At 70.7% G+C, this 55551-nt stretch carries 57 protein-coding genes and 4 tRNA genes (2 of these 61 cut by a window edge); 29 read left to right on the top strand and 32 right to left on the bottom strand.

All coding sequences use genetic code 11. From position 1 onward, the window contains the following. A protein-coding gene (locus ACWEJX_RS02670; protein ID WP_451605788.1) for a hypothetical protein crosses the window boundary here: on the top strand, positions 1–255 show its 3' portion. It extends 87 nt beyond the left edge of the window; 255 of the gene's 342 nt are visible here — the last part of the coding sequence; the start codon falls outside the window, past its left edge; its stop codon occupies positions 253–255. A gap of 51 nt (positions 256–306) precedes the next feature. Here the strand turns inward: ACWEJX_RS02670 and ACWEJX_RS02675 are convergent, their stop codons facing one another. Further along, positions 307–1155, bottom strand: a complete 849-nt coding sequence (locus tag ACWEJX_RS02675; protein WP_451605713.1) for a hypothetical protein — start codon at positions 1153–1155, stop codon at positions 307–309. Positions 1156–1405: 250 nt separating this feature from the next. Here ACWEJX_RS02675 and ACWEJX_RS02680 point away from each other — a divergent pair, with 250 nt between their 5' ends. The 14 genes from ACWEJX_RS02680 to ACWEJX_RS02745 all read left to right on the top strand — a co-directional run bounded on the left by ACWEJX_RS02680 (position 1406) and on the right by ACWEJX_RS02745 (position 13313). Further along, the gene (locus ACWEJX_RS02680; protein WP_451605714.1) at positions 1406–1597 is read left to right on the top strand and encodes a hypothetical protein; all 192 of its coding nucleotides are present in this window, start codon (positions 1406–1408) and stop codon (positions 1595–1597) included. Positions 1598–1737: 140 nt separating this feature from the next. Then, positions 1738–2460 (top strand): hypothetical protein, encoded by a 723-nt coding sequence (locus ACWEJX_RS02685; protein WP_451605715.1) that lies wholly within the window; start codon positions 1738–1740, stop codon positions 2458–2460. Between the two features lie 71 nt (positions 2461–2531). Continuing rightward, positions 2532–3734 (top strand): phage tail protein, encoded by a 1203-nt coding sequence (locus ACWEJX_RS02690; protein ID WP_451605716.1) that lies wholly within the window; start codon positions 2532–2534, stop codon positions 3732–3734. Then, the gene (locus ACWEJX_RS02695; RefSeq protein WP_451605717.1) at positions 3731–4987 is read left to right on the top strand and encodes a tape-measure protein; all 1257 of its coding nucleotides are present in this window, start codon (positions 3731–3733) and stop codon (positions 4985–4987) included. Before ACWEJX_RS02690 ends, ACWEJX_RS02695 begins: the two co-directional genes overlap by 4 nt. A 43-nt stretch (positions 4988–5030) precedes the next feature. Continuing rightward, positions 5031–5954: a phage distal tail protein gene (locus ACWEJX_RS02700; protein ID WP_451605718.1), complete on the top strand. Its 924-nt coding sequence runs from the start codon at positions 5031–5033 to the stop codon at positions 5952–5954. A 37-nt stretch (positions 5955–5991) separates the two neighbouring features. Then, complete coding sequence (locus tag ACWEJX_RS02705; protein ID WP_451605719.1) at positions 5992–7182, top strand: hypothetical protein; 1191 nt, start codon at positions 5992–5994, stop codon at positions 7180–7182. 46 nt (positions 7183–7228) lie between these two features. After that, positions 7229–8443, top strand: a complete 1215-nt coding sequence (locus ACWEJX_RS02710) for a hypothetical protein (protein ID WP_451605720.1) — start codon at positions 7229–7231, stop codon at positions 8441–8443. A 48-nt stretch (positions 8444–8491) separates the two neighbouring features. Continuing rightward, complete coding sequence (locus ACWEJX_RS02715) at positions 8492–9637, top strand: hypothetical protein (RefSeq protein ID WP_451605721.1); 1146 nt, start codon at positions 8492–8494, stop codon at positions 9635–9637. Between the two features lie 12 nt (positions 9638–9649). Further along, on the top strand, positions 9650–10789 hold the full coding sequence (locus ACWEJX_RS02720; RefSeq protein ID WP_451605722.1) for a hypothetical protein: 1140 nt from the start codon (positions 9650–9652) through the stop codon (positions 10787–10789). Further along, entirely contained in the window at positions 10789–11361 is a 573-nt protein-coding gene (locus ACWEJX_RS02725) for a hypothetical protein (protein WP_451605723.1), read from the top strand. Before ACWEJX_RS02720 ends, ACWEJX_RS02725 begins: the two co-directional genes overlap by 1 nt. Positions 11362–11371: 10 nt before the next feature. Next, positions 11372–11758 carry an ATP-binding protein gene (locus ACWEJX_RS02730; RefSeq protein ID WP_451605724.1) on the top strand — a complete coding sequence of 129 codons (387 nt, stop codon included), beginning with the start codon at positions 11372–11374 and terminating at the stop codon, positions 11756–11758. 76 nt (positions 11759–11834) lie between these two features. Next, the gene (locus ACWEJX_RS02735; RefSeq protein ID WP_451605725.1) at positions 11835–12746 is read left to right on the top strand and encodes a peptidoglycan-binding protein; all 912 of its coding nucleotides are present in this window, start codon (positions 11835–11837) and stop codon (positions 12744–12746) included. A gap of 56 nt (positions 12747–12802) precedes the next feature. Further along, positions 12803–13063 (top strand): hypothetical protein, encoded by a 261-nt coding sequence (locus ACWEJX_RS02740; RefSeq protein ID WP_451605726.1) that lies wholly within the window; start codon positions 12803–12805, stop codon positions 13061–13063. Next, positions 13050–13313, top strand: coding sequence for a hypothetical protein (locus ACWEJX_RS02745; RefSeq protein WP_451605727.1), 264 nt, complete (start codon positions 13050–13052; stop codon positions 13311–13313). The genes ACWEJX_RS02740 and ACWEJX_RS02745 overlap by 14 nt, the downstream gene beginning before the upstream one ends. A 75-nt stretch (positions 13314–13388) precedes the next feature. On the opposite strand, the gene ACWEJX_RS02750 is transcribed toward ACWEJX_RS02745, so the two are convergent. From ACWEJX_RS02750 to ACWEJX_RS02790, 9 genes are all read right to left on the bottom strand, one after another. Continuing rightward, complete coding sequence (locus ACWEJX_RS02750) at positions 13389–17288, bottom strand: DNA-directed RNA polymerase subunit beta' (protein WP_451605728.1); 3900 nt, start codon at positions 17286–17288, stop codon at positions 13389–13391. 100 nt (positions 17289–17388) lie between these two features. Further along, positions 17389–20871: a DNA-directed RNA polymerase subunit beta gene (gene rpoB, locus ACWEJX_RS02755; protein ID WP_451605729.1), complete on the bottom strand. Its 3483-nt coding sequence runs from the start codon at positions 20869–20871 to the stop codon at positions 17389–17391. A gap of 554 nt (positions 20872–21425) precedes the next feature. Next, complete coding sequence (gene rplL, locus ACWEJX_RS02760) at positions 21426–21812, bottom strand: 50S ribosomal protein L7/L12 (RefSeq protein ID WP_451605730.1); 387 nt, start codon at positions 21810–21812, stop codon at positions 21426–21428. Positions 21813–21934: 122 nt separating this feature from the next. Then, on the bottom strand, positions 21935–22465 hold the full coding sequence (rplJ, locus tag ACWEJX_RS02765; protein WP_389204828.1) for a 50S ribosomal protein L10: 531 nt from the start codon (positions 22463–22465) through the stop codon (positions 21935–21937). Between the two features lie 483 nt (positions 22466–22948). Next, entirely contained in the window at positions 22949–23677 is a 729-nt protein-coding gene (gene rplA, locus ACWEJX_RS02770) for a 50S ribosomal protein L1 (protein WP_451605731.1), read from the bottom strand. 79 nt (positions 23678–23756) lie between these two features. Next, complete coding sequence (rplK, locus tag ACWEJX_RS02775) at positions 23757–24191, bottom strand: 50S ribosomal protein L11 (protein WP_030494213.1); 435 nt, start codon at positions 24189–24191, stop codon at positions 23757–23759. A 159-nt stretch (positions 24192–24350) separates the two neighbouring features. Then, a complete protein-coding gene (gene nusG, locus ACWEJX_RS02780; RefSeq protein ID WP_451605732.1) occupies positions 24351–25253 on the bottom strand; it encodes a transcription termination/antitermination protein NusG in 903 nt (300 codons plus the stop codon). 44 nt (positions 25254–25297) lie between these two features. Next, the gene (gene secE, locus ACWEJX_RS02785; protein WP_403795356.1) at positions 25298–25585 is read right to left on the bottom strand and encodes a preprotein translocase subunit SecE; all 288 of its coding nucleotides are present in this window, start codon (positions 25583–25585) and stop codon (positions 25298–25300) included. Between the two features lie 106 nt (positions 25586–25691). Continuing rightward, positions 25692–25764: transfer RNA gene (locus ACWEJX_RS02790), tRNA-Trp, on the bottom strand. 303 nt (positions 25765–26067) lie between these two features. On the opposite strand from ACWEJX_RS02790, the gene ACWEJX_RS02795 reads away from it, so the two are divergent. After that, a complete protein-coding gene (locus ACWEJX_RS02795) occupies positions 26068–27294 on the top strand; it encodes a pyridoxal phosphate-dependent aminotransferase (protein ID WP_451605733.1) in 1227 nt (408 codons plus the stop codon). 127 nt (positions 27295–27421) lie between these two features. Next, positions 27422–28459, top strand: a complete 1038-nt coding sequence (locus ACWEJX_RS02800) for an adenosine deaminase (protein ID WP_451605734.1) — start codon at positions 27422–27424, stop codon at positions 28457–28459. Here the strand turns inward: ACWEJX_RS02800 and ACWEJX_RS02805 are convergent. Beyond that, positions 28452–29048, bottom strand: coding sequence for a TetR/AcrR family transcriptional regulator (locus ACWEJX_RS02805; protein ID WP_451605735.1), 597 nt, complete (start codon positions 29046–29048; stop codon positions 28452–28454). The two genes, ACWEJX_RS02800 and ACWEJX_RS02805, sit on opposite strands and share 8 nt — an antisense overlap. Positions 29049–29141: 93 nt before the next feature. Here ACWEJX_RS02805 and ACWEJX_RS02810 point away from each other — a divergent pair, with 93 nt between their 5' ends. Next, complete coding sequence (locus ACWEJX_RS02810; RefSeq protein ID WP_451605736.1) at positions 29142–29774, top strand: NAD(P)-dependent oxidoreductase; 633 nt, start codon at positions 29142–29144, stop codon at positions 29772–29774. Here ACWEJX_RS02810 and ACWEJX_RS02815 read toward each other — a convergent pair. The 6 genes from ACWEJX_RS02815 to ACWEJX_RS02840 form a co-directional block, all read right to left on the bottom strand. Next, the gene (locus ACWEJX_RS02815) at positions 29771–30880 is read right to left on the bottom strand and encodes a UDP-N-acetylmuramate dehydrogenase (RefSeq protein WP_451605737.1); all 1110 of its coding nucleotides are present in this window, start codon (positions 30878–30880) and stop codon (positions 29771–29773) included. The genes ACWEJX_RS02810 and ACWEJX_RS02815 overlap by 4 nt on opposite strands. Positions 30881–30897: 17 nt before the next feature. Continuing rightward, positions 30898–31326, bottom strand: a complete 429-nt coding sequence (locus ACWEJX_RS02820) for a MaoC family dehydratase (RefSeq protein WP_451605789.1) — start codon at positions 31324–31326, stop codon at positions 30898–30900. A 2-nt stretch (positions 31327–31328) separates the two neighbouring features. Beyond that, positions 31329–31781, bottom strand: a complete 453-nt coding sequence (locus ACWEJX_RS02825) for an FAS1-like dehydratase domain-containing protein (protein WP_451605738.1) — start codon at positions 31779–31781, stop codon at positions 31329–31331. A 91-nt stretch (positions 31782–31872) separates the two neighbouring features. After that, positions 31873–32037 (bottom strand): 50S ribosomal protein L33, encoded by a 165-nt coding sequence (gene rpmG, locus ACWEJX_RS02830; protein WP_003956487.1) that lies wholly within the window; start codon positions 32035–32037, stop codon positions 31873–31875. 90 nt (positions 32038–32127) lie between these two features. Next, a tRNA-Met gene (locus ACWEJX_RS02835) sits at positions 32128–32200 on the bottom strand. Positions 32201–32245: 45 nt separating this feature from the next. Further along, positions 32246–32318: transfer RNA gene (locus tag ACWEJX_RS02840), tRNA-Thr, on the bottom strand. A 207-nt stretch (positions 32319–32525) separates the two neighbouring features. Here ACWEJX_RS02840 and ACWEJX_RS02845 point away from each other — a divergent pair. The 4 genes from ACWEJX_RS02845 to ACWEJX_RS02860 all read left to right on the top strand — a co-directional run bounded on the left by ACWEJX_RS02845 (position 32526) and on the right by ACWEJX_RS02860 (position 35771). Then, positions 32526–33818, top strand: coding sequence for an amidohydrolase family protein (locus tag ACWEJX_RS02845; RefSeq protein ID WP_451605739.1), 1293 nt, complete (start codon positions 32526–32528; stop codon positions 33816–33818). A 2-nt stretch (positions 33819–33820) separates the two neighbouring features. Next, entirely contained in the window at positions 33821–34477 is a 657-nt protein-coding gene (locus ACWEJX_RS02850) for an SDR family oxidoreductase (protein ID WP_451605740.1), read from the top strand. A gap of 214 nt (positions 34478–34691) precedes the next feature. Beyond that, entirely contained in the window at positions 34692–35363 is a 672-nt protein-coding gene (locus tag ACWEJX_RS02855) for a DUF6313 family protein (protein WP_451605741.1), read from the top strand. Positions 35364–35366: 3 nt separating this feature from the next. Continuing rightward, positions 35367–35771, top strand: a complete 405-nt coding sequence (locus ACWEJX_RS02860; RefSeq protein WP_451605742.1) for a hypothetical protein — start codon at positions 35367–35369, stop codon at positions 35769–35771. A 119-nt stretch (positions 35772–35890) separates the two neighbouring features. Here ACWEJX_RS02860 and ACWEJX_RS02865 read toward each other — a convergent pair. Further along, a tRNA-Tyr gene (locus ACWEJX_RS02865) sits at positions 35891–35972 on the bottom strand. 170 nt (positions 35973–36142) lie between these two features. Between ACWEJX_RS02865 and ACWEJX_RS02870 the strand changes: the two genes are divergently transcribed. Further along, positions 36143–36634: a YajQ family cyclic di-GMP-binding protein gene (locus ACWEJX_RS02870; RefSeq protein WP_451605743.1), complete on the top strand. Its 492-nt coding sequence runs from the start codon at positions 36143–36145 to the stop codon at positions 36632–36634. Positions 36635–36852: 218 nt separating this feature from the next. Continuing rightward, entirely contained in the window at positions 36853–37383 is a 531-nt protein-coding gene (locus ACWEJX_RS02875) for a methylated-DNA--[protein]-cysteine S-methyltransferase (RefSeq protein WP_451605744.1), read from the top strand. Here the strand turns inward: ACWEJX_RS02875 and ACWEJX_RS02880 are convergent. Beyond that, the gene (locus ACWEJX_RS02880) at positions 37380–37649 is read right to left on the bottom strand and encodes a GlsB/YeaQ/YmgE family stress response membrane protein (protein WP_451605745.1); all 270 of its coding nucleotides are present in this window, start codon (positions 37647–37649) and stop codon (positions 37380–37382) included. The genes ACWEJX_RS02875 and ACWEJX_RS02880 overlap by 4 nt on opposite strands. A gap of 69 nt (positions 37650–37718) precedes the next feature. Here ACWEJX_RS02880 and ACWEJX_RS02885 point away from each other — a divergent pair, with 69 nt between their 5' ends. Then, positions 37719–38945, top strand: coding sequence for an APC family permease (locus ACWEJX_RS02885; protein WP_451605746.1), 1227 nt, complete (start codon positions 37719–37721; stop codon positions 38943–38945). Positions 38946–39073: 128 nt separating this feature from the next. Here the strand turns inward: ACWEJX_RS02885 and ACWEJX_RS02890 are convergent, their stop codons facing one another. From ACWEJX_RS02890 to ACWEJX_RS02950, 13 genes are all read right to left on the bottom strand, one after another. Beyond that, entirely contained in the window at positions 39074–39478 is a 405-nt protein-coding gene (locus tag ACWEJX_RS02890) for a YccF domain-containing protein (protein ID WP_451605747.1), read from the bottom strand. Next, positions 39475–40338: a zinc metalloprotease HtpX gene (htpX, locus tag ACWEJX_RS02895; protein WP_451605748.1), complete on the bottom strand. Its 864-nt coding sequence runs from the start codon at positions 40336–40338 to the stop codon at positions 39475–39477. The genes ACWEJX_RS02890 and htpX overlap by 4 nt, the downstream gene beginning before the upstream one ends. Before the next feature lie 178 nt (positions 40339–40516). Then, positions 40517–40981, bottom strand: a complete 465-nt coding sequence (gene mscL / locus ACWEJX_RS02900) for a large conductance mechanosensitive channel protein MscL (protein WP_451605749.1) — start codon at positions 40979–40981, stop codon at positions 40517–40519. 52 nt (positions 40982–41033) lie between these two features. Then, positions 41034–42500, bottom strand: coding sequence for an NADH-quinone oxidoreductase subunit N (locus ACWEJX_RS02905; protein WP_451605790.1), 1467 nt, complete (start codon positions 42498–42500; stop codon positions 41034–41036). A 104-nt stretch (positions 42501–42604) separates the two neighbouring features. Continuing rightward, positions 42605–44164, bottom strand: a complete 1560-nt coding sequence (locus ACWEJX_RS02910) for a complex I subunit 4 family protein (RefSeq protein WP_451605791.1) — start codon at positions 44162–44164, stop codon at positions 42605–42607. 27 nt (positions 44165–44191) lie between these two features. Continuing rightward, the gene (locus ACWEJX_RS02915) at positions 44192–46216 is read right to left on the bottom strand and encodes an NADH-quinone oxidoreductase subunit 5 family protein (RefSeq protein WP_451605750.1); all 2025 of its coding nucleotides are present in this window, start codon (positions 46214–46216) and stop codon (positions 44192–44194) included. Further along, positions 46213–46554 carry an NADH-quinone oxidoreductase subunit NuoK gene (gene nuoK / locus ACWEJX_RS02920; protein ID WP_403795303.1) on the bottom strand — a complete coding sequence of 114 codons (342 nt, stop codon included), beginning with the start codon at positions 46552–46554 and terminating at the stop codon, positions 46213–46215. Before nuoK ends, ACWEJX_RS02915 begins: the two co-directional genes overlap by 4 nt. Then, positions 46554–47105 carry an NADH-quinone oxidoreductase subunit J family protein gene (locus ACWEJX_RS02925; RefSeq protein WP_403795301.1) on the bottom strand — a complete coding sequence of 184 codons (552 nt, stop codon included), beginning with the start codon at positions 47103–47105 and terminating at the stop codon, positions 46554–46556. The genes nuoK and ACWEJX_RS02925 overlap by 1 nt, the downstream gene beginning before the upstream one ends. Further along, complete coding sequence (locus ACWEJX_RS02930; RefSeq protein ID WP_451605751.1) at positions 47102–47683, bottom strand: NuoI/complex I 23 kDa subunit family protein; 582 nt, start codon at positions 47681–47683, stop codon at positions 47102–47104. Before ACWEJX_RS02930 ends, ACWEJX_RS02925 begins: the two co-directional genes overlap by 4 nt. A 2-nt stretch (positions 47684–47685) precedes the next feature. Then, positions 47686–48654, bottom strand: coding sequence for a complex I subunit 1/NuoH family protein (locus tag ACWEJX_RS02935; protein WP_403795298.1), 969 nt, complete (start codon positions 48652–48654; stop codon positions 47686–47688). Beyond that, positions 48651–50171: an NADH-quinone oxidoreductase subunit C gene (locus tag ACWEJX_RS02940; RefSeq protein WP_451605752.1), complete on the bottom strand. Its 1521-nt coding sequence runs from the start codon at positions 50169–50171 to the stop codon at positions 48651–48653. Before ACWEJX_RS02940 ends, ACWEJX_RS02935 begins: the two co-directional genes overlap by 4 nt. After that, a complete protein-coding gene (locus ACWEJX_RS02945; protein WP_451605753.1) occupies positions 50168–50746 on the bottom strand; it encodes an NADH-quinone oxidoreductase subunit B in 579 nt (192 codons plus the stop codon). Before ACWEJX_RS02945 ends, ACWEJX_RS02940 begins: the two co-directional genes overlap by 4 nt. Beyond that, positions 50737–51168: an NADH-quinone oxidoreductase subunit A gene (locus ACWEJX_RS02950; RefSeq protein WP_403795291.1), complete on the bottom strand. Its 432-nt coding sequence runs from the start codon at positions 51166–51168 to the stop codon at positions 50737–50739. Before ACWEJX_RS02950 ends, ACWEJX_RS02945 begins: the two co-directional genes overlap by 10 nt. Positions 51169–51316: 148 nt before the next feature. On the opposite strand from ACWEJX_RS02950, the gene ACWEJX_RS02955 reads away from it, so the two are divergent. The 4 genes from ACWEJX_RS02955 to ACWEJX_RS02970 form a co-directional block, all read left to right on the top strand. Beyond that, positions 51317–52519, top strand: a complete 1203-nt coding sequence (locus tag ACWEJX_RS02955) for a sensor histidine kinase (RefSeq protein WP_451605754.1) — start codon at positions 51317–51319, stop codon at positions 52517–52519. 228 nt (positions 52520–52747) lie between these two features. Continuing rightward, a complete protein-coding gene (locus tag ACWEJX_RS02960; RefSeq protein WP_451605755.1) occupies positions 52748–54034 on the top strand; it encodes a sensor histidine kinase in 1287 nt (428 codons plus the stop codon). A 130-nt stretch (positions 54035–54164) separates the two neighbouring features. Next, positions 54165–54824, top strand: a complete 660-nt coding sequence (locus ACWEJX_RS02965; protein ID WP_403796426.1) for a LuxR C-terminal-related transcriptional regulator — start codon at positions 54165–54167, stop codon at positions 54822–54824. 313 nt (positions 54825–55137) lie between these two features. Then, positions 55138–55551: the 5' end (the start) of a 2-oxoacid:acceptor oxidoreductase subunit alpha gene (locus tag ACWEJX_RS02970; RefSeq protein WP_451605756.1), read on the top strand. The gene runs 1524 nt beyond the window's last position; the window shows 414 of its 1938 coding nt (coding positions 1–414); the start codon lies at positions 55138–55140; its stop codon lies beyond the right edge, outside the window.

The raw sequence follows: 55551 nt of genomic DNA on the forward strand, positions 1-55551 counted from the left end.
GAGCTGCACGGCGAGGCGGCCGAGTGGACGGTCACGGACCATCTGCTCGCGGCCGTGGTGGACCATCTGGCGGCGGCCAACTGGATGTTCGCCTGCGTCAACACGGGCGAGGACGACGACCAGCCCGAGCCTCCGCAGCCCGTCCCCCGTCCGCGCGTCATGGACGAGGACGAGGACGAACTGGACGAGGACGCCTCAGAGGAAGAGACCCCTGAGATGGTCTCCCCCGGCGACCTCGCCCGCTTCTTCGGCTGACGCCACCCTCCGTTGCCATCCCCCACGGCCCTCGGGGCCCGTTCCCTGTTCTCAGGGAGCGGGCTCCGGGGGCGCTTCCTGTGCTCGTTCGGCGGCCAGCTCCTCCTCCAGGGCCCTGGCCCGGTCGGAGAGCCGCCGCCCCCGGCCGCCCGCGCGCCCGCCCGGTTCGCCGGACTCGGCGTCACGGCGGTCGGCGGCCGTTCCCGTCTGGACGGGGACGCCGTTGAGCGGCGGCACGATCGGCCGCCCGCCCTTGCCCCGTACCACCTTCCGCACCGGCTGGGCGTTCCTGCGCGCACGGCTCTCGTGAGCCGTCACCAGGACGTCCGGTTCCGGAGCGGGATCGGGTACGGGCTCGGGCGCGTCTTCCGCTACGCGCGCGGGCGCGGGCGGCGGCGAGGCCGGCCCGGGCGGTGGAACGGGCGCCGGAGCCGAGCCGACCGGTACGGGATCGGGCTCGGCGCGCTGCTCGAACAGCTCGCGCTCCCGGCGGACGCGCTCCTCGGCCTCGACCACGACGGCCGGCGGTTCGAGCAGCCGGGCGAAGGGCAGCGGGATGACCCGGGCGCCGTCGCCCGGAACGCTGTCGGTGCGCCGCTGTGGTCTGCGTATGCCTCGGGCGTCGCCCTGGCCCTGCGCGTACGCGTCGGCGACCCGCTTCTCGTACTCGCGGCGGATGCGCGGGAGTTCGTCCGAGACGGCCTCGGCCCAGCCCGCCGTGAACGCGGCGGTCTCGCGCCGGTCCACCTCGGCGCGGGGCATGACGACGAGGTCCTCCGGGGCGTACCCGGCGACATGGACGAGCTCGCTGAGACGGGCGAAGAGGTGGGGCAGGTCTGGATGGGCTTCGAGCCAGTCGATGACCCGCTCCCGCCGGCTAGCGCCCGGCTCCGTTTCCATGCGTCCGCACTGCCTTCCAACCCCCTGGGGTCCCCGCGCGCCCCTACGCGCCCCTCGCTCCCCGGACTGTGTCAGGTGCAGGGAACGCGCCATCCAGAGTACCCCGGTCGAACACAGGCTCTGGTCAAGGGCCAACCGGCAGGGACCGCCTTCCGGAAGACGCGACGTCAGGCGTTTCAGACTCGACAAAGCTCGAACCTCTGTTCGACAATGCTTCGCACGCACGTTCGATAGCGGAAGGCAGGGCACCATGACGTCTCAGACCGGGGGAAGCCGCTCAGGGAGCACGCTCCACGACCGCATCGACGTGTTGCTCCGCGGCCCCGGTCCCCTCGACAAGCGCGCACTGCTCGCCACCCTCGACGCCGAGATCGAAGCTCGCGAGTTCCGCGCGTACACCGCCGGCTGGAACGACGCACTCGCCGAACTCAGCCGCCGCTGACACCCGCACGCCACACCACGCCTCGCCGGCGGGACCGATTCCCGCCGCCCACGCGCATGAGCCGCCTGCGCCCGTGAAGGGCAGGCGGCTCAGGTGTTTCCGGGTGCGCCTCGGCACGACCCTCCGAATCGAGGACAGCCATGGCAACACCGAACCCCAACCACTCCCCCAGTTTCGGGGAGGAAGTACTCACCACCATCGCCCCATGGATCAGCCCTTCCGACTACACCGAGACCAAGAAGGCGGCCATCGGGGCGTCGAGCTCGGTATCGGGCATGAAGGGCGACATCACGCTCCTCAAGGCGGAACTCGCCGGCGTGACCCTCGCCTCCTTCGGCTATGCCTTCCTCAAGGTCGACGAAAAGGGCGTCACCTGGATGGGCAAGCAGTTGTGGGGCTGGAAGCGCGCCGACGCGGCCAAGCACTTCCAGCTGAGGATGGAACGACAGCAGAAGAAGCTCTTCAAGCGGCAGCAGGACCTGAAGGACGCGCTGACCCGGTTCACCGAGTCGCGGACCACCGCGGCCGACCGCCGGGAGACCGCGCGGACCGCCGGGGAGGCCCGCGACGCGGCGCGCCGGCCCGGCGGCCACACACAGGCCAGCCTCGATGCCTTCTACGCCGCCGAGCGCAACGCGAGGAAGGCGGAACGGGAGGCCAAGAAGGCGGACCGCGAGGCAAAGCGGGCCGACAAGGCCGCCAGAAAGGTCGCGGACCGCGCCCACAAGGCCCGGCTCAAGGCCCGTTACTTCGCCGGTGAGGAAACGAGAGCGAAGAACCTTCTGAAGAAGAACGCCGGGGAAGCGACGAAGGATCTCAACAACCTGCGGACGGCACTTCGCAACGCCGCGAGTGCCGCCTGACGGGACAGCCTGCCCCGCGGTCGCTGCCTCTCCCCTCACCTTTCGCCCCTGAACCCTGAAATCAGGTGACCATGTCCCTCGCGAGAGCACTGGCCGGCACTTCGTCGGCGCTCAAGAATTTCAAGACCAACGCCGACCAGAGCGCCCAGGCCGTCACCAAGGTCGGCAGCGGGTCGACCTCCGCCTCGAACGGCGTCAAGCAGCTCAAGACCTCGGCCGATTCCAGCACTTCTCAGCTCAAGAGCCTGAAGACCGCCACCGACCAGGCCGAGAAGTCCATGACCAAGGCCGGCAAGACCGGCGAGTCCGCCGGCGGCAAGCTCGGCAAGTACGAGTCGGGTGCCGGCAAGGCGAGCAAGGGCCAGGACAAGCTCAACAAGTCCATGAAGGGCAACTTCCTGGCCCGCCTGCTGGAACTCTTCATGCCGCTCATCGAGAAGGTCGTCGAGATGGCGACCCGCTCGAAGACGATGCAGACGATCATGAAGAAGGCGTTCGGCGTCATCAAGACGGTGATCAGCGCCGTGATGAAGGCCATCGGGCCGATCATGAAGAAGGCCGGCGCGTTGATCAAGACGGTCTGGAACGGCATCAAGTCGGCCATCTCCACCGTCGTCAAGGTCGTCGCGAACGTCATCAAGACGTACGTCAACATCTGGAAGACGGTCATCACCACGGTGATGAAGGCCATCAAGGCCGTCATCAGCACCGTGTGGAACGGCATCAAGGCCGTGATCACGCCCATCGTCAACTGGATCAAGACCACGATCCCGAACGCCTTCACCGCCGTGAAGGACAGGATGTCGGCGATCTGGGGCACGCTCAGCGGCATCGCGTCCCGCGCCTTCAACGGCATCAAGACCGCGGTCTCCGGCCCGATCAACGCCGTCATCGGCCTGATCAACCGGATGATCGGCGCGGTCAACGGTGTCAAGGTCAGCGTCCCCGGCTGGGTCCCGCTCGTCGGCGGCAAGACCTTCGGCGTCCACATCCCGACCATCCCGATGCTGGCCACCGGTGGTGTCGTCATGCCGCGCGCCGGCGGTGTCCCGGCGATCATCGCCGAGGCCGGCGAGGCCGAGGCCGTCCTCCCGCTCTCCAAGCTGGACCGACTGCTCGCCCTCACCGCCCGCCGCGCCCGGATGCACGCGCAGCTACAGGCGGGTCAGGGCGTTGGCGCCGGGCTGCACATCGAGCACTACCACGCGGCTCGCAACAGTGACCCGCAGTCGACCGCGGACGCGCTGATGTACCTGGCGAAGGCGCGCGGATGAGTGCGGCCGCCGCGCAGCTGCCGCTGAGCAACCTGCTCTCGGGAGTCGCCCCCGCCCTGCAGCAGGTCAGCAGAGACATCCGGGAGGCCACCGCCGCGCTGCGCGGAACCACGGCCAAGTTCCGCGACGCCGAGGGCAAGGTCAAGCGCCTTGCCGACCAGGCCCGCGGGGCCGGCACCACCGTGAAGCGCTTCCGCACCGAAGCCGTCTCCGCGGGCGACACCGTCACCAGGCTCGGCCGCTCCAACGCCCATCGCGGCGTCAAGTCCATCGGCGCCAAGGCTGGCACGACCAAGGGCGCGCTCGGAAAACTCGGCAAGGGCCTCGGCGGCATCCTCACCTTCCTCCTGCCCATGCTCCCCATCGCCGACATCGTCACCGGCCTCATGGACAAGTTCGGCCTCGTGATGGAGATCGCCTCCGTCGCCATGACCGGCGTCAACCTCGCCATGCGCGCCAACCCGCTCGGCTTCCTCCTCGGCATCCTCATGCCCGTCGCAGGCTGGCTGATCGACTACGCCATGAACTCCGAGGCCGGCCAGCGCATCATGCAGCAGGTCTTCCAGCAGGCCCTGAAGGTCTTCCAGTCCATCTGGACGTTCCTCCAGCCGATCCTGAAGGCCATCGGCACGCTGATCGCGAACTACTTCAAGGCGTACCTGGTCGTCTTCACGACCGCCCTGAAGATCATCGCGGACGGTATCCACGGCTTCTCCCACGTCCAGTCCATCGTCACCTCCGCCACCAACCAGCTCCGCTCCATCGCCTCCAGCACCATCGGCGCCATCAAGAACGTCATCCATCCGCTGATCTCGTTCTTCACCGAGTCCGTGCCCGGCTTCTTCAGCCACGCCAAGGAAGCCGTCGGCAACGCCCTGCACGGCATGGGCGAGCTCATCAAGGGCGCCCTCACCGCCGTCATCGGCGTCGTCAAGGGACCCATCGACGGGCTCATCGCCTTCGCCAACTGGATCATCGACGGGCTCAACAAGCTGAGCTTCGACTTCCTCGGCAAGCACTTCGGCGTCGACATCCCGAAGATCCCGATGCTCGCCGAGGGCGGTGTCGTCTTCCCCGGCGCCCCCGACGCCCCGCGCATCGACGCGCTCAGCGTCCTGGAGAACCGGCGCGTCCCGGCCATCACCGAGGCACCCCGGCAGCCGCACCGGATCCGGGACTTCCACGAGGACCCCGGGGCCGGCCCGCGGTCGACCGCCGAGGACCTGCTGTTCCTCGCGGCCGCGCACTGCTGAACCCGCCCATCTGACACCCCCTCAGAAGTGAGGTGACCGGCCCATGGCCGAGACCATCGTCGCTTACGACGCGAACAACTACACCGCCGACCTCGCGCCCGGCTCCCTCATCACCCAGGACGGGCAGATGCAGTGGGCCGGGCTTCTCATCGGCCCCGGCACGCCCTTCGCCGTCGACCGGACCGGTCTGTCGGGCTGGGAGGACCTGCCCGAGTACGACTCCTCCGACGCCGACCGGCCCACCTCGCACGGCGCCTGGTCCGGCTCCCGCTACGCCAAGCCGCGCAAGGTCGGCGGCACGATCGTGCTGATGCCGGACTTCGACGGCGTGCCCGAGGCCGTCCGCGCGCTGCGCCAGGCGCTCGGCCTGCTGGAGGAGGAGCGCTGGCTCACCGTCCGGCTGCACGGCGAACTGCTCGCCGTACGCGCCCGGATCTCCCAGCGCGTCGTCCCCGCCGACCAGGGCTTCGCCACCCAGGGCAGCACGCGCATGTCGGTGCAGTGGCTCGCCTCGGACCCGCGCCGCTACGTCGTGAACGAGCAGACCGCCTCCACCACCGCCCCGCAGCCCGAGTCCGGTCTGACCTGGCCGCTGACCTGGCCGCTCAACTGGGGCCAGGCCAAGTCCACCGGTGACGCCGTCGCCGAGAACACCGGCTCGGCGCCCACCCACCCGGTGATCGTCTTCCGCGGCCCCTGCTCCACGCCGACCGTCACCGAGCGGGTCAGCAAGCGCCGGCTGCGGTACGCGATCGACCTGGCCGCCGGCGACGAGCTCGTCGTCGACACCGCTGCGGGCACGGTCACGCTCAACAACACCGCGTCCCGCCGCCACACCGCGATGGCCGACTCCAGCCCGGAAGAGCTGTTCCTGCTGGAGCCGGGCCGCACCGAGCTGGCGTTCCGCCCCGACTCCGCCACTCCCGACGCGCTGATGACCGTCCGCTGGCGCAGCGCCGAGTGGTGACCGAAGCCCCCCGCCCGACCCGTAAAGGAGTGACCCCATGACCGTACGGGCCGCCTGGCTCCAGTCCACGGGCCAGACCCGCGAGGACACCCGGATCGCCCTGTCCGCGCTGCTCACCCCCAGCAGCGGCAGCGCCACCGCTCCCCCGCTGCGCTCGCGGCCCGGCATCGTGCCGGGCGGCTTCGCACTGACCGGCGACTCCGCGATGCAGTGCACGATCGGCACCGGCCGGGCCGTCATCCAGGGCAACGAGACCGCCCAGGGCGCGTACATGATCGCGGTGACCGCCCCCGAGTCGATCACCATCCCCGACGGTGACCCGCAGTACGGCCGGATCGACGTGATCGAGCTGGCCGTACTCGACGACACCTACGACAAGAGCGGCGCCACCGACGCCGTGATCCGGCTGATCAAGGGCACGCCCTCGGCCACCCCCCAGATCCCGGCCTCGGGCCCCGGCAGCTCCTTCCAGCTCTACACGGTCTCCGTCCCGGCCGGCACCTCCGCCGGCACCGGCGGCATCGGCTGGACGACCGGCGCCGTCACCACCAGGCACTATCCGATGACGGCGCTCGGCGGCATCATGCCGACGAGCGGTTTCAACGGCGTGTACGCCGGCCAGTACCGGGACGTCTCGGGCCAGTTGCAGCGCTGGGACGGCACCGCCTGGGTCGGGTATCCGAAGGCGACCGGCGGCATCGCGCCCAACGGCACGGCGACGACCGGCAGTTACGTCGGCCAGTACCGCGACAACGCCGGCATCCTGCAGCGCTGGGACGGCGCGGCCTGGCAGTACGCCGAGGGCAAGGCGACGATCCTCTTCAGCGCCTCGCAGACCTCGATGCAGAGCGTGCCGCAGAACGCCTGGACGCCGATCACTCTGAACTACGTCGACATCGACGACTTCAACGGCTGGAACGGCACCGACAGTTTCGTCGTCCCGCGCACCGGCTGGTGGCGGGTCGGCGCCAACATCAACTGGTACGGCGACTCCACCAGCGGCATACGCGGCGCCCGCCTGCTCGTCGGCGGCGTCGGCTACTCCCGGATGACCTGGATGGCCGCGGCGTCCATGGGCACCACGAGCGTCGGCGGCGACGGCATCGTCAAGCTCACCGCCGGCAACGTGCTCCAGCTCGCCGGCTACCACAACGCCACCGCGCCGGTCCGCACCCTCGGCGGCTCCGGCTACTACACGACCCTCACCGCCCAGTGGATCCGGTCCTGACCCGGTCCCGAACCGTCCTCCTCTCAACCTCGACCAGGAGAACCCCATGAACCTGCGCAGCAGCTGGGTCGCCGAGACCGGCCAGACCCGCGAGGACACCCGCCTCACCCAGACCCCGACCACCATGATCAACCCGGTCCAGGTCCGCTCCGGCATCCTGCCGGGCTCCTACAACGGCCAGTACCGCCTGTCCGGCTTCTGGATGACCGGCGCCTCCGCGATGACGGCGACCGTCTCCGAGGGCCGTGCCGTCATCCAGGGCGACATCTCCCAGGGCGTCTACCCGGTGACCCTGCCGGCCGCCGAGCAGGTCACCTTCGCGGCCGGCTCCGCCACGTACGGCCGCCTCGACCTGGTGGTCCTGCGGGTCTACGACAAGCTCTACGACGGCGGCACCCGCAACGAGGCCGTCATCGAGGTCATCCAGGGCGTGCCCGACGCAGCCCCGAAGCTTCCGGCCGTCCCGCCGCGCAGCCTCCCGCTGTACCAGGTCCTCGTGCCGGCCAACGCCAGCGCGGGCAACGGCGGCATCCCGTGGGCCACGTCCCTGACGGACCTGCGCACCCCGGTCGTCTCGGCCGGCGGCATCCTCCCGGTCGAGGGCCAGATCCTGCCGGGCGCCCACCCGGGCGCGTACATCGACGCCCCGAACAACCAGCTGCAGCGCTGGGACGGCGGCAAGTGGGTCGCGTACCCGGAGGCCCTCGGCGGTATCGTGCCGAACTCCGCCTCCACCCTGCAGGGCTCCTACATCGGCCAGTACCGGGCCGTCTCGGACGGCCCGCTCCAGCGCTGGACCGGTTCGGCGTGGGCCCCGGCGTACCCCGGCCCGTACTTCAACGACTCGATCGACGCGGGCTACACGCTCTCGACGACCTACGTGAACACACTCATCGAGCGGGCCGAGAACCCGATGGCGGTGACCTTCGTCGCCCCCTCGTCCCGGCAGGCGATCCTCACCTTCGGCTCGCGCATGGAGCTGAGCCTGAACAGCGGCACCACGGGCATCGCCAGCTCGGCCTACATGTGCGTGCGGATCACCCAGGGCACCACCGTCATCCGTGATCTGGACGACGAACTGGCCGCGATGGCCTCGAAGTCCTCCGCCCCGACGGCCGCCGTCTCGGCCTCGACGACCCAGCGCCTCTTCAACCTGACGCCGGGCCAGACCTACACGGTCACCTCGTACTACCGGACCTCCGACGCCAACGTGCGGGCCTGGTTCGACAACTCCTTCATCCAGGTCACCCCGCAGTACTAGCCGAGCGCCGCTCCAGCCGCCCGACCGCCCCGATCCACAGGAGAACCCATGCCCGTACGCTCCGGCTGGCTGCTGCCCACCGGTCAGACCCGCCAGAACACCCGCGTCACCAACATCGGCGCCACCACCCCCGTCAACCCGCTGGGCGTCCGGTCCGGCATCCTGCCCGGCACGTACGACGGCAAGTACCGGGTCGGCGGCCTGTGGATGAGCGGCCTGGGCCCGATGACGGCCACCGTCTACCACGGCAAGGCCGTCATCCAGGCCGGCGCCGTCACCGACGGCGCCTACCCGGTCGCCCTCGACGAGGACATCATCATCACCTTCGCCGACGGCGACCCGCTCAACGACCGCATCGACCTCGTCGTGCTCCGCGTCTACGACCACGACGTCGACGCCCTCGGCAAGTACGACGCCGTCATCGAGATCATCAAGGGCACGCCGTCGGCCACCCCGGTCGCCCCGACCGCACCCGTCCGCTCGCTCGCCCTGTTCTCCGTCAAGGTGAAGAAGGGCGCGTCCGCCGGCAACGGCGGCATCGACTGGGCCGGCGGCGCCTCCACCGACCTGCGCGTCACCACCGTCTCGTCCGGCGGCATCATGCCCGTCTACAACAACGCCGGCATCGCCGGCGCCTACCCGGGCCAGTACCAGGACAACGACAACGCGCACTTCCTGCAGCGCTGGGACGGCACCGCCTGGGTCGCCTACCCCAAGGAGATCGGCGGCATCGCGCCCAGCGGCACCATCACCACCGGCAGCTACACCGGCCAGTACCGCGACTACAACGGCGGCCAGCTGCAGCGCTGGAACGGCAGCGCCTGGGTGACGTACCAGCCGCCGGTCGAGGTGGAGACCATCACCACCGGCGCGACCGCGCTGCCCAACTGGACCGTGGCGGCCTACAGCGCCCGCAGGACCAAGGGCGGCGTGTGCACCATGACCGTCACCCTCACCCGCAGCGGCGCCGACATCACGTCCAACGCCGCCGGCAACATCACTGACGAGCCGCTGTGCACCCTGCCCGTCGGGTGGCGGCCCATGATCGGCATGGAGGCCATAGCCTCCGACGGCTTCGCGAACGGCTCCGCCGACCTCGCGACCAACGGCGTGGTCAACCTGCGCACCTGGTCCCCCAACGCCGTCCTGACCGCCGGGCGCTACGTCCGCGTCTCCGCCACCTACGTCCTGTAAGGAGGCCCGCTCATGGCACTCGACACGCCCTACCGGGCCATCTTCACCGACCTGCTCACCGACCAGACCCTGGACATCCTGCCGCTGCGCGACGTCCAGTTCGACGACTACATCGGCAAGGCCGGCTCCCTCTCCGGCACCATCCCGATCCCCGACAAGGCCATCGCCGAGCGGGTGAAGAAGGTCCGCGAGGGCCGCACCGCGGTCTACCTGGAGCGCGGCGGGGACCTGTGGTGGGGCGGCATCGTCTGGACCACCACGCTGCAGTCCAGCGGCCGCGGCGTGCTGACCCTCGGCATCCAGGCGGCGACCTTCGACTCGTACGCGAGCCGGCGCCGCATCCGTACCGAGATCAAGTACGACACCCCCACCGACCAGCTGGAGATCGCCCGCCGGCTCTGGCAGGAGCTCGACGTCCAGAACTACCCGGGCGCCCCCTCCGGCGAGGAGCCCCGCCGGCTCGGCATCACCTTCGGCGACGAGAGCTCCGACTACAAGCGCACGGTCTCCTGGCGGCTCGGCGACGAGACCGTCTACCAGGACGCGCTCGACCAGATCTCCAAGCTGGAGAACGGCTTCGAGTACCAGATCCTCGTCTACCGCGACCCGGACCCCAACCAGAACGGTGCCCGGATCAAGCAGCTCCGGCTCGGCGCGCCCAAGATCGTCAACGGTGCGACCGACCTGATCTTCGACCGGCCCGGCGTCATCCTGTCGTACTCCTTCCCGTACGACGCGACCCGCGGCGGCACCACGGCCCTGGCCCGCGGCGCCTCCGTCAACTCCAACGCCGCCACCGAGTCCCGGCCGCTCTACTCCAACCAGCAGATCGCCACCGACCTGCTCGTCGACGGCTGGCCGCTGATCGACCTGTCCTCGGACCACAACGAGGTCACGGACCCGCTCGCGCTCGACTCCATCGCCGGCCGCGAACTCGGCGAGTCCCGGGGCGCCGTGGTGATCCCCCAGGTCAGCATCCACCTGGGCGGCGTCGTCCCGCCGCAGCTCATCGGCCGTGTCGCCCGCATCCGGATCAACGACGAGTGGTTCTCGCAGGGCCTCGACGCCCGCTACCGGATCATCGGTGTCAAGGTCACTCCCCCGGAGCGCGGCCGGCCCGACACCGCCGAGCTCTACCTTGAGGAGGCCTGATGCCCCAGCTGCCCGAGGACATCATCGACCGGCTGAACCAGATGGAACGCCGGCTCAAGACACTGTCCACCGCGGTCAACACCCGCCCCGCGGCCAACGAGTTCCGGCCCGCGACGCAGACCGCCAACATCGCCCTCACCCGGCCGCTGATCCGGGTGTTCGACGGCTACAGCCACGAGATCTTCTCGGACGACATCATGACCGGCGGCCTGGCCCGGCCCTGGCTCCAGCTGATGCCGCCGCTGGCCGTCGACCCGGCCAAGTGGCCCTCGACCACCAGCACCGCCTTCACGACCATCGCCCGCTGCTCCAACCCGATCTGGCAGCCGAAGATGCGGCTCGCCATCAGCACGGCGGCGTCGACCGGCGGCACCGGCCAGGTGCGGGTCCTCGTCGACAGCACCCCGTTCGGCCCCACCGTCACCGCCGGCACCACCTACGACTACACCGGCCTGCTGCCCGGCGACATCAAGGCCAGGTTCGGCCAGACCATGAACATCGAGATCCAGGCCCTGGCCACGGCCGGCACGGTCTACGCCCAGCCCGTCCTCATCCACGGCACGCAGACCTGAGGAGCACACCATGAACATCGACACCAGCCAGCCCTGGGGCGTCGCCGTCGACTACGCGGGCCGCGCCGTCGTCACCGAGAACGGCCACACGCTCAACGTCCACGTGTACGACAACAGCCTCGGCTACACCCTGGAGCGCGACCCGGTGACCGGGCAGTACCCGGCGGTGTACGTCACCGCCGAGGTCAGCGAGAAGGGCACGGGCGACGCCCTCCTGCGCGGCTCCGGCCTGGTCATCATCCAGGCGCAGAACGGCGTCCCCGCCGTCCCGGACCAGACCGCCGTGCAGCGGGCCGTCAGCGCCGCCCTCGCCGACTTCGAGAACCGCCGCGCCGCCTACGCCGCGCTGTGCGCCACCTGGGCCCCGGCCGACCCGCCGGCCACGCCCGCCCCGTAATCCCTCAGAGCTCACCCCGTACGTCCCGCCCCGTGCCGACAGACCGGCCGGGGTTTTCTCATGCCCGGAGGACAACATGGCAGCCCCCCTTTCCGCGGACCGGTTCGTCGCCGCGCTCCGCGCCGAAGGCGTCACCGTCGTCGAGCACGACGGCTGGCGCACCCACAACCGCAACGGTCACGGGGCCTGGGGGCCCGTGGTCGGCGTGATGATCCACCACAGCGTGTCCAGCGGCACCGAGCACACCGTCGGCATGTGCTACGACGGCTACGAGGGCCTCCCCGGCCCGCTGTGCCACGGCGTCATCGCCAAGGACGGCACCGTCCACCTGATCGCCAACGGCCGCGCCAACCACGCGGGCGGCGGCGACCCGTCCGTCCTCCAGGCGGTGGTCAGCGAGACGTACGGGGACCGGCCGCCGGTCCCGCACGAGCACCAGGGCAGCTCCGGCGCCGTCGACGGCAACTCGCGCTTCTACGGCTTCGAGTGCATCAACCTCGGCAACGGCTCCGACCCCTGGCCGGCCGTCCAGCTGGAGGCCATCGAGCGGGTCTCGGCCGCGCTCTGCCGGGCCCACGGCTGGGGCGCCAAGTCCGTCATCGGCCACTCCGAGTGGTCCGACTGGAAGAACGACCCGCGCGGCTTCGGCATGCCCGTCATGCGCGGCCGGGTGCAGCAGCGGCTCGGCAAGGCCCCCGCGGCCAAGCCCACCGCCCCCGCCCAGCCGGCCACCCCGCGCTACCAGCCGTTCCCCGGCACCGCCTTCTTCAAGACCACCCCGAGCTCCCCCATCGTCACCGCGATGGGCCGCCGGCTGGTCGCCGAGGGCTGCGGCCGCTACCAGGTCGGCCCGAGCCCGCGCTGGTCCGAGACCGACCGCCAGTCGTACGCGGCCTGGCAGCGCAAGCTCGGCTTCTCCGGCTCCGACGCCGACGGCTGGCCGGGCGCCGCCTCCTGGAACGCGCTGAAGGTCCCGTTCGTGCAGTAGCTCCCGTACGGGGAGCAGCCCCGACCAGCAAGACCCCCCACGCAAGGAGAACCACCATGTCCGAAGCCGCCAAGCGGACGGCCCGCACCGTGCTGCAGGCCGCCGTCGGCATCGCCGTCGTCCTGCCCGAGATCGTCGACGCCTCCGGGCTCCCCGCCACCCTGCCCTGGGTCGCCGGCGGGCTCGCCGTCGCCGGCGCCCTCACCCGGGTGATGGCCCTGTCCGCCGTCCAGCGCCTGCTCCCCGGCTGGCTGCGCACCACGCCGCAGACGCTCCCGGTGACGCTTCCGGAGGCGGCCGCCGATGACCGAGTCTGACCCGAACGACCCCGTCGCCGTGGCCCTCGAACTGGAGCGGCTGCGCGGCACGCTGGAGGCCGGCTTCGCCCGGGTCGACGGCTCGCTCGCGCTCCTCGTACAGCGCAGCGACCAGACCGACAAGCAGCTCGCCGACCACGAGGCCCGGCTCGACGCCCTCGAACGGGCCCGCTGGCCGCTGGCCAGCATCGGCGCGCTGGCCGCGGTGGCCACGGTCGCCGTCACGGTCTGGGAGCTGACCGCGCGCTGAGCCCGCTTCCGGAACGAACGCCGAAGGGCGGCACCCCGTGCGGGGTGCCGCCCTTCTTGGCGTTTCTCTCGCTACTTACTGGTTGTACGGACCGTAGTCGTAGTCCTCCAGCGGAACGGCCTGGCCGGAGCCGGTGCCGAACGGCGAGTAGTCGATGTCGTCGTAGCCGACGGCCGAGTACATCGCGGCCTTGGCCTCCTCGGTCGGCTCGACCCGGATGTTGCGGTAGCGGGACAGACCCGTACCGGCCGGGATGAGCTTACCGATGATGACGTTCTCCTTGAGGCCGATGAGGCTGTCGGACTTGGCGTTGATCGCCGCATCCGTCAGGACTCGGGTCGTCTCCTGGAAGGAGGCGGCCGACAGCCAGGACTCCGTCGCCAGCGAGGCCTTGGTGATACCCATCAGCTGCGGACGGCCGGAGGCCGGGTGGCCGCCTTCCTGGACCACACGACGGTTCTCGGTCTCGAACTTCGAGCGCTCGACGAGCTCGCCCGGCAGCAGCTCCGCGTCGCCGGACTCGATGATCGTCACGCGGCGCAGCATCTGCCGGATGATGATCTCGATGTGCTTGTCGTGGATCGACACGCCCTGCGAGTTGTAGACCTTCTGGACCTCGCCGACCAGGTGGACCTGGACGGCACGCTGACCCAGGATGCGCAGCACGTCGTGCGGGTTGGTGGCACCCACGGTGAGCTTCTGGCCCACCTCGACGTGGTCGCCCTCGCCCACGAGCAGACGGGCACGCTTCGAGATCGGGTACGCCGTCTCGTCGGTGCCGTCGTCCGGGGTGACGACGATCTTCTTGGTCTTCTCGGTCTCCTCGATGCGGACGCGACCGGCCGCCTCGGAGATCGGGGCGACACCCTTGGGCTGACGGGCCTCGAAGAGCTCGACGACACGCGGCAGACCCTGGGTGATGTCGTCACCGGCCACACCACCGGTGTGGAAGGTACGCATCGTCAGCTGGGTACCGGGCTCACCGATGGACTGGGCGGCGATGATGCCGACCGCCTCACCGATGTCGACCAGCTTGCCGGTGGCGAGCGAGCGGCCGTAGCAGAACGCACAGGTACCGACGGCGGACTCACAGGTCAGGACCGAACGGGTCTTGACCTCCTCGACGCCCGCGTTGACCAGGGCGTCGATGAGCACGTCACCCAGGTCGACGTTGGCCGGCGCGATGACCTTGCCGTCGACGACGACGTCCTCGGCGAGCATCCGCGCGTACACGGAGGTCTCGACGTCGTCCGTCTTCCGCAGGACACCGGTCTCGTCCTTGGCCGCGATCCGCAGCTTCAGACCGCGCTCGGTGCCACAGTCCTCCTCGCGGATGATGACGTCCTGCGAGACGTCCACCAGACGACGGGTCAGGTAACCCGAGTCGGCGGTACGCAGGGCGGTGTCGGCGAGACCCTTACGGGCACCGTGCGTCGAGATGAAGTACTCGAGGACGGACAGACCCTCGCGGAAGGACGCCTTGATCGGACGCGGGATGGTCTCGTTCTTGGCGTTCGACACCAGACCACGCATACCGGCGATCTGCCGCATCTGCATCATGTTTCCTCGGGCACCCGAGTCAACCATCATGAAGATGGGGTTCGTCTTGGGGAAGTTCGCGTTCATCGCCTCGGCGACCTCGTTGGTCGCCTTGGTCCAGATCGCGATGAGCTCCTGAGTGCGCTCTTCCTTGGTGATCAGACCGCGCTCGTACTGCTTCTGGACCTTCTCGTCCTGCGCCTCGTAGCCGCGGACGATCTCCTTCTTCGCCTCGGGAACGACGACGTCGGAGATGGCCACGGTGACACCGGAACGGGTCGCCCAGTAGAAGCCCGCCGCCTTCAGGTTGTCGAGCGTCGCCGCCACGATGACCTTGGGGTAGCGCTCGGCGAGGTCGTTGACGATCTCGGAGAGCTGCTTCTTGCCGACGGAGTAGTCGACGAACGGGTAGTCCTCGGGCAGCAGCTCGTTGAAGAGCGCGCGGCCCAGGGTCGTGCGCAGGCGGAACGAGTCACCCTGCTGCCACTCCGGCTCGCCCTCCTCGGCGACCGGGGGAACCCAGCCGCGCGGCGGAACGGTGCCGATCGGGAAGCGGATGTCGATCTGCGACTGCAGCGCGAGCTCGCCGGCGTCGAACGCCATGATCGCCTCGGCCGTGGAGCCGAACGCGCGGCCCTCGCCCTTGGTGTCACGGAGCTCACCGTCGGTGGTGAGGAAGAACAGACCGAGGACCATGTCCTGGGTCGGCATCGTCACCGGACGGCCGTCGGCCGGCTTGAGGATGTTGTTCGAGGACAGCATCAGGATGCGGGCCTCGGCCTGCGCCTCCGCGGAGAGCGGCAGGTGGACGGCCATCTGGTCACCGTCGAAGTCCGCGTTGAACGCGGTGCAGACGAGCGGGTGGATCTGGATGGCCTTGCCCTCGACGAGCTGCGGCTCGAACGCCTGGATACCAAGGCGGTGCAGCGTGGGGGCACGGTTCAGCAGGACCGGGTGCTCGGCGATGACCTCTTCGAGGACGTCGTACACGACCGTGCGGCCGCGCTCGACCATGCGCTTCGCCGACTTGATGTTCTGCGCGTGGTTCAGGTCGACCAGGCGCTTCATCACGAACGGCTTGAAGAGCTCCAGCGCCATGGCCTTCGGCAGACCGCACTGGTGCAGCTTGAGCTGCGGGCCGACGACGATGACGGAACGCGCGGAGTAGTCCACACGCTTGCCGAGCAGGTTCTGACGGAATCGACCCTGCTTACCCTTCAGCATGTCGCTGAGGGACTTCAGCGGACGGTTGCCGGGGCCCGTGACCGGGCGACCACGACGGCCGTTGTCGAAGAGGGCGTCGACCGCCTCCTGGAGCATCCGCTTCTCGTTGTTCACGATGATCTCGGGGGCACCGAGGTCGAGCAGACGCTTCAGACGGTTGTTGCGGTTGATCACACGGCGGTACAGGTCGTTCAGGTCGGAGGTCGCGAAGCGGCCACCGTCGAGCTGCACCATCGGACGCAGGTCCGGCGGGATGACCGGCACGCAGTCGAGAACCATGCCCTTGGGGCTGTTCGCGGTCTGCAGGAACGCGGAGACGACCTTGAGGCGCTTGAGCGCACGGGTCTTCTTCTGGCCCTTGCCGGTACGGATGATCTCGCGGAGCTTCTCGGCCTCCTCCTCGAGGTCGAAGGACTCCAGGCGCTTCTGCAGCGCCGCGGCACCCATCGAGCCGTCGAAGTACGTGCCGAAGCGGTCACGCAGCTCGCGGTAGAGGAGCTCGTCGCCCTCCAGGTCCTGGACCTTGAGGTTCTTGAAGCGCGCCCAGACCTCGTCGAGACGGTCGATCTCGCGCTGCGCGCGGTCGCGCAGCTGCTTCATCTCGCGCTCGGCGCCCTCGCGCACCTTCCGGCGCACGTCGGCCTTGGCGCCCTCGGCCTCCAGCTCGGCGAGGTCGTTCTCGAGCTTCTTGGCGCGGGCCTCCAGGTCGGAGTCGCGACGGTTCTCGATCTGCTGACGCTCGACGGAGACGTGCGCCTCCAGCGAGGGCAGGTCACGCGTACGACGCTCGTCGTCGACGTACGTGATCATGTACGCCGCGAAGTAGATGACCTTCTCCAGGTCCTTCGGGGCGAGGTCGAGCAGGTAGCCGAGGCGCGACGGGACGCCCTTGAAGTACCAGATGTGCGTGACCGGAGCGGCCAGCTCGATGTGGCCCATCCGCTCACGGCGCACCTTGGCGCGGGTGACCTCGACGCCACACCGCTCACAGATGATGCCCTTGAAGCGGACACGCTTGTACTTGCCGCAGTAGCACTCCCAGTCCCGGGTCGGACCGAAGATCTTCTCGCAGAAGAGTCCGTCCTTTTCGGGCTTCAGGGTGCGGTAGTTGATGGTCTCCGGCTTCTTGACCTCGCCGTGGCTCCACTGACGGATGTCGTCAGCGGTGGCCAGACCGATCCGGAGCTCGTCGAAGAAGTTGACGTCGAGCACTATGCGTCAATCCCTCTCAGGGTTGTAAGGCTGTGGGTCTGATACGGGGGTCCTGGGGCCGGCGGGGGGCTCATCGCTGAGCCCCCGCACCGGACTCCCGTCAGACCTCTTCGACGCTGCTCGGCTCGCGCCGGGACAGGTCGATGCCGAGCTCCTCCGCTGCGCGGAAGACGTCCTCGTCGGTGTCGCGCATCTCGATGGACATGCCGTCCGAGGACAGCACCTCCACGTTGAGGCACAGGGACTGCATCTCCTTGATGAGCACCTTGAAGGACTCGGGGATGCCGGGCTCAGGGATGTTCTCGCCCTTGACGATGGCCTCGTAGACCTTCACGCGGCCGGTCACGTCGTCGGACTTGATCGTCAGCAGCTCCTGGAGGGCGTACGCGGCGCCGTAAGCCTCCAGCGCCCACACCTCCATCTCACCGAAGCGCTGGCCACCGAACTGGGCCTTACCACCCAGCGGCTGCTGGGTGATCATCGAGTACGGGCCGGTCGAGCGGGCGTGCAGCTTGTCGTCGACCAGGTGGTGGAGCTTGAGGATGTACATGTACCCGACCGAGATCGGGTCCGGGAACGGCTCGCCGGAGCGGCCGTCGAACAGGCGCGCCTTGCCGGACGGGAGCACCATGCGCTCGCCGTCGCGGTTCGGGATGGTGTGCTGGAGCAGACCCGCGAGCTCGTCCTCACGCGCACCGTCGAAGACCGGGGTGGCGACGTTGGTGCCGGGGGCGACCTGGTCGGCACCGATGGCCTGGAGGCGCTGCGCCCACTCGTCGGCGAGGCCGGAGACGTCCCAGCCGCGGCTGGCGAGCCAGCCGAGGTGGATCTCCAGGACCTGTCCCGGGTTCATTCGGGACGGGACACCGAGCGGGTTGAGGATGATGTCGACCGGGGTTCCGTCCTCGAGGAACGGCATGTCCTCGATGGGCAGGATCTTGGAGATGACACCCTTGTTGCCGTGACGGCCGGCGAGCTTGTCACCGTCGGTGATCTTGCGCTTCTGGGCGACGTAGACGCGGACCAGCTGGTTCACGCCCGGGGGAAGCTCGTCGCCCTCCTCGCGGTCGAAGACGCGGACGCCGATGACCTTGCCGGTCTCGCCGTGCGGGACCTTCAGCGAGGTGTCACGGACCTCACGGGCCTTCTCACCGAAGATGGCGCGGAGCAGGCGCTCCTCCGGGGTCAGCTCGGTCTCACCCTTCGGGGTGACCTTGCCGACCAGGATGTCGCCGGCGACGACCTCGGCACCGATGCGGATGATGCCGCGCTCGTCGAGGTCGGCCAGGACCTCCTCGGAGACGTTCGGGATGTCCCGGGTGATCTCCTCGGGGCCGAGCTTGGTGTCACGGGCGTCGACCTCGTGCTCCTCGATGTGGATCGAGGAGAGGACGTCGTCCTGCACGAGGCGCTGCGACAGGATGATCGCGTCCTCGTAGTTGTGACCCTCCCACGGCATGAACGCCACGAGCAGGTTCTTGCCGAGCGCCATCTCACCGTTCTCAGTGGCGGGGCCGTCGGCGAGGACCTGGCCCTCGATCACGTGGTCGCCCTCGGAGACGACGACCTTCTGGTTGACCGAGGTGCCCTGGTTCGAGCGGGAGAACTTGGCCAGGCGGTACGTGATGTACGTGCCGTCGTCGTTGGCCACGGTGATGTAGTCGGCGGAGAGCTCCTGGACCACACCGGCCTTCTCGGCCTTGAGCACGTCGCCGGCGTCGGTGGCGCAGCGGTACTCCATGCCGGTGCCGACGAGCGGGGCCTCCGACTTAATCAGCGGAACGGCCTGACGCATCATGTTCGCGCCCATGAGGGCACGGTTGGCGTCGTCGTGCTCGAGGAACGGGATCATGGCGGTCGCGACCGACACCATCTGGCGCGGCGAGACGTCCATGTAGTCGACGTCGGTCGGCGGGACGTAGTCGACCTCGCCACCACGACGGCGGACCAGAACGCGGGGCTCCGTGAACTGGAGGTCGTCGTTCAGGGTCGCGTTCGCCTGGGCGATGACGAAGCGGTCCTCCTCGTCGGCCGTGACGTAGTCGACCTCGTCGGTGACCTGGCCGTCGATGACCTTGCGGTACGGCGTCTCGATGAAGCCGAACGGGTTGACCCGGCCGTACGAGGCGAGCGAACCGATCAGACCGATGTTCGGGCCTTCGGGGGTCTCGATCGGGCACATGCGTCCGTAGTGGGACGGGTGCACGTCTCGGACCTCGAAGCCGGCCCGCTCACGGGACAGACCACCCGGGCCAAGAGCCGACAGACGGCGCTTGTGGGTGAGACCCGACAGCGGGTTGTTCTGGTCCATGAACTGCGACAGCTGGCTGGTGCCGAAGAACTCCTTGATGGAGGCGACGACCGGCCGGATGTTGATCAGGGTCTGCGGCGTGATCGCCTCGACGTCCTGGGTGGTCATGCGCTCGCGCACGACGCGCTCCATACGGGCGAGACCCGTACGGACCTGGTTCTGGATGAGCTCGCCCACGTTGCGCAGGCGGCGGTTGCCGAAGTGGTCGATGTCGTCGGTCTCGACGACGATCGTCTGACCGGAGGCGGCGACGGCCTCGGTCTCACCGGCGTGCAGCTGCACCAGGTACTTGATGGTCGCGATGATGTCGTCCGTGGTGAGGACACCCGCGTCCAGCGGCTCGTCGGCGCCGAGCTTCTTGTTGACCTTGTAGCGGCCGACCTTCGCGAGGTCGTAGCGCTTCGGGTTGAAGTACAGGTTCTCCAGCAGCGTCTGGGCGGCCTCGCGCGTCGGCGGCTCGCCCGGACGGAGCTTGCGGTAGATGTCGAGCAGCGCGTCGTCCTGGCCCTGGGTGTGGTCCTTCTCCAGGGTGGCGCGCATGGACTCGTACTCGCCGAACTCCTGCAGGATCTGCTCGGTGGTCCAGCCGAGAGCCTTGAGGAGGACGGTCACGGACTGCTTGCGCTTGCGGTCGATGCGGACGCCGACCATGTCGCGCTTGTCGATCTCCATCTCCAGCCAGGCACCCCGGGACGGGATGATCTTGGCGGAGAAGATGTCCTTGTCGGACGTCTTGTCGATGGAGGAGTCGAAGTACACGCCCGGGGAGCGGACGAGCTGCGACACGACGACACGCTCGGTGCCGTTGATGACGAACGTGCCCTTGTTCGTCATGAGCGGGAAGTCGCCCATGAAGACCGTCTGGGACTTGATCTCGCCGGTCTCGTTGTTCGTGAACTCGGCCGTGACGAAGAGCGGGGCACCGTAGGTGAAGTCACGGTCCTTGCACTCGTCGATCGAGTTCTTCGGCGGCTCGAAGCGGTGGTCGCGGAAGGTCAGCGACATCGACCCGGAGAAGTCCTCGATCGGGGAGATCTCCTCGAAGATCTCCTCCAGACCGGACTTCGTGGGGACGTCGTAGCCCGACTCAAGGGCGGCCTCGACGCGAGCCTTCCACGCGGCGTTGCCGAGCAGCCAGTCGAAGCTCTCGGTCTGAAGCGCGAGGAGGTTCGGAACCTCGAGGGGCTCCTTGATCTTTGCAAAGGAGATGCGCAGCGGGGCGGTGCTGGCACCGTTGTTCGTATTGGTCGAGGCGTTGCGCGAGGCGGCCAAGAGGGGGTCCTTCCGAGGGCTCGGACTCACTGCGCGCGTACCGGTCCCTGGCGGAGCTCCTTGGAAGACGATTACCCGATTGGCCAAAAGGCCAGGTCAGAGTGGGTCGACCAGCGAAGCGGTTGCGAGGGTATGCCCCTGGTGACGGGCAGGGGGCAGCTAACAGGCAGCGCAAAGGGTCAGTGTAGCCACTTGGCCCACTGATGTCCAGGGCGAGTTCTTCGCGACCCTCGTTGCTCTCAACTCCGCGGTACCTCGCGCCGTGCGGCGCACATCGATACTGCCCGTTCGGTCGTCGATCCATGCCTCGGATTCGGATCGTTGTGACGACGCGTCCTGAGAATTGCGCGGTCCGTGCTGTTCGTCAAGGCCCCCGCCGCCGGAGCGGCGCCGAGCGGCGCACGGCGAAGATCACCATACTCCGCTTCCGGAGCCCGGCACGACCACCGCCACGCGGGTCCCGGGAACGCCGAAAGGCGACCATCCAGATGGATGATCGCCTTTCACGCTGTGAGCGTTACACGCTCACGGAGTCGCTACGACTCGCAGAGGTCTTACTTGACCTCGACGGAGGCGCCGGCGCCCTCGAGGGCCTCCTTGGCCTTGTCAGCGGCGTCCTTGGCAACCTTCTCGAGGACCGGCTTCGGGGTGCCGTCGACGAGGTCCTTGGCCTCCTTCAGGCCCAGGGAGGTCAGCTCGCGCACGACCTTGATGACCTGGATCTTCTTGTCACCGGCGCCGGTGAGGATGACGTCGAACTCGTCCTTCTCCTCGACGGCGGCGGCGTCGCCACCGGCGACACCACCCGCGACGACGACCGGGGCGGCCGCGGCGGCGGTGACGTCGAACTTCTCCTCGAAGGCCTTGACGAACTCGGAGAGCTCGATGAGGGTCATGCCTTCGAACTGCTCGAGGAGCTCGTCCTGGGTGAGCTTCGCCATGATGGGCGATCCTTCCACTAATTCGGCTGGTGCCGGATGTTCTGGGTGAGGCGGGCGTACGTCGGGCCCGCTGCGACCCTCGCCACCACTAGGCGGCGGCAAGGATCAGAAAGCGAGCCGAATTACTCGGCACCGCCCTGCTCGGCCTGCTTGGCGCGAAGGGCGTCCACGGTGCGGACGAGCTTCGACGGCAGCGCCTGGAAGAGCGAGGCAGCCTGAGACTGCTTGCCCTTGAAGGCACCGGCCAGCTTGCTGAGCAGAACCTCGCGGGACTCGAGGTCCGCAAGCTTCTTGATGTCGTCGGCGGAGAGAGCCTTACCGTCAAGGACACCGGCCTTGATGATGAGGTTCGGGTTCTCCTTGGCGAAGTCACGCAGAGCCTTGGCCGACTCCACCGGGTCACCGGTGATGAAGGCGGCACCCGTCGGACCAGCGAACTGGTCGTCGAGCGAGGTGATCCCAGCCTGGTTGGCCGCAATCTTGGTCAGCGTGTTCTTCACCACGGCGTACTGGGCGTTCTCACCGAGCGAACGACGCAGCGTCTTGAGCTGCGCCACGGTGAGACCCCGGTACTCGGTCAGCACGACGGCGTTGGAGCTCTGGAACGCGTCCTTGAGCTCGGCCACCGATGCAGCCTTGTTGGGCGTCGGCATAGTGCGTCAGCCTCCTTCCGGGTGATGAGGACCGCTCAGAAGGGGCCGAACAAACGAAAACGCCCCGGGCGCAGGCGCACGGGGCTCAGCTCTACCGAACCGGAATGAACCGGACCGGGAACTCATCCACTGTCACCTGCGCGGGTCGTTCGCGTCTCTCAGCGAATCCTTCGGCCACCACACCCTTGCGGGCGCAGCGACGACCAGCGGTCTTTGGCTTCTCCGGAAGAGTACGTGACGGGGACGGCCGGGGGCAAATCGGCCCCCGGCGGCGCCTTGCCACCCTTGCCGAGCATGCCGCCGTTCGTGGTGACGTCCCTGCCGGCCGGGTCCCGGCCCTGCACGGCGGACGTCGTGGTGCGCCAGGGCGCCGACGGCACCCCCGACGAAAAACCGCCCCCCGGGCCTCCGAAGAGGCCCGAGGGGCGGTTTCAGGACGCTGGAGCCGGCTCGTTCACGAGCGGGGCTCCCGAGCCGTCAGGCTCAGACCGCGGCCGGGTCCTCCTCGACGAGGAGGTTGCGGGTGCGGTTCGGGTCGACCGGAATGCCGGGGCCCATCGTGGTGGCGATGGCGGCCTTCTTGATGTAGCGACCCTTGGCGGCGGACGGCTTCAGACGGAGGATCTCCTCCAGGGCCGCGCCGTAGTTCTCCACCAGCTTGGTGTCGTCGAAGGACACCTTGCCGATGATGAAGTGCAGGTTCGAGTGCTTGTCGACGCGGAACTCGATCTTGCCGCCCTTGATGTCGTTGACAGCCTTGGCGACATCCGGGGTGACGGTGCCGGTCTTCGGGTTCGGCATGAGACCACGCGGACCGAGCACGCGGCCGAGGCGGCCGACCTTGCCCATGAGGTCCGGGGTGGCGACGACGGCGTCGAACTCGTTCAGGCGCTGGCCCTTGGAGATCTCGTCGATGAGCTCGTCGGAACCGACGATGTCGGCGCCCGCGGCGATCGCGGCCTCGGCACGGTCACCGGTCGCGAAGACCAGGACCCGGGCGGTCTTACCGGTGCCGTGCGGAAGGTTCACGGTGCCACGGACCATCTGGTCGGCCTTGCGCGGGTCGACACCCAGACGGAAGGCCACCTCGACGGTGCCGTCGAACTTGGTGGTGGAGGTCTCCTTGGCCAGACGCACGGCCTCGAGCGGGGCGTACAGCTTCTCCCGGTCGATCTTGGCGTCGGCAGTCCGGAGGGACTTGCTGCGCTTCACTTCTGCTCCTGTGGGTTCAGGTTGGAGTCGTGGTGCGGGCCAGCGCCGGCCCTACCACTGGGGACTGCAAGGGGGCTGATCAGCCCTCGACCGTGATGCCCATGGAACGGGCGGTGCCGGCGATGATCTTGGACGCGGCGTCCAGGTCGTTGGCGTTGAGGTCGGGCATCTTGGTGGTGGCGATCTCGCGGACCTGCGCCTCGGTGATCTTGGCGACCTTGGTCTTGTGCGGCTCGCCGGAGCCCTTCTCCACGCCCGCGGCCTTGAGGATCATCTTCGCGGCCGGCGGGGTCTTGGTGATGAAGGTGAAGGAACGGTCCTCGTAGACCGTGATCTCCACCGGGATGACCCAACCGCGCTGCGACTCGGTCGCGGCGTTGTAGGCCTTGCAGAACTCCATGATGTTGACGCCGTGCTGACCCAGCGCGGGGCCGACCGGCGGGGCCGGGTTGGCCGCACCGGCGTTGATCTGGAGCTTGATAAGCCCCGTGACCTTCTTCTTCTTGGGAGGCATAGCTCTCTCCGGGTCCTAGTGAGAGTTTTCAGCCGATCCATCCGGTCATCCGGATGGAGGCATACCGCACCACGATAACGGGTATAGCAGTGCGGCTAAAAACCGAGCAGGTCAGAGCGGCTGTCACAGCCCCTCTGACCTGTCCGGAAACCTGGTGTGTCAGTTCTTCTGGATCTGGTCGAAGCTGAGCTCGACCGGGGTCTCGCGACCGAAGATCTCGACGAGGCCCTTGACCTTCTTCGAGTCGGCGTTGATCTCGTTGATCGTGGCCTGGAGGGTCGCGAAGGGACCGTCGGTGACGGTCACCGAGTCGCCGACCTCGAAGTCCAGGACCTGGACCTCGACCTTGCGGGCGGGAGCCGGACGGCCCTCGGCCTCGGCGGCCTCGCGGGCGGCCTTCTCCTCGGCCTCCGGGGCGAGCATCTTGACGATCTCGTCCAGGGTCAGCGGGTACGGGTCGTAGGCGTTGCCCACGAAGCCGGTGACGCCGGGCGTGTTGCGGACGACACCCCAGGACTCGTTCGTCAGGTCCATGCGGACGAGCACGTAACCGGGCAGCTTGTTCTGCCGGACGTTCTTGCGCTCGCCGTTCTTGATCTGGACGATCTCTTCCTCGGGGACCTCGGCCTGGTAGATGAAGTCCTCGACGTTCAGCGAGACGGCACGCTGCTCCAGGTTGGCCTTCACGCGCTTCTCGTAGCCCGCGTAGGTGTGGATCACGTACCACTCGCCGGGCAGACCGCGCAGCTCGTCACGGAGCGCGGCGACGGGGTCGACCGGGGCGGCGGGCTCGGCGGCCTCTTCCGCTTCCTCGGCCTCCTCGGCCTCTTCCTCGGCGGCCTCGAGGTCGGCGACCTCGGTGTCCTCGTCCTCGCTGGACTCCTCGGACTCCTCGAGCTCGGCGTCCTCGTCGGACTCGATCTCCAGGGCGGCTTCCTCGGCGGCCTCGCCGGCCTCGGCGTCCGCAGCTTCGGCCTGGTCCTCGTCGGCCGCCTCGACGATGTCCAGCTCGTCCTCGACGGACTCGGACTCGAAGGCGTCGTTCAGGTTCGCGTCAGACACGGTGGCTGCTTCTTCCTGCGATACAGATGGGGTGGAACAAAAAGTCAGCCGAAGACGTACTTGACTGCTTCCTGAATGCCATAGTCAACCACGGTCACGAGACCGATCATGATGACAACGAAGACAATCACCACGGTGGTGTACGTCGTGAGCTGGTTGCGCGTAGGCCAGACGACCTTGCGGAGCTCGGCGACGACCTGGCGGTAGAAAGTCGCGAGACGGCCCAGAGGGCCCTTCTTCCCGCGCTTGCCGCCCTTCCGGGCCTTCTTCTTCGACTCGGGAGCAGCGTCCTCGGCATCAGGCATGTCGATGGAGCCTACGGCGTCCGTCACGAACTCTCACCTGATTCCGGGTCGTGGCCGTGCCGCGCCCGGAATGGAGCCGCACGGCGGTGCATTGAAGTACGTACATGCGCACACAACCTGGCGGTGTGTGTAGCAGGGCCGGAGGGACTTGAACCCCCAACCGCCGGTTTTGGAGACCGGTGCTCTACCAATTGAGCTACGACCCTTTGTGGCTTCCCCAACCTACCGCATCGTGAGATGTGGTCGGTGCGGGCCAACGAGCAGTGAGTGTACGTGGTCATGGGGCCTTACGTCGAACAGGTAACGCGCCGACCTGCCGAACGCCCCTCTCCGGACCCCACCGGAGCCCCGCCGGAACGCCACGGAAACGCCGCCGGAACCCCGCCAGAAGGCCGCTGGGACACCGTCGGGACAGCGCCTGGACACCGCGTACGACCGGGATTGAGCGTTCCTGTCCGCTCCGTGAAACCCGTGTGCCGGGCCGTGACGGGGTCTGGGACGATGGCCGCATGAGCGCTGCTACCCCTCCCACCGAGCGCCGGGTCTCCGCCCGGATCGGTGCGATCTCCGAGTCCGCCACCCTCGCCGTCGACGCCAAGGCCAAGGCCCTCAAGGCCGCCGGGCGCCCGGTCATCGGCTTCGGCGCGGGTGAGCCCGACTTCCCGACGCCGGACTACATCGTCGAGGCGGCCGTGGAGGCGTGCAAGAACCCGAAGTACCACCGCTACACGCCGGCCGGCGGTCTGCCCGAGCTGAAGGCCGCGATCGCCGCGAAGACGCTGCGCGACTCCGGCTACGAGGTCGACGCGTCCCAGGTCCTGGTGACCAACGGCGGCAAGCAGGCCATCTACGAGGCGTTCGCCGCGATCCTCGACCCGGGCGACGAGGTCATCGTCCCGGCCCCGTACTGGACCACCTACCCCGAGTCGATCCGCCTCGCCGGCGGCGTCCCGGTGGAGGTCGTGGCCGACGAGACCACCGGCTACCGGGTCTCGGTGGAGCAGCTGGAGGCCGCGCGTACGGAGAAGACCAAGGTCGTCCTCTTCGTCTCCCCGTCCAACCCGACCGGCGCCGTCTACTCGGAGGCCGAGACCGAGGCGATCGGCCGCTGGGCCGTCGAGCACGGCCTGTGGGTCCTCACGGACGAGATCTACGAGCACCTGGTCTACGGCGACGCCTCCGCTGTGTCCCTGCCGGCCGTCCTGCCGGAGCTGCGCGACAAGTGCATCGTCGTGAACGGTGTCGCCAAGACGTACGCGATGACGGGCTGGCGCGTGGGCTGGATCATCGGCCCGAAGGACGTCGTGAAGGCCGCGACCAACCTGCAGTCGCACGCCACCTCCAACGTCTCCAACGTGGCGCAGGTGGCCGCGATCGCCGCCGTCTCCGGGAACCTGGACGCGGTCAAGGAGATGGGCCGGGCCTTCGACCGGCGCCGCCAGACGATCGTGCGGATGCTCAACGAGATCGAGGGTGTCGTCTGCCCGACCCCGGAGGGCGCGTTCTACGTGTACCCCTCGGTGAAGGCGCTGCTGGGCAAGGAGATCCGCGGCAAGCGCCCGCAGAGCTCGGTCGAGCTCGCCGCGCTGATCCTGGACGAGGTCGAGGTCGCGGTCGTCCCTGGCGAGGCCTTCGGCACGCCGGGCTACCTGCGCCTTTCGTACGCGCTGGGCGACGAGGACCTGGTGGAGGGCGTGTCCCGGATCCAGAAGCTGCTCGCCGAGGCGCGCGACTGACCACTGACTGATCTCAGTCACTGGGCCCCTGGTTCTCCGGAACCGGGGGCCCGTTTTTACGTTCTAGCAACGTCCCGATCGGGGAAACGGACTGTATTCGTCCATTCGGGTGCGGCAGGATCAGCCAATGGAGCACGTTTACCGCGACCTCGCCACCCTTCCGAAGGCCCATCTGCACCTGCACTTCACCGGTTCGATGCGGCCCACCACCCTGATCGAGCTGGCCGACAAGTACGGGGTGCACCTCCCCGAGGCGCTCAAGAGCGGTACACCGCCCAGGCTGCGGGCCACGGACGAGCGCGGCTGGTTCCGGTTCCAGCGGCTCTACGACATCGCCCGCTCCTGCCTGCGCGAGCCCGAGGACATCCAGCGGCTGGTGCGCGAGGCGGCCCAGGAGGACGTCAGGGACGGCTCCGGCTGGCTGGAGATCCAGGTCGACCCCACCTCGTACGCGCCGCTGCTCGGCGGCCTCATCCCGGCCATGGAGATCATCCTGGACGCGGTGGAGGCGGCCTCGCGCGAGACCGGGCTCGGGATGCGGGTCGTGATCGCGGCGAACCGGATGAAGCACCCGCTGGACGCGCGCACCCTGGCCCGGCTCGCGGTGCGGTACGCGGACCGGGGCGTGGTCGGCTTCGGGCTCTCCAACGACGAGCGCCGCGGCATGGCCCGCGACTTCGACCGGGCCTTCGCCATCGCCCGTGAGGGCGGCCTGCTCGCGGCCCCGCACGGCGGCGAGCTGACCGGCCCCTCCTCCGTACGGGACTGCCTGGACGACCTGCGGGCGGCCCGGGTCGGGCACGGCGTACGGGCCGCGGAGGACCCGCGGCTGCTGCGCAGGCTCGCGGAGCGGCAGGTGACCTGCGAGGTGTGCCCGGCGTCCAACGTGGCGCTCGGCGTGTACGAGAAGCACGAGGACGTGCCGCTGCGCACGCTCTTCGAGGCGGGCGTCCCGATGGCCCTCGGCGCCGACGACCCGCTGCTCTTCGGCTCCCGGCTCGCCGCCCAGTACGCCATCGCCCGCGAGCACCACGGCTTCACGGACCTGGAGCTGGCGGAGCTGGCCCGGCAGTCGGTGCGGGGCTCGGCGGCGCCGGAGGACGTCCGGCAGAAGCTGCTCTCCGGGATCGACGACTGGCTGGCGGTGCCCGTCCCGGTCAGCTGATCCCGGCCATCAGAGTGCGGGCGATCGAGCGGGCGAAGTCGTCGAGGGACTGCGGGGGCCTGCCGTCCGGGGACATCTCCCAGGCGAAGGCCCGGTGCGCGCAGGCCCCGAGGAGCAGGCTCGCCGCGGCCTGGCAGTCGGCGCCTGCGGAGATCCGGCCGTGCGCCTGCTCGGCGCGGAGGTATTCGGTGAGCCCCTCGATGGGCAGGTGCGGGCCGACGCCGAGCTCCCGCATGACCTCCTCGTGGCGGGCCTTGAGCTGCGGCTCGGCGTAGAGGGAGGCCGCCATCGGGAAGGTCTGCTCGTAGAAGAGCGCGGCCCGGCGGGCGATCTCCGCGAGGTTCTCCTCGACGCCGCGGCCCTGGGGGTCGACGGCGAGCGTGCCGAGGAGGGTGCCGAGCCGCGGAAGCCGTTCGTTGAGGACGGTGACGAAGAGCTCCTCCTTGCTGGAGAAGTACTTGTAGAGCGCCGCCTCGGAGCAGCCGGCCGCCTTCGCGATCTCCTTGGTGGTGGTACGGGCCAGGCCGGCCGTGCGCATGAGGTCGCGCGCGGCGTCGACGATCCGGGTCCGGGTCGGCTTCTGGTCCACGGCGGCTCCCGAGTGCTGCGGCTTGACGAGTGAGTGAGTACTTACCCACTCTAGGGGTGAGTGAACACTTACCCACCCCTAGGAGGGTGTGCCATGAAGCTCACCGTCTTCGGTGCCACCGGCGGCATCGGCCAGGAAATCGTCCGTCAGGCCCTGTCCGCGGGCCACGAGGTGACCGCCGTGGTCCGCGACCCGGCCCGCTTCACCGTCGCGGGCCCCGGCCTCGACGTCTTCCGCTCCGACCTCACCGATCCCGAGTCCCTGCGCACGGCCGTCTCGGGCCGTCACGCGGTCCTCTCCGGCCTCGGCGCCCGCAGCCGCGCGGACGCCGGCGTCGCGGCCCGGCTGACCCGCTCGGTCCTGCACGCCATGGAGGCGGCCGGCACCCGCCGCCTGCTCGTCGTCAGCGCGGCGCCCCTCGGCCCGGTCCCGGCCGGCCAGGGCGTCACGGACAAGGCGGTGCTCGCGGTCGTCAACGCCCTGCTCAAGGACGTCTACGCCGACCTGCGCGAGATGGAGGCCGCGCTCGCCGCGAGCGCGACCGACTGGACCGCCGTCCGCCCGCCCCGCCTGACCGACAAGCCGGTCACCGGCCGCTACCGCCGTGTGGTCGGCGGTACGCCGCCGCGCGGCCGCACGCTGGCCCGCGCGGACGTGGCGCACGCGATGCTGGCGATGATCGACGACACGGCGACGGTGAAGCAGGGCGTGGGCGTGGCGTACTAGATCTCGACGCCGACCGTGACCGGCTCGTTGACCAGCGTGACCCCGAACGCGTCCCGCACCCCGGCGACCACCTCTCGGGCGAGCGCGAGCAGGTCCTCGGTGGTCGCCTCGCCGCGGTTGGTGAGGGCGAGGGTGTGCTTGGTGGAGATCCGGGCGGGCCCGGAGCCGTAGCCCTTCACGAAGCCGGCCTTGTCGATGAGCCAGGCCGCGGAGGTCTTCACCGCGCCGTCCTCGCCCGCCGGGTACGCGGGCGGGGCGGTGTCGGGCCCGAGCCGCTCGGCGACGCGGCCGAGGAAGGTCTCGTACTCCCCCGCCGTGAGGATCGGGTTGGTGAAGAAGGAGCCGGCCGACCACGTGTCGTGGTCCTCCGGGTCGAGCACCATGCCCTTGCCGGCCCGCAGCTTCAGGACGGTCTCCCGCGCCTTCGCGAGCGGCACCCGCTCGCCGGCCTCGACGCCGAGCGCACGGGCCGTCTCGGCGTACTTGATCGGCGCCGACATCCCGCCGGCCGCTTCGAGCTCGAAGCGGACGCGGAGCACGACGTAGCGGTCGGGCTGGTCCTTGAAGCGGCTGTGGCGGTACGAGAAGGCGCACTCGGCGTTGGTGAGGACGACCGTCTCCTCGGCCCGCCGGTCGTACGCGACGACCTCGGTGATGGTGGCGGAGACGTCCTGCCCGTAGGCGCCGACGTTCTGGATGGGCGTGGCCCCGGCCGAGCCGGGGATCCCGGCCAGGCACTCGATCCCGGCGAGCCCGGCCTCCACGGTCCGCGCGACGGCGTCCGTCCAGACCTCGCCGGCGGCCAGCTCCAGCGCCGTCCCGTCGAGCGAGAAGCCCCGGGTGGCGATGTGCAGGGCGGTGCCGTCGAAGCCCTTGTCGCCGATGACCAGATTCGACCCGCCACCGATGACCAGGAGCGGCGTGCCGGAGGCGTCGGCCTCGCGGACCGCGGCGATCACCTCGTCGTCGGTGGTGGCCGTGACGAGCCGCGTGGCGGGCCCGCCGAGCCGGAAGGTGGTCAGGGGCGCGAGGGGGGCGTCGTGGAGTACGTGCACGGCCACAAGAGTACGGGCCCCTCCCGTGTGGGAGGGGCCCGCGCCGGTCATGACATCAGCTCATCGCGTCAGCCGAGCTGGACCACGGCCCGCGACATGCCGAGCACCTTCTGGCCCGCCGCGACGGCCGTCAGGTCCACCCGCACCCGCCGGTCGTCCAGCTTCGCCGCCACCTTCGCCGAGACCTCGATCACAGCGCCCTCGTCGTCGTTCGGGACGACGACCGGCTTGGTGAAGCGGACGCCGTACTCGACGACGGCCGCCGGGTCGCCGGCCCAGTCCGTGACGACGCGGATCGCCTCGGCCATGGTGAACATGCCGTGGGCGATGACGTCGGGGAGGCCGACCTCCTTGGCGAACTTCTCGTTCCAGTGGATCGGGTTGAAGTCGCCGGAGGCGCCCGCATACCGGACGAGTGTGGCGCGGGTCACCGGGAAGGACTGCGCGGGCAGCTCGGTGCCGACCTCGACCTCGTCGTAAGCGATCTTCGCGGTCACGGTCATGCCTCCTCGGGGGCGCGGGACACGAGCTTGGTCCAGGCGGTCACGACGTGCTCGCCGGTCTCGTCGTGGACCTCGCCGCGGATGTCCAGGATGTCGTTGCCGGCGAGGGACTTGATGGCCTCGATGGTGCTGGTGACCGAGAGGCGGTCACCGGCGCGCACCGGCCGGGTGTAGGCGAACTTCTGGTCGCCGTGCACCACGCGGCTGTAGTCCAGGCCCAGCTGCGGGTCCTCGATGACCTGGCCCGCGGCCTTGAAGGTGATCGCGAAGACGAAGGTCGGCGGGGCGACGACGTCGGGGTGGCCGAGCGCCTTGGCCGCCTCCTGGTCGGTGTACGCCGGGTTGGCGTCCCCGATCGCCTCGGCGAACTCGCGGATCTTCTCGCGGCCGACCTCGTACGGCGCGGTGGGCGGATAGGTCCGGCCCACGAAGGACTGGTCGAGCGCCATGGCCTCGATACCTCCTGGAAGTGTTGCAAGTGGTGCCTGGAAACGACACGAGGCCGTCCCCGGCTGGGGACGGCCTCGTGTACGAGCCTGTTTAGCGCGTCTCGCGGTGCGCGGTGTGCGAGTTGCAGCGAGGGCAGTGCTTCTTCATCTCAAGACGGTCCGGGTTGTTACGCCGGTTCTTCTTGGTGATGTAGTTCCGCTCCTTGCACTCCACGCAGGCCAGCGTGATCTTCGGGCGGACGTCGGTGGCAGCCACGTGAGTGCTCCTTGACGGACGGATGGACGGATGAACGCATGAAAAAGAGTAGCCGATCGCAGGACCGACCCCACAATCGGCTACTGTGTGTAGCGGTGACCGGACTTGAACCGGTGACACAGCGATTATGAGCCGCTTGCTCTACCGACTGAGCTACACCGCTTTGATGATCCGGATCCCCGCCCGAAGGCGGGTTCCTTCTCACCAGAGCCCCAATACGGAATCGAACCGTAGACCTTCTCCTTACCATGGAGACGCTCTGCCGACTGAGCTATTGGGGCGAGCGAGGAAGACATTACACGGTCCTCGGCCCATCACCCAAATCCGTTTCCCGTGGCTCCGCGCGACCGCCCCGCACCCGCCCCGTACGCCACACGTGCAGTCATCAGTACGACTATTGCGCTCCTCCTCGAAGGTCGCAGTGGCCGCCCCTAGGCTCGGGGCCCACCGCTGCGTGATCTTGGTTTTGGCGAGCCGTGAGGAGCCCGATGTCAGCCGACAGCAAGCAGCCCCAGCCCTCGCCCGACGACCGGGCCGCGGCCACTCCCGCCGAGGCCGGGTCGCTGCTGCTCTGCAACGCGCGGCTGACCGACGGCCGCACCGTGGACGTGCGGCTCGGTGGCGGGCGGATCGAGGCCGTCGGCACCGCCGGCAGCCTCAGCGCCGTCGGGGCCCGTGTCGACCTGGCCGGCTATCTGCTGCTGCCCGCGCCCGCCGAGCCGCACGCCCACGCCGACACCGCGCTCACCGCCGACTCCCCCGGCCCCGTCGCGTACACCACCGACGAGGTCCAGCGCCGGGCCACCGAGGCCGCGCTGCTCCAGCTCGGGCACGGGGCGACCGCGCTGCGCGCCCACGTGCGGATCGGGGACGTGCACGGCCTCGGCCCGCTGGAGGCGGTCCTGCAGGCCCGGCGGTCGCTGCGCGGGCTCGCCGACCTGGCGGCGGTGGCGGTGCCGCGGCTGCTCACCGGCGTGGCCGGGGCGGACGGCCTCGCGATGCTGCGGGACGCGGTGAAGATGGGCGCCGCGGTGGTCGGCGGCTGCCCGGACCTCGATCCGGACCCGACCGGCTACGTGGAGGCGGTCCTGGAGGTCGCCGCCGAGCACGGCTGCCCGGTGGACCTGCACACCGACGGCGACGACCCGGCCCGGCTCGCCCGGCTCGCGGCGATGGCCGGTGGGCTGCGGCCCGGGGTGACGATCGGGCCCTGCGCGGGCCTCGCCCGCCTGCCCTCGGACCAGGCCCGCCGGGCGGCGGACCAGCTGGCGGCGGCCGGCGTGACGGTGGTCTGCCTGCCCCAGGGCGGCTGCGGGGCGACCGAAATGCGCGGCGCGGCCCCCGTACGGCTGCTGCGGGCCGCCGGGGTACGGGTCGCGGCGGGCGGCGGGGCGCTGCGCGACGTGTGCAACCCGGTGGGGCGCGGCGACCCGCTGGAGCCGGCCTATCTGCTCGCCTCGCTCGGCGGGCTGCCGGAGAAGGCGGCGTACGGGGCGGTGAGCACGGACGCGCGGGCCGCGATGGGCCTGCCGGAGGTACGGGTCGAGGCGGGCTTCCCGGCCGAGCTGCTCGCCGTCCGGGGCGAGCGGCTCTCGGGCGTGCTCTCCCTCGCGTACAGCCGGATCGTGGTGCACCGGGGACGGGTGGTGGCCCGGACGAGCGCGGTGCGCGAGTACTGCGACTCGGCGGCGGCCCTCGACCTGCCCCGGCAGACGCGGCCGGAGCGGCCGGAACGGCCCGACTCGGGAGGCCCGGGCGGGCCGGGGGCCGTACGGTCGTGAGTATGCGCGTAGTCATCGCTGGAGGACACGGAAAGATCGCCCTGCGGCTGGAGCGGCTGCTCGCCGCGGGCGGCCACGACCCGGTGGGGATCATCCGCCGCGCCGAACAGGCGGACGACCTGCTGGAGGCCGGCGCCCAACCGGTCGTCCTGGACCTGGAGTCGGCCTCCCCCGGGGACGTCAGGAGGGTCCTGGAGGGCGCCGACGCGGCCGTCTTCGCGGCCGGCGCGGGCCCGGGCAGCGGCGCGGACCGCAAGGACAGCGTGGACCGCGCGGCGGCGGTCCTCTTCGCCGACGGGGCGGAGGCCGCGGGCGTACGGCGCTTCGTCATCGTCTCGTCGATGGGCGCCGACGCCGGGCACCAGGGCGACGAGGTCTTCGACGCCTATCTGCGCGCCAAGGGCGCCGCGGACGACGACGTACGGTCCCGTCCCGGCCTCGACTGGACGGTCCTGCGGCCCGGGATGCTCACCGACGACGCTGGCACCGGGCTGGTCCGGCTGGAGGCCCACACGGGCCGCGGACCGATCCCGCGCGACGACGTCGCCGCCGTCCTCGCCGAGCTCCTCGACACCCCGGCGACGGCCGGCCTCACCCTCGAACTCGTCGCGGGCACGGTCCCGGTGTCGGTCGCGGTGAAGGACATCGCGGGCAACTGAACGGGCTGGACGGGCAACCGGACGGGCAACCGAGCCGGCGCCCGAACGGGCAACTGAGCCGGCGCCCGAACGGGCGACCGAGCCCCCCTCGCGCTTCCGCCGACCGTTTCCCTCGCCTCACCCCCGTGCGTCACAATCGTCCATCGCCGTAGCCGAGTTGGCGAGCCGTCAGCCCGGCCTGCGCGCGAAGACGACGACACATGGGGGGTACCACGTGACGTTCGGACCGATTCCGGTCCCGGCCCAGCTCAACCTGCCGCCCGGGCGCCGTGGCCTCTTCCGGCGCCTCCGTCGCGTCTGGCGGTCGCGGAAGGCGCTGAAGGGCGTGACCCAGTGGATCGTGGACTGGGGGCTGCCGATGGCGGTCGGCCTGCTCCTGCTGTACGTGTTCGCGGCCCGGGCGACCAGCCCCAGCAAGGTCTACCGCGTGTTCACGCTCATCGACGCGCCGGAGCACACGCTCCTGTGGGTGGCGTCCCTGATCGGCTGGCTGGTCGTGCCGGCCATCATCGGTGGGTTCGCCGGCCATGTGATCGCCGAGCGCATCAGCCGCGTGAAGTCGATATCGACGAGCACCCTCTTCCAGCAGCGCACGCTGAAGCGGCGGCTGCGGCCGCCGGGCCTCATCGACGACCTGGCCACGTACTTCCACAGCACCTACGCGCGGCAGGACTTCGTCGACAGCTGGGTGCGGGTCGCGCACCGCAACGACTGGGCGAAGGCGCAGGACCACTGGGAGGTGTACGTCAGGGACATGATGTCCACGCAGCAGTACGCCCATCTCGACCGGCACGAGTGCCTCCGCCAGGCCCAGGGCACCGGCAAGATGGCTCTTGTGTTCACCGCGCGCAGAGGGTTCTGCGTCGTCTGCGAAAGGAGGCGATGAGCGATGCGCTCCGAGGACGCCGTCGAGATCGTGCGGGCGTCGCTCGCGCTGGCCTTCCCGACCGCCAGCGCCGAGGGCCTGACCCGCGCCGCGGAGACCGTGCTCCGCTGGGGCTCGGAGGACGTCGCCGAGCACCTGAACGGCCCGCTGACCAGCCGCATGCTGCTCGACCTGCTGGAAGTGGCCGACGTCCCGCCCGCGGACTACGAGCCGGTGGACGAGGAGTGGCTCGAGCGCGCGCCCGAGCCGGCGGCGTACCGGATCTGGTCCCGCACGGACGTCCTGGAGCCGCTGCCGTTCTACCCGAGGCCGCCGGACGACCCGACGACCTCCTCCCGCCGCACCGACTTCGACCCGGACGACCCGGAGAACCCGGACCGCCCGCGGGGCGCGAGCCCGCGCGGCTAGTCGCATGTCCGTGGCGCGCCGGGCAAGGTGCGCCACGGACCTGAGGACGGCAGACCTGAGGACGGCATGCAGAACGGCCCCTGCTCTGCTTGCACAGATCAGGGGCCGTTCTCATCGCGTGGCGGCGCCAGGATTCGAACCTGGGTAGGCTAAGCCGACGGATTTACAGTCCGCTCCCATTGGCCACTCGGGCACACCGCCATGGGATCGATGCCTCGGAGCCGCTTTTCGGCTGCGCTCCCTGGCAACGAGGAAAACAATACCTGATACCCAGGGGTGCTCCGCCACCGGATTGATCACGAGTTCGCAGCGGCACCAGTGGCTACGCTTTGTGCTGCACCCGAACGCATCCGAGCAAGGAGCCTCACCTCATGGCCGACTCCAGTTTCGACATCGTCTCCAAGGTCGAGCGGCAGGAGGTCGACAACGCCCTCAACCAGGCCGCCAAGGAGATCACGCAGCGCTACGACTTCAAGGGCACCAACGCCTCGATCTCCTGGTCGGGCGAGAAGATCCTGATGCAGGCGAACGGCGAGGAGCGGGTCAACGCCATCCTCGACATCTTCCAGTCCAAGCTGATCAAGCGGGGCATCTCGCTGAAGTCGCTGGACGTGGAGGGCAAGCCGCAGCTGTCCGGCAAGGAGTACAAGCTCTTCGCCACCATCCAGGAGGGCATCTCCCAGGAGAACGCGAAGAAGGTCGCCAAGGTCATCCGCGACGAGGGCCCCAAGGGCGTCAAGGCGCAGGTGCAGGGCGACGAGCTGCGGGTCAGCTCGAAGAGCCGGGACGACCTGCAGGAAGTGATCGCGCTGCTCAAGGGCAAGGACTTCGACTTCGCCCTGCAGTTCGTCAACTACCGCTGACCGGAGTCCGGCGCGGGCCCCCGGGCCTGGGTGGTCTCGGTGGTCATGCTCCGACGGGTTCGGGCGTCCCGGCCCGGCCCGGCCCGTCGCGTCACGGGGCGCGCAGTCGCGTCGGACGGCCGGGGCCGGGCGGTCGGCGGCACGGCCCCGGCCGCCGGGGTGAGGGTGGTGTCCGAAAGCCGCCGGTGACGGGATCCCCGGTCCTGGACACTGGATCCATGACCACCTTGTACACGTACGCCGACGGCCCCCTGGGCGAGATGCTGCTCGTCGGGCGGGTCGCCGAGGACGGCCGGACCGTGCTCGCCTCGCTGTCGCTGCCCGGGCAGAAGGGCGCCGTGGAGGTCCAGGGCGGCTGGGTGCGCGCGGACGCGGCCTTCGAGGAGGCCGTGGGGCAGCTCGGCGCGTACTTCGCGGGGCGGCGGGCCGGCTTCGACCTCCCGTACGAGGAGACCGGCACGGAGTTCCAGCGGCGCGTCTGGCGGGCCCTGGAGGAGATCCCGTACGGGACGACCGTCTCGTACGGGGAGATCGCGCGCCGGGTCGGTTCCCCTGGCGCCGGCGTACGCGCCGTGGGCACCGCGATCGGCCGGAATCCGCTGCTCGTGGTGCGGCCCTGCCACCGGGTGATCGGGGCCGACGGCAGCCTGCGCGGCTACGCGGCCGGCCTCGACCGCAAGGAACGGCTCCTGGGGCTGGAGGGGGCGCTGGCGCCGGCCCCGGCCCCGGCCCCGGCCCTCGGCGCCTAGCGCTCGCGCGAGTTGCCGAACAGGATCCGGTAGGCGATCAACAGCACCAGCGAGCCGCCGATGGCCGACAGCCAGGTGGCGCCGTCGTAGAAGTCCCGGGTGATCGGGCGGTCCAGGAAGTGGGACGAAAGCCAGCCGCCGACGAAGGCGCCGATGACGCCGATGACCGTGGTGCCGATCAGGCCGCCCGGGTCGCGGCCCGGCAGCAGGATCTTGGCGATGACTCCGGCGAGGAGTCCGAGAACGATCCATCCGATGATGCTCATGTCAGAGAGGACGCCCGGCACTCCCGGCCGGTTGCCCCTCGGGCGGGAGCACCCCCTAATGTGCGGAGCATGACACAGGAACTGCGCCGCACCCTCGGGGTGTTCGACGCCGTCGTGATCGGGCTCGGCTCGATGGTCGGCGCCGGTATCTTCGCGGCGCTCGGCCCCGCGGCCCGGGCGGCCGGCCCGGGGCTGCTGCCGGCCCTCGGGGTGGCCGCCGTGGTCGCGTACTGCAACGCGATGGCCTCGGCCCGGCTCGCCGCCCGCTATCCCGCCTCCGGCGGCACCTACGTCTACGGGCGGGAGCGGCTCGGGCCGTTCTGGGGTTACGTGGCGGGCTGGGCGTTCGTCGTCGGCAAGACCGCCTCGTGCGCGGCGATGGCGCTGACCGTCGGGGCGTACCTGTGGCCCGGGCAGGCGCACGCGGTGGCGGTCGCGGCGGTCGTGGCGCTGACGGCCGTCAACTACGGCGGGGTGCAGAAGTCGGCGTGGCTGACGCGGGTGATCGTGGCGTTCGTCCTCGCCGTCCTGGCCGCCGTCGTGGTGGCGGGCGCCGGGGCGGGGCGGGCCGAACGGCTCGCGCTCGCCGGGGAGATCCCGCCGGGCGGGGTGCTCCAGGCGGCCGGGCTGCTGTTCTTCGCCTTCGCCGGATACGCGCGGATCGCGACGCTCGGCGAGGAGGTCCGGGACCCGGAGCGGACCATCCCGCGCGCCGTCCCGATCGCCCTCGGCATCGCGCTCGTCGTCTACGGGGCCGTCGCCGTGACCGTCCTCGCGGTCCTCGGGCCGCACGGCCTGGCCGCCTCGCCCGCCCCGCTCGCGGACGCGGCACGGGCGGCGGACGCCGACTGGCTGGTCCCGGTCGTCACCGTGGGCGCGGCGGTCGCGGCCCTCGGCTCGCTGCTCTCGCTGATACTCGGGGTGTCCCGGACAACCCTCGCGATGGCCCGCGACGGCTATCTGCCGGCCCCGCTGGCCGCCGTCCATCCGCGTTACCAGGTGCCGCACGTGGCGGAGCTCGCGGTGGGCGCGGTGGTGGCCGTCGTGGCGGCGACGGCGGACGTGCGGGGCGCGATCGGCTTCTCGTCGTTCGGCGTGCTGGTCTACTACGGCATCGCGAACGCCTCCGCGTGGACGCTGAGCCGCCGGGACCGGCCGCTCGCGCTGCTCGGGCTCGCCGGCTGCGGGGCGCTCGCCTTCGCGCTGCCGCCGGCCGCCGTGCTCGCTGGCACGGGGGTGCTCGCGGTCGGCGTGGTGGCGTACGCGGTCAGCCGGGGCCGCCCGCACGGGTCCTGACTCCGCCGTCCTGAAGCCCGGACCTGAAGCCCGGACCTGAAGCCCGGTCCCGAGTCCCGGTCCCGAGTCCCGGTCCCGAAGCCCGGTCCCGAAGCCCGGTCCTGAAGCCCCGGCCGGCCCACGAAGCCCTAGTACGAGGAGCCCCACGCCGGGTACGGCCGGTCCGTCGGGACGATCTCCTTGCCCAGCGGCATCAGGGACAGCGGGATCATCTTGAAGTTGGCGATGCCGAGCGGGATGCCGATGATCGTGAGGCACTGCGCGATGCCGGTGACGATGTGGCCGAGCGCCAGCCACCAGCCGGCCAGGATCAGCCACAGCACGTTGCCGACGCAGGACGGCGCGCCCGCGTCGTGGCGGTCGACGGCCATGTACCCGAAGGGCCACAGGGCGTAGCGGGCGATGCGGAAGGCGGCGATCCCGAAGGGGATGCCGATGATCGTGACGCAGAGCACGAGACCGGCCAGCACGTAGGCGAGGAACAACCAGAGGCCGCTCAGGATCAGCCAGATGATGTTGAGGATCGTCTTCACGGGCGTCGACCTGCCATCTGTTCGAGCCGGGCGATGCGCTCGGCCATCGGCGGATGCGTGGAGAACATCTTCGGCAGCCCCTGTCCGGGGCGGAAGGGGTTCGCGATCATCATGTGGCTCGCGGTCTCGATGCGCGGCTCGGGCGGCAGCGGCAGCTGCCGGGTGCCGGCGTCCAGCTTGCGCAGGGCGCTCGCGAGGGCGAGCGGGTCGCCGGTGAGCTGGGCGCCGGAGGCGTCCGCCTGGTACTCGCGGGAGCGGGAGACGGCGAGCTGGATGATCGAGGCGGCGATCGGTCCCAGGATCATGATCAGCAGCATGCCGAGCAGGCCGGGGCCCTCGTCGTCGTCGGACCGGCCGACCGGGATCAGCCAGGCGAAGTTGACCAGGAACATCACCACGGAGGCGAGCGCGCCGGCCACCGAGGAGATCAGGATGTCCCGGTTGTAGACGTGGCTCAGCTCGTGGCCGATGACTCCGCGCAGCTCGCGCTCGTCGAGGATGGCGAGGATGCCCTCGGTGCAGCACACCGCCGCGTTCCGCGGGTTGCGGCCGGTCGCGAAGGCGTTCGGCGCCTGGGTGGGCGATATGTAGAGCCGGGGCATGGGCTGGCGGGCCTGGGTGGAGAGCTCGCGGACCATCCGGTAGAGCGCCGGCGCCTCGAACTCGCTCACGGGGCGGGCCCGCATGGCGCGCAGGGCCAGCTTGTCGCTGTTCCAGTACGCGTAGGCGTTCGTGCCGAGCGCGACGACGACCGCGACGATCAGACCCGTACGTCCGAAGAAACTGCCGATGACGATGATGAGGGCGGAGAGCCCTCCGAGGAGTACGGCGGTCCTCAGCCCGTTGTGCCGGCGGTGCACGGTACGCCCTCCAGGTGGTGCGGCAGGGGAACCCTTTTTTCGCTTCGAGTGTCACGTCGAAGGTCCACCGTCCAGTGGACCCTTCCCTCCTGGTCAACGCCAGGCGAGAGGCTCGGGTTCCCCGCACCGCACGGGGCGCGTGTGGGCCGTACGGGCGCCGTGTGGGCCGTACGGGTGATCAGCGGGGGACGGGGATCTTGTCCAGGCCGGCCTTGACGAGGGCGGCGGTGACCGGCTCGACCTCGCTGGTGCAGTGGCCGCAGCGGGAGGCGATGGCCGGGATCTCGGTGAAGCAGCGCGGGCAGTCGCGCTTCTCGGCCTTCGGGTCGAGGGCCTCCTCCTTGGCGAACCGCTCCTGGATCTTCGACATGGGGACGACGATCAGGAAGTAGAGCACCGCGGCGGTGATCACGAACGCTATGGCGGCGGCGATCGCCAGGCCGTACGGGAAGACGGTCTTGCCGACGGTGAAGCTGGCCTCGCTGAAGTCGCCGACGGAGCCGGTGGCCAGACCGATGAGCGGGGTGATGAACGCCTTGCTGAAGCCGGTGACGACGGCGGTGAAGGCCGATCCGACGGCCAGACCGATGGCCATCGTGATGACGTTCCCGCGGAGTATGAAGTCCTTGAAGCCCTTCAGCACGGTGTTTCCGCTCCTCGGTGTTCTCGTGGTGGGGGGTGGGGGGATGTGGGGGTCAGAACAGGCTGTTCGCCGCGAAGCGGAGGGCGAACTGCGGGTAGCCCGACAGCACGACGCCCGCGACGGCGGTCAGCGCGACGGCCAGGGTGATCGGGGTGGGGACCCGGTGCGGCTGCCGGCCGGGACCGGCCTGGCCTTCCTGCGCGCGGAAGAGCAGCGCCGTCCACCGCAGGTAGTAGTAGAGGGCGATCACGACGTTGACGCCCATGATCACGGCGAGCCAGCCGAGGCCGGCGTCGACGGCCGCCGAGAAGACGGTCACCTTGGCGAAGAGGCCGATGATACCCGGGGGCAGTCCGGCCAGGTTGAGCAGGAAGAAGCCGAGCGCGAGGGCGGCGGCCGGGCTCGTCGCGTACAGGCCGCGGAAGTCGGCGATCCGGGCCTCGGGGTGGGTACGGGCGACGAGGACGACGACCGCGAAGGCACCGAGGTTCACGACGGCGTACATCAGGGCGTACGCGACGGTGGCGCCGATCTGGTCGTCGCCGGAGTACGCGGCGGCGGCGATCGGCACCAGGAGGTAGCCGGCCTGGGCGACGGACGACCAGGCCAGGAGGCGTACGGCGCTGAAGGCGCGGGCGGCGCTCTGGCGCAGGGCGGCCACGTTGCCGACGGTCATGGTGAGGGCGGCGAGGGCGGCGAGCGCCGGGCCCCACACGTCCGCGTAGGAGGGGAAGGCGACGACGGTCACCAGGATGAGGCCGGTGAAGCCGACGGCCTTGCCGACGACGGAGAGGTACGCGGCGACGGGCAGCGGGGCGCCGACGTAGGTGTCCGGCACCCAGAAGTGGAAGGGCACGGCGGCCGTCTTGAAGGCGAAGCCGACGAGGGTGAGGACGACACCGGTCTGGGCGAGGACCTGGAGCTGGCCGGGCACGTCGCCGAGGCGCTGGGCGACCTCGGTGAGGTGGAGGGTGCCGGTGGCGGCGTAGACGAAGCTGACGCCGAGCAGGGTCACGGCGGTGGCGGTGACCGAGGAGAGGAAGAACTTCAGCGCGGACTCGCTGGACCTGACGTCGCCGCGGCGCAGGCCGACCAGCGCGAACGCGGGCAGCGAGGCCACTTCGAGGGCGACGACGAGGGTGGCCAGGTCCCGGGAGGCGGGCAGCAGGGCGGCGCCGGCGGCGGAGGAGAGCAGCAGGAACCAGTACTCGCCGGCGGGCAGCCTGTCGCGGGTGTCGGTGAGCGAGAGCAGCGCGGTGACGAGCGCGCCCGCGAGCACCAGGAACTGGATGACCAGGGTGAACTGGTCGGCGGTGTAGCTGCAGGCCCGCAGGTGGGTGTCGGCCGTGAGGCAGAAGGTCGAGCGGTCGCCGTCGCGGAGCGGGATGAGCAGCGCGAGCGCGGCGGCCAGGCCGGCGGTCGCGGTCCAGCCGAGGAGCTGCTTGCGCCCGGCGGGGACGAAGAGGTCGGCGACGAGGATCGCGACGGCGACGACGGCGACGAGGGTGGGAGGCGCGATGGCGAGCCAGTCGACGGACTGGACGAGGCTCGCGGCGGGGCTCGCGGCGGAGCTCGGGAGAGGACTCGCGAGGTGGCTCGCGAGGTGGCTCGCGACGGCGGGGGTCACTTGGCGCCTCCGGCGATCAGCTGCTGTACGGCCGGGTCGGTGAGGCCGAGGAGGACCGCGGGCCACAGTCCGGCGAGGACGGTGAGGGCGACGAGCGGCGTCCAGGCGGCGATCTCGTAGCCCTGGACGTCGGCGATCGCGGCCTCGGCCTCGCCGGCGGGGCGGGGGCCGCCCATGCAGACGCGGCGGACGACGACGAGGAGATAGGCGGCGGTGAGCAGGGTGCCGAGGGCGCCGATCGCCATGTACGTGAGGAAGGCCGGCCGGCTGAGGCCGGCGGCCGGGTCGAACGCGCCGAACAGCGCCAGCATCTCGCCCCAGAACCCGGCGAGGCCGGGCAGGCCGAGGGAGGCGACGGCGGCGAAGGCGAGGAGCGCGCCGAGGCGGGGGGCGCGGCCGTAGAGGGCGGCGCCGGTGGCTCCGGCGAGGGTGTCGAGGTCGGCGGTGCCGTAGCGGTCCTTGACGGCGCCGACCAGGAAGAAGAGGAGGCCGGTGATGAGGCCGTGGGCGATGTTGGCGAACAGGGCGCCGTTGACGCCGGTCGGCGTCATGGTGGCGATGCCGAGGAGCACGAAGCCCATGTGGCCGACGGAGCTGTAGGCGATCAGGCGCTTGAGGTCGCCCTTGTTGCCGGGCTTCGCGAGGGCGAGGCAGGCGAGCGATCCGTAGATGATGCCGGCGACGGCGAAGGCGGCGAGGTACGGGGCGAAGGTGCGCATGCCGTCGGGGGTGATCGGCAGCACGATGCGGACGAACCCGTACGTGCCCATCTTCAGCAGCACGCCGGCGAGGAGCACGGAGCCGACGGTCGGGGCGGCGGTGTGGGCGTCCGGCAGCCAGCTGTGCAGCGGCCACATCGGGGTCTTCACGGCGAGCCCGAGGCCGATCGCGAGAACGGCGATGACCTGCACGGACGTGGTCAGTCCGCGGCCGTTGTCAGTGGCGAGTGCCACCATGTCGAACGTGCCCGCCTTCAGACCGATGAGGAGCAGGCCGAGCAGCATGACGACGGAGCCGAGCAGCGTGTAGAGGATGAACTTCCAGGAGGCCGCCCGCCGGCCCTCGCCGCCCCAGCGGGCGATGAGGAAGTACATCGGGACGAGGACCGTCTCGAAGGCCAGGAAGAACAGGACGAGGTCGAGGACGGCGAAGGTCGCCAGGGTGCCGGACTCGAGGACGAGGAGTAGGGCGACGAATGCCTTGGGTGACGGGCCCGTAGGCATCTTGAAGTAGCTGTAGAGCGCGCAGAGGAAGGTCAGGAGCGCGGTCAGGAGCAGGAGGGGGAGGGAGATGCCGTCGACACCGAGGTGGATCCGCACGTCGAGTGCCTTGATCCAGCTGATGTCGGTGGTGGCCTGCATCGTCGAGGGGTGGTCGTGGTCGAAGCCGAGGGCCAGGACGATCGTGGCGAGCAGGATCACGCCGGTGACGACCACGCCGTGGCGGAGCACGGCCTGGTCGGGTGACTTCCCCTTCAGCCCGGGCGGGGCGGGCAGGAGCGCGGCGGCGGCGCCGACGAGCGGGCCGCCGACGATCAACGCGAGAAGGAACTGCATCACGGATTCGCTGATATCGATCACGGCTCACGCTCCGGCGGCGACGTTGGCGAGGACGACGGCGACGATCGCCAGGACGACGGAGCCGGCGAGCAGGGCGCTGAGGTAGGTCTGCACGTTGCCGGTCTGGGCGCGGCGCACGAGCCAGCCGAGCCCCTTGGCGGTGCTGCCCGCGCCGTTCACGTACGTGTCGACGACCTCGCGGTCCAGGAAGCGGACCAGGGAGGCGGCGGCGAGCACGGGGCGGACGAACAGCGTCCGGTAGACCGCGTCCAGGTGGAAGCCGGTGGCCGCGTGCGGGTGCAGCGGGCCGAGCAGGGCGCGGCCGGGGTCGGCCGGGTCCACCGCCGGGTGCGGCAGGTCCAGGGCCTCCGCCTCGACCTGGCCGGCCTCGGCGTCGGGATGGGCGACGGTGGGCGCGGCGAGCGCTCCGGTGGCGGGTGCGGGCGCGGACCCGACCGGGACCACGGGGGGCGGCGCGGTGCGGGCGACGAGGGTGCGCCGGACCGCGTAGGTGATCGCGGCGCCGACGACGGCGAGGCCGGTGCCGAGGACGGCCGTGGTGACGGTCGGGGTCAGCGGGTGACCGTCGAACCAGTCGTCGAGGTAGCCGGCGGTCAGGCCGAAGCCGAGCGACGGGATCGCGAGCACCCACAGCACGGTCGTCATGGCGATGGGCTGGCGCCCGTGATCGGGGGCCTCTTCCCCGCGGCCGCGGAAGGCGAGCAGCCAGAGCCGCATCGCGTACGCGGCGGTCAGCAGCGCCGTGAGCAGTCCGGCGACGAGCACGATCCAGCCGGCCCCGGCCGGGGCCACGGTGCTCTCGCCGGTGGCGGTGTGCTCGGCGGCGACGAGGACGGCTTCCTTGGAGAAGAAGCCGGCGAAGGGCGGGATCGCGGCGAGCGCGAGCAGGCCGACGGTCATCGTCCAGTAGGCGTCCGGGATCCGCTTGGCGAGGCCGCTCATCCGGGACATGGCGGTGAGCGAGTTCGTACCGGCGGCGTGGATGACCGCGCCGGCGGCGAGGAACAGCAGCGCCTTGAAGGCGCCGTGCGACAGGAGGTGGAAGACCGCGGCGCCACGGTCGCCGACGGCGAGCGCGCCGGACATGTAGCCGAGCTGGCCGATCGTCGAGTAGGCGAGCACCCGCTTGATGTCGTCCTGGGCGAGCGCGGCGAGCGCCGAGCCGACCATGGTGACGGCCGCCATCACGGCGAGCACGATCAGCGCGGCCGCGGAGGAGGCGAAGACGGGCAGCAGCCGGGCGACGAAGTAGATGCCGGCGGCGACCATCGTCGCCGCGTGAATGAGCGCGGAGACGGGGGTGGGGCCGGCCATCGCGTCCGGGAGCCAGGTGTGCAGCGGGAACTGCGCGGACTTGCCGGCCACGCCGGCGAGGAGCAGCAGCGCCACGAGGGTGGGGTGGTCGAGCCCGCCTGCGGCGACGGCGCCGAGCACGCCGGTGATCCGGAAGGTGCCCGCGTCGGCGGCCAGCGCGAACAGGCCGATCAGGAAGGGCACGTCACCGAGCTTGGTGACGAGGAAGGCCTTGAGGGAGGCCGAGCGGGCCTCGGGCGTCTCCCAGTAGTGCCCGACCAGGAAGTACGAACAGATGCCCATGACCTCCCAGCCGACCAGGAGCACCATCAGGTCGCCGGAGTAGACGACGAGCAGCATCGCGGAGGTGAAGAGGGAGACCAGCGCGGCGTACGAGGAGTAGCGCGGGTCGTCGCGCAGATAGCCGGTCGAGTAGACCTGCACGCAGGTGGCGACCACGCCGACCAGGACGGCGACGAGGGCGGCGAAGCCGTCGATGTGCAGGGCCAGGTCGATGGGGACCGAGCCGGTCGGGGTGAGCTGGGTGGCGGCGTCGATCGACTTCCCGCCGCCCTGCCTGGCCGCCACGACGACGGCGAGCACGGCCGCGGCGAGCGTCGGCAGCACGGCCAGCGGGCGGGTGAAGCCGGGCGCGGCGCGGCCGAGCAGAAGGCCGGCGGCGGAGCCGAGGAAGGGCAGGAGGGGAACGAGGACGGCGAGGGTCGTGGTGGTCACGCGGTGGCCTCGGCCTTCTCGTCGGCGGACGGCGTTTCCTTCGTGTCGCGGAGGCGGTCGACGTCCGAGGTGCCGCGGTTGCGGTACACCATCAGGACGATCGCGAGACCGATGCCGATCTCCGCGGCGGCGATGGCGATGGTGAAGAGGGTGAGGGCCTGGCCCGCGTGCAGGGTGTCGCGGAGCCAGACGTCGAAGGCGACCAGGTTGAGGTTGACGGCGTTGAGCATCAGCTCGACGGACATCAGGACCAGGATCGCGTTGCGGCGGGCGAGGACGCCGTACAGGCCGACGGAGAAGAGCAGGACGGCGAGGACGGCCGGGTAGACGAGGTGCATCAGTCGGTGTCCTCCGGGGCCTTCTTGCGGGACAGCACGATCGCGCCGACGAGCGCGGCGAGCAGCAGCACCGACAGCGCCTCGAAGGGCAGCACCCAGTGCCGGAAGAGGATCTCGCCGGACACCTTGGTGGAGCCCTGCGCGGGCCCGTCGAGGTCGATCCAGGTGGTGCGGAACGCGTCCACGACCACCCACACCAGGGCCGCCGCGGCGGCGAGCGCCACGGCGACGGCGACCGGCCGGTTGCCCGAGTCGGAGTCCGGGGAGCGGCCGATGGGGGCCTTGGTGAGCATGAGACCGAAGAGGAGGAGGACGACGACGGAGCCGACGTAGATCAGCACCTGCACCCAGGCGATGAACTCGGCGGTCAGGAGCAGGTACTCGACGGCGACCCCGCCGAGCGCCACGACCAGCCACAGGGCGGCGTGGACGAGCTGCTTGGTGGTGACGGAGACGAGGGCCGCGCCGAGGGTGACGAGGCCGACGAGGAGGAAGACGATCTCGACGCCGGTGGGCGAGAGGAAACCGCTGCTCTGCGCTGCGAGGGTCACTGCGGGCCCTCCTGCTGCGGGGCCTCGGCGGCGGCCTGCTCGGCCTCCGCCTGCGCCTGCGCGGCGGCCTTCTCGGCGGCCTTGCGCGCCGCGCCGATCTCCTTCGGCTCCTCCGCGCGCGGGTCGAGCGCGGGCGGCTCCGGAACGGTCCACATCCACTCGCGGAGCTTGTCGCGCTCGTGCGTCAGCTCGTGGATGTCGGTCTCGGCGTACTCGAACTCGGGCGACCAGAAGAGCGCGTCGAACGGACACACCTCGATGCAGATGCCGCAGTACATGCAGAGCGAGAAGTCGATCGCGAAGCGGTCGAGGACGTTGCGGCTGCGCTCGCGGCCGCCGGGGACGGCGGCCGGGACCGTCTCCTTGTGGGAGTCGATGTAGATGCACCAGTCGGGGCACTCGCGGGCGCACAGCATGCACACCGTGCAGTTCTCCTCGAACAGCCCGATGACCCCGCGGGTGCGGGGCGGCAGCTCGGGCTGCGCGTCCGGGTACTGCGCGGTGACGGACTTGCGCGTCATCGTGCGGAGGGTGACGGCGAGGCCCTTGGCGAGGCCGGAGCCGGGAATGGGAGCCATGGTTACTGGATCGCCACCTTCACGATGCCGGTGAGCGCGATCTGCGCGAGGGCGAGCGGGACGAGGGTCGTCCAGGCCAGCTTCTGCAGCTGGTCCTCGCGCAGGCGCGGGTAGGAGACCCGCAGCCAGATCACGACGAAGGCCAGGACGGCGGTCTTGAGCAGCGTCCACAGCCAGCCGAGGCCGTCGGCGCCGAACGGGCCGTGCCAGCCGCCGAGGAAGAGGACGGTGGTCAGACCGCAGAGGACGACGATGCCGGCGTACTCGGCGAGCAGGAACAGCGCGAAGCGGAGTCCCGTGTACTCCGTGTACGCGCCGAAGATGATCTCCGAGTCGGCGATCGGCATGTCGAACGGCGGTCGCTGCAGCTCGGCGAGGCCCGCCGTGAAGAACACCAGCGCGCCGACGATCTGCCACGGCACCCACCACCAGTGGAAGCCGTTCAGGATGCCGGGCAGCGACACGGTGCCGGCCGCCATCGCCACGGAAGCGGCCGCGAGCAGCATCGGCAGCTCGTACGACAGCAGCTGCGCGGCGGTGCGGAGGGCGCCGAGCAGCGAGAACTTGTTCGCCGACGCCCAGCCGGCCATCAGGCTGCCGAGCACCCCGACGCCCATCACCGCGAGCACGAAGAAGATCCCCGCGTCGATCACCCGCCCGACCGCGCCCTCGCTCGGCCCGATCGGAATCGCCACGAGCACGAGCAGATACGGCAGCAACGCCACCGCCGGCGCCAGCTGGAAGATCCGCCGGTCGGCGTTGGCCGGGACGACGTCCTCCTTCTGCGCGAACTTCACCCCGTCCGCGACCAGCTGCGCCCACCCGTGGAACCCACCGGCGTACATCGGCCCGAGCCGGCCCTGCATGTGCGCCATCACCTTGTGCTCGGTCTGCCCGACGACGAGCGGCAGCACGAGGAACACCGCGAACACGGCGACCAGCCGCAGGGCGACGTCCAACACGTCGTTCACGCGGAATCGCCTCCGTCGGGGTCGGTGGTGGGGGGTTGGGTGGTCGGGGGTTCGGGGGTCGGGGGTTCGGGGGTCGGGGCGGCGCCGTCGGCGTCGGCGTCGGCCGCCGGAGCCTCCGCCCCGCCTTCGGCGGGCGGCGCCTGCGGCGCCGGCGTCTTGGGCTCCTCGTCGAAGGCCGGTCGGGCGTGGTGCCACGGGGCGTCCGAGCTTCGGGCGGGGGCAGGGCGCTGCTTCGCGGTGTCGGGGGTCCCGGCGGCTTCCGTGCGCCGGCTCGCGGAGCCGGCGCTTGCGCTGCGGTTACGACGGGGGCCGGCGGGCGGCGCGACCGGGGCCTCGGTGCCCGCAGACGGCGCGGCCTGGGCCTCCGGGCCCGCAGACGGCGCGGCCTCGGTCTCCGGGCCCGCAGACGGCGCGCCCTGGGCCTCCGGGCCCGCAGACGGCGCGGCCTGGGCCTCCGTGTCCGCAGACGGCGCGTCTTGGGTCTCCGGGCCCGCGGTGGGCACCGGCGCGGCAGCGTCCGGGGCGGCCGGGGTGGCCTCGGTCGCATCGCCCGGGGTCGGCTCCGGGCGCGGGGCCGCCGGGGCCGCAGGCGCGGCCGGGCCGGCGTCAGCCGCACCAGCGGCCGGGCCCGCCACGGCCGCGGCGCCCGCACCCGGCTCCGGGCGCTGGCTCGCCGAGCCGGCGCTCACGCTCCGCGCGCGGCGCGGGCCCGCAGGGGCCGCAGGCGCGGCCGGGGCGGCCTCGGTCGTGTCGACCGGAGTCGCCTCCCCGCGCTGGCTCGCCGAGCCCGCGGTCGCGCTGCGGGTCCTGCGTACCGGCGGGGTGCCTTCCGCCTGGCTCGCCGAGCCCTCGCCGGCCGTGCGGGCGCGGCGGACCGGGCGGTCGCCGGCGGCCGCGCGGGCCGGGCGGGAGGGGGCAGGGGGGAGCTGGCCCTTGAGGGGGCCCCAGTCGTTGGGATCCGGGACGCCCGGGGGGAGCATCTGGCGGCGCTTGGGGGCGGCCGGGTCGTGGGACTCGCCCGGTTCCTTGGCGCCGGGCCAGGCCTTGGCGACGCGGGCCGCGAGGACGAAGTCCTTGCGCAGCGGGTGGCCCTCGAAGTTCTCGGGAAGGAGGAGGTGCACGAGGTGCGGGTGGTCGGTGAAGGTGACGCCGAACATCTCGTACGTCTCGCGCTCGTGCCACGCCGCGCCCGCGTAGACGGCGATCGCCGACGGCAGGGACGGGGACGCGTGCGGGACCGTCGTACGGAGCAGCAGGCGGCGGACGCCCGCCGCTCCCACCGACGCCACGTGCGCGCACACCCGGAAGCCCACGCCCGGCTCGTCCACCGCGCTCAGCCAGTCGAAGTACGTGAGGCCCAGCTTGTCGCGGGCGATCTCCAGCGCCGCGATCCACGAGGCCGTCGGCACGTCGACCGTCAGCAGGTCGTACGCGCGCTCCGCCGTCGCCTCCTCGCCGAAGAGCTCCGTGACGGAGTCGGGGAGGGCGGCGTAGCTGTCCGTGAAGTTCTCGGTCACGACGCGTCGCCTCCCGGCTTCGGGGGCTGCACGAGACCGCTCGTGAGCTGGGAGACGGACGGGGCCGACCCGTACCGCTCCGCCGTGTTCTCGCGCGCGATCTTCTCCTGGAGCTTGAGGATGCCCTGGAGCAGCGCCTCCGGCCGCGGCGGGCAGCCCGGCACGTAGACGTCGACGGGGATGATCTGGTCCACGCCCTTGGTCACGGAGTACGAGTCCCAGTAGGGGCCGCCGCAGTTCGAGCAGGCGCCGAAGGAGATGACGTACTTCGGCTCCGGCATCTGCTCGTAGAGCCGCTTGACCGCCGGCGCCATCTTGTCCGTCACCGTGCCGGAGACGATCATGAGGTCGGCCTGGCGCGGGCCCGGCGCGAAGGGGATCACGCCGAGCCGGATGAAGTCGTGGCGGGCCATCGACGCGGCGATGAACTCGATCGCGCAGCAGGCGAGCCCGAAGTTGAAGACCCACAGGCTGTAGCGGCGGCCCCAGTTCAGGACCACCTTCATCGGCTCCGGTGCCAGCCGGGCCAGCGGCCCCAGCGTGGGAGCGGGCAGGGGGGTCGGGGTCACGTCCATGCCAGGACGCCCTTCTTGTACGCGTAGAGCAGTCCCACGGCCAGGAAGCCGAGGAAGACGAACATCTCGACGAGCGTCGTCCCCCCGTATCCGGGCGCCGCGAAGACCGTCGCCCACGGGAAGAGGAAGATCGAGTCGACGGCGAAGATCACATAGAGGAAGGCGTACACGTAGTAGCGGACCTGGGTGTGGGCCCAGCCCTCCCCCACCGGGTCGACGCCGCACTCGTAGGTGAGGAGTTTCTCGGGGGTCGGCACGACGGGCCTGAGCAGCCGGTTCGCGCCGAACGCGACCGCGACGAAGAGCACGCCGAGCACGGCGAGCAGTCCGACGACGGAATACGTCTCGAAGTAGTCCGCCGCGTACGCCGTCGCGACAACGGTCGGTTCCCGCACGTCCGCCCCTCGGTCTCGGTGTCTCATTCCTTTTTCTTTACGGACGCGAGTCTAGGCCCTCCTAAAGAAGCCGTAAGAGGAGCCCGAGGGACGGTCACGGTGGGGTTATCCCCCCTGGGCTTTCGGCCACCTGCCCCATGGCGCCCCGCCACCGCGTGACGGCAGTCTTGCGGTCATGAGCGACCACACCGACGCCGGCGCCGGCGCCGTCGACACCGGCACCGCCGACACCCCGCCACCCGCCAGACCGCCGGCGCGCCTCGCCTACGACCGGCACACCTGGAAGGAGATCGCGCATCTCCTCGCGAATCTGCCCTGCGCGCTCGCCGGTTTCCTGTACTCGGTCGTGACGGTGGCGCTCGGCGTGGGCCTGGCCGTGACGGCCGTCGGGCTGCCGCTGCTCGCGCTCGGGCTCGCCGGGGCGCGCGGGATGGGCCGGTCGGAGCGGGCGCGGGCGCGGAAGCTGCTCGGGGTGCGGGTGGACGAGCCGAGCCGGCTGCCGCACCGGGGCGGGTTCTTCGGCCGGCTCTGGGCGCAGCTGAAGGATCCGGTGGCGTGGCGGAGCCAGCTGTACGGGTTCGTCCGGCTGCCCTGGGGTGTGCTGACGTTCACGGTGACGCTCGTGTCGCTGATCGTGCTGTGGCCGGTGCTGCCGTTCGTGGCGCGCGGGCTCAGCGCCGCCGACCGGGGCATGGTGCGCGGGCTGCTCTCGCCGTCCGACGAGCTGGAGCGGCGGATCGCGGAGCTGGAGTCCGACCGGGGCGTGGTCGTGGACACCGCAGCCGCCGACCTGCGCCGCATCGAGCGCGACCTGCACGACGGTGCCCAGGCCCGGCTCGTGGCGCTTGCCATGGGGCTCGGTCTGGCGAAGGAGAAGCTGCTGGACGATCCGGAGGCGGCCGCGGCGATGGTGGACGAGGCGCACGGCGAGGTGAAGCTGGCCCTCCAGGAACTGCGCGACCTGGCCCGCGGCATCCACCCGGCCGTCCTCACCGACCGCGGCCTCGACGCCGCCCTCTCCGCCGTCGCCGCCCGCTGCACCGTCCCGGTCAAGGTCTCCGTCGACCTGCCGGCCCGGCCCGCCGAGGCCATCGAGGGCATCGCCTACTTCACGGTCTCCGAGCTCCTGCAGAACGTCTCCAAGCACGCGGGGGCCCGTTCGGCCGCCGTGGAGGTGTGGCGGGAGGAGGGCGAGGGCCGGCTGATGCTCCAGGTCCGCGACGACGGCGGGGGCGGCGCGCGGCTCGACGGCGGCGGTACGGGCCTGGCCGGGCTGGCCGAGCGGCTCGGCGCGGTCGACGGGGTGTTCGTCGTGGACTCGCCGGAGGGCGGGCCGACCGTGATCACCGCGGAGCTCCCCTGGCGCGACCGCCGGTAGGGAGAACCCCGGCAGTAGGGAGAACCCCCGGCGCCAGGGAGAACCCCTGCCGGTAGGGAAAAACCCCTGGCGGTAGGGAAAACCCCCGGGTCAGGACGCCGACCCGCCTCATGGTGCCGGGCCCCGCCCTCCGGGGAGGGTGAAGACGACCGACAGACCCCCGCGTCAGAAACGGAAACCCCGATGGACGGAACCCCGACGGGCGGAACCCCGACGGACCGAATCCCGATGGCCCTCCACCGCCTCCCCGCCGGCCTCCGCGCGCCGTTCGAAGGACGCACCTGGCGCGCGTTCGGCTACGTCATGACCGGGCTGCCGATGGGCATCGTGTCCTTCGTCGTCGCCGTCACCTTCGTGTCGCTGGGCGCCGGGCTGCTCGTCACCTTCCTCGGTGTCCCGGTCCTGGCCGCCGGCCTCACCGTCTGCCGCGGGCTCGGCGCGGTGGAGCGGGCGCGGGCGCGCGGGCTGCTGGGCCTGGACGTGCGGGCGCCGGAGCCGGTCCGGGGCCGGACGGGCGGGGCGCTGTCGTGGATGGGCGCGACGCTGAAGAGCGGGGCGTCCTGGCGGCACCTGCTCTACTGCCTGGTGCGCTTCCCGTGGGCGGTGTTCACGTTCTGTGTGGTGCTGACGCTTTGGGCGACGGGCTGGAGCCTGTTCACGTATCCGCTGTGGCAGTGGGTGTTCCCGACCTACGTGAGTCAGGACGGCATCCAGTTGTACGGGGACGGGGACCACGGCATGCAGATGGACACGCCGACCGAGATCGCGATCACGTGCGCCGTGGGCCTCGCCCTCGTCCTGCTCGGGCCGTGGGTGCTGCGCGGTCTGGTCGCGGTGGACCGGGTGCTGGTGGCGGGGCTCCTCGGCCCGTCGCTGCTGGCCTCGCGCGTGACGGAGCTGGAGTCGGACCGGGGCGTGGTCGTGGACACCGCAGCCGCCGACCTGCGCCGCATCGAGCGCGACCTGCACGACGGCGCCCAGGCCCGGCTCGTGGCGCTGGCGATGGACCTGGGTCTGGCGAAGGAGCGGATCGCGGACGACCCGCTGACGGCGGCGGCGATGGTGGACGAGGCGCACGGCGAGGTGAAGCTGGCCCTCCAGGAGCTGCGCGACCTGGCCCGCGGCATCCACCCGGCCGTCCTCACCGACCGCGGCCTCGACGCCGCCCTCTCCGCCGTCGCCGCCCGCTGCACCGTCCCGGTCAAGGTCTCCGTCGACCTGCCGGCCCGGCCCGCCGAGGCCATCGAGGGCATCGCCTACTTCACGGTCTGCGAACTCCTGCAGAACGTCTCCAAGCACTCCGGCGCCAAGCGGGTTTGGGTGGACGTGTGGCGGGCGGACGGACGGCTGATGCTCCAGGTCCGCGACGACGGCAGGGGCGGCGCGACGCCGGCGGCGGGCCACGGGCTCGCGGGCCTGACGGAGCGGATCGACGCCGTCGACGGCGTGCTCGCGATCGACTCGCCGGCGGGCGGCCCGACGACGGTCACGGCCGAGCTTCCCTGGCGCGCCTGAGCCCGTACCGCCCGCCCCCCGTGTCTTGGTTGAACCGCTTCCGGCCCCGCCGCGTCCCTTCTCCTGCGATGCTGGGCATCGCTTGCGATCAAGCTGAGAAGGGGAAGGGACGGACATGGGCTCGGACAGCGTGCGCGTGGTCATCGCCGAGGACTCGGTGCTGCTCCGGGAGGGTCTGACCCGGCTCCTCACCGATCTCGGGCACGAGGTGGTCGCCGGCGTCGGTGACGCCGAGGCCCTGCTCAAGACGGTGGACGGCCTCGCGGACGAGGGGGCGCTGCCGGACGTGGTCGTGGCCGACGTCCGGATGCCGCCGACGCACACCGACGAGGGCGTCCGGGCGGCCGTACGGCTGCGCGCGGACCATCCGGGGATCGGGGTGCTCGTCCTGTCGCAGTACGTGGAGGAGCGGTACGCCACCGAACTGCTTGCCGGATCGAGCACCGGTGTCGGCTATCTGCTGAAGGACCGGGTGGCCGAGGTCCGGGAGTTCGTGGACGCGGTGGTCCGGGTGGCCCGGGGCGGTACGGCGCTGGACCCGGAGGTGGTGGCGCAGCTGCTCGGCCGGAGCCGGAAGCAGGACGTGCTCGCGGTGCTGACGCCGCGCGAGCGCGAGGTGCTGGGCCTGATGGCGGAGGGGCGTACGAATTCGGCCATCGCGAAGCAGCTGGTGGTGAGCGACGGCGCGGTGGAGAAGCACATCAGCAACATCTTCCTGAAGCTGGGGCTCTCGCCGAGTGACGGGGATCACCGCCGGGTACTCGCCGTGCTGACCTATCTCAACAGCTGACGGGCTGCGACGATGAGGGGGCGCGGCTGATGACCCGTCAGCTGCGCCACGGCCGCGCCGCCCCGATCCGTGACGAAGAATGAGCGGAGCGCGACATCCCGGTGGACCCGGGGCGTCGCAGAGAGCGACAATTGACAATAAACAGGCGTTTCGGGCGTCTCAAAACGAAGTCCACGATGCGAGAAGTCCCGGGAAGGGCCCCCTTACGGTCGTAGGGTGGGCCACGGGACGGCCGGTCGGCCGGTCGTCCACCGAGCTTTCTCCGCGGGTGAGCCTCGACGGAGAGACCCTGCCGCGAGGGAGGTCCAGTTCAGTGACCAGCCAGGTCAGTAGCGAGGCCGGTGAGGCCCTGGTCGGGGAGCAGCGCAGCGCCCCGGCGACGGCCGACGACGGTTCCGCGAAGGAAGTCCGCCGGCTCGACCGGGTGATCATCCGCTTCGCGGGCGACTCCGGCGACGGCATGCAGCTCACCGGTGACCGGTTCACCTCGGAGACGGCGTCCTTCGGGAACGACCTCTCCACGCTGCCGAACTTCCCCGCCGAGATCCGCGCCCCCGCCGGCACGCTGCCGGGCGTGTCCTCGTTCCAGCTCCACTTCGCCGACCACGACATCCTGACCCCGGGCGACGCGCCGAACGTCCTGGTCGCGATGAACCCGGCCGCGCTGAAGGCGAACATCGGGGACGTGCCGCGCGGCGGCGAGATCATCGTCAACACGGACGAGTTC

The organism is Streptomyces sp. NPDC004788 (assembly GCF_053601115.1).

What these genes read in the sequence shown, in the direction of transcription:
- ACWEJX_RS02740 (WP_451605726.1), top strand. Translation starts at nt 12,803, where the DNA reads ATGTCCGAAGCCGCCAAGCGGACGGCCCGCACCGTGCTGCAGGCCGCC.
- ACWEJX_RS02725 (WP_451605723.1), top strand. Translation starts at nt 10,789, where the DNA reads ATGCCCCAGCTGCCCGAGGACATCATCGACCGGCTGAACCAGATGGAA.
- ACWEJX_RS02825 (WP_451605738.1), bottom strand. Translation starts at nt 31,781, where the DNA reads ATGGCGCTCGACCAGTCCTTCGTGGGCCGGACCTATCCGCCCACCGCG.
- ACWEJX_RS02695 (WP_451605717.1), top strand. Translation starts at nt 3,731, where the DNA reads ATGAGTGCGGCCGCCGCGCAGCTGCCGCTGAGCAACCTGCTCTCGGGA.
- ACWEJX_RS02845 (WP_451605739.1), top strand. Translation starts at nt 32,526, where the DNA reads ATGTCAGCCGACAGCAAGCAGCCCCAGCCCTCGCCCGACGACCGGGCC.
- ACWEJX_RS02690 (WP_451605716.1), top strand. Translation starts at nt 2,532, where the DNA reads ATGTCCCTCGCGAGAGCACTGGCCGGCACTTCGTCGGCGCTCAAGAAT.
- ACWEJX_RS02700 (WP_451605718.1), top strand. Translation starts at nt 5,031, where the DNA reads ATGGCCGAGACCATCGTCGCTTACGACGCGAACAACTACACCGCCGAC.
- ACWEJX_RS02795 (WP_451605733.1), top strand. Translation starts at nt 26,068, where the DNA reads ATGAGCGCTGCTACCCCTCCCACCGAGCGCCGGGTCTCCGCCCGGATC.
- ACWEJX_RS02715 (WP_451605721.1), top strand. Translation starts at nt 8,492, where the DNA reads ATGCCCGTACGCTCCGGCTGGCTGCTGCCCACCGGTCAGACCCGCCAG.
- ACWEJX_RS02960 (WP_451605755.1), top strand. Translation starts at nt 52,748, where the DNA reads ATGGCCCTCCACCGCCTCCCCGCCGGCCTCCGCGCGCCGTTCGAAGGA.
- ACWEJX_RS02745 (WP_451605727.1), top strand. Translation starts at nt 13,050, where the DNA reads ATGACCGAGTCTGACCCGAACGACCCCGTCGCCGTGGCCCTCGAACTG.
- ACWEJX_RS02860 (WP_451605742.1), top strand. Translation starts at nt 35,367, where the DNA reads ATGCGCTCCGAGGACGCCGTCGAGATCGTGCGGGCGTCGCTCGCGCTG.
- ACWEJX_RS02930 (WP_451605751.1), bottom strand. Translation starts at nt 47,683, where the DNA reads ATGGCTCCCATTCCCGGCTCCGGCCTCGCCAAGGGCCTCGCCGTCACC.
- ACWEJX_RS02885 (WP_451605746.1), top strand. Translation starts at nt 37,719, where the DNA reads ATGACACAGGAACTGCGCCGCACCCTCGGGGTGTTCGACGCCGTCGTG.
- ACWEJX_RS02735 (WP_451605725.1), top strand. Translation starts at nt 11,835, where the DNA reads ATGGCAGCCCCCCTTTCCGCGGACCGGTTCGTCGCCGCGCTCCGCGCC.
- ACWEJX_RS02710 (WP_451605720.1), top strand. Translation starts at nt 7,229, where the DNA reads ATGAACCTGCGCAGCAGCTGGGTCGCCGAGACCGGCCAGACCCGCGAG.
- ACWEJX_RS02675 (WP_451605713.1), bottom strand. Translation starts at nt 1,155, where the DNA reads ATGGAAACGGAGCCGGGCGCTAGCCGGCGGGAGCGGGTCATCGACTGG.
- ACWEJX_RS02705 (WP_451605719.1), top strand. Translation starts at nt 5,992, where the DNA reads ATGACCGTACGGGCCGCCTGGCTCCAGTCCACGGGCCAGACCCGCGAG.
- ACWEJX_RS02850 (WP_451605740.1), top strand. Translation starts at nt 33,821, where the DNA reads ATGCGCGTAGTCATCGCTGGAGGACACGGAAAGATCGCCCTGCGGCTG.
- ACWEJX_RS02880 (WP_451605745.1), bottom strand. Translation starts at nt 37,649, where the DNA reads ATGAGCATCATCGGATGGATCGTTCTCGGACTCCTCGCCGGAGTCATC.
- ACWEJX_RS02810 (WP_451605736.1), top strand. Translation starts at nt 29,142, where the DNA reads ATGAAGCTCACCGTCTTCGGTGCCACCGGCGGCATCGGCCAGGAAATC.
- nuoK (WP_403795303.1), bottom strand. Translation starts at nt 46,554, where the DNA reads ATGCACCTCGTCTACCCGGCCGTCCTCGCCGTCCTGCTCTTCTCCGTC.
- rplJ (WP_389204828.1), bottom strand. Translation starts at nt 22,465, where the DNA reads ATGCCGACGCCCAACAAGGCTGCATCGGTGGCCGAGCTCAAGGACGCG.
- ACWEJX_RS02950 (WP_403795291.1), bottom strand. Translation starts at nt 51,168, where the DNA reads ATGAGACACCGAGACCGAGGGGCGGACGTGCGGGAACCGACCGTTGTC.
- ACWEJX_RS02730 (WP_451605724.1), top strand. Translation starts at nt 11,372, where the DNA reads ATGAACATCGACACCAGCCAGCCCTGGGGCGTCGCCGTCGACTACGCG.
- rplL (WP_451605730.1), bottom strand. Translation starts at nt 21,812, where the DNA reads ATGGCGAAGCTCACCCAGGACGAGCTCCTCGAGCAGTTCGAAGGCATG.
- ACWEJX_RS02955 (WP_451605754.1), top strand. Translation starts at nt 51,317, where the DNA reads ATGAGCGACCACACCGACGCCGGCGCCGGCGCCGTCGACACCGGCACC.
- rplK (WP_030494213.1), bottom strand. Translation starts at nt 24,191, where the DNA reads ATGCCTCCCAAGAAGAAGAAGGTCACGGGGCTTATCAAGCTCCAGATC.
- ACWEJX_RS02680 (WP_451605714.1), top strand. Translation starts at nt 1,406, where the DNA reads ATGACGTCTCAGACCGGGGGAAGCCGCTCAGGGAGCACGCTCCACGAC.
- ACWEJX_RS02945 (WP_451605753.1), bottom strand. Translation starts at nt 50,746, where the DNA reads ATGGACGTGACCCCGACCCCCCTGCCCGCTCCCACGCTGGGGCCGCTG.
- ACWEJX_RS02910 (WP_451605791.1), bottom strand. Translation starts at nt 44,164, where the DNA reads ATGCAGTTCCTTCTCGCGTTGATCGTCGGCGGCCCGCTCGTCGGCGCC.
- ACWEJX_RS02815 (WP_451605737.1), bottom strand. Translation starts at nt 30,880, where the DNA reads ATGACCGGCGCGGGCCCCTCCCACACGGGAGGGGCCCGTACTCTTGTG.
- ACWEJX_RS02685 (WP_451605715.1), top strand. Translation starts at nt 1,738, where the DNA reads ATGGCAACACCGAACCCCAACCACTCCCCCAGTTTCGGGGAGGAAGTA.
- ACWEJX_RS02800 (WP_451605734.1), top strand. Translation starts at nt 27,422, where the DNA reads ATGGAGCACGTTTACCGCGACCTCGCCACCCTTCCGAAGGCCCATCTG.
- ACWEJX_RS02870 (WP_451605743.1), top strand. Translation starts at nt 36,143, where the DNA reads ATGGCCGACTCCAGTTTCGACATCGTCTCCAAGGTCGAGCGGCAGGAG.
- ACWEJX_RS02875 (WP_451605744.1), top strand. Translation starts at nt 36,853, where the DNA reads ATGACCACCTTGTACACGTACGCCGACGGCCCCCTGGGCGAGATGCTG.
- ACWEJX_RS02720 (WP_451605722.1), top strand. Translation starts at nt 9,650, where the DNA reads ATGGCACTCGACACGCCCTACCGGGCCATCTTCACCGACCTGCTCACC.